Raw genomic sequence first — 57,671 nt, 5'->3', positions numbered from 1 at the left:
TGTCTCGGTTCGGTCCGGATCGGCGAGAGCCGCCGCGTGCGCCGGTTTGGTACCGGCCTCGTCGGTCCGTAGGAGCACGGTACCCACTTGTACTGCAACGGGTCCCAGCGAGCGGACCTCGTCGGCACGGTCCGGGGTCGAGATTCCGCCCGCGGCGACGATCGGCAGCGGCACCCGATCGACGACCTCGCCGATCAGCTGGTCGAGTGAAAGGGTGGGAGGGGTTGTGCGGCGGTCGAAGACGGAGCGGTGTCCACCGGCCTCCGGGCCTTGCACGCAGACCCAGTCGGCACCTGCTTGCTGCGCGATCTCGGCGTCGGCGGCGGTGGTCACGGTGACCCCGGCACTGCACCCGTGCCGGTGCAGTTCATCGAAGACGTCCGGCGAGGGGCACCCGAAGGCGAAGGAGACGACCGGGATTCGCTCGTCGCACATCAACCGGATCTTGGCGTCGAAGTGATCGTCGTCCTCCCCCAGGTCGTCCACTTCCGGGAGCGTCACCCCGAGACCCCGTGCATAAGGCACGAGTTCGGCGCGGTACCGGGCGACGGCATCTCGATCGATCGGCTGGGACTCCGGAACGAAGATGTTGACGCCGAAGGCCTCGGTGCCGGCCGCCCGCACGGCCGCGATGTCGGCGCGCACCTTGTCGGGAGCCAGGTACCCGGCGGCGAGCTGCCCCAGGCCACCGGCCACGCCCGCGGCCACGACGAGGTCCGGGGTGGTCGGGCCACCGGCCATCGGCGCGGCCACGACGCCACGGGACAGGTCACGAAGGTCGAACATTCAGGCCTTGTCCTTCGCCGCGCGGACCGCGGTGAACTGTGAGAGTCGTGCGTCTGCCACCGAGTCCATCTGCTCGAGCTCCATCCCCTTCGTCTCCTCGACCTTACGGAGCACGTAGAAGAACGACGCCGCGGCGCAGAAGGCGAAGAAGCCGTAGATGATTCCCAGTCCCACGGCTTCCGTCATCGGTGGGAACAGCATCGAGATGGTGAAGTTGGCGACCCAGTTCACCGCGGTACAGACGCCCAGCGCGACTCCCCGGATTCGGTTGGGGAACATCTCACCGAGCATCACCCACATCACCGGGCCCCAGGTCGCGGCGAACGCGACAACGAACAGGTTGGCGCCGATCAGCGCGACCACGCCCCAGGGGTCGGGAAGCGTGATGTTCTCGCCCTCACCGATCTGCTGTGTGAACGCGATGCACGCCATGAGCAGGCCGATGAACATGCCCACCGATCCGCCGAGCAACAGCTTGCGGCGTCCGATGCGATCGACGAACAGGATGGCCACGAAGGTCATCGCGACGTTGATGACGGCGGTGATCACCGACGTCTTGAAGGAGTCGGCCTCGGAGAAACCGACCGACTGCCACAGCGTCGTCGAGTAGTAGAAGATCGCGTTGATGCCGACGAACTGCTGGAAGATGGCCAGCCAGATACCCACCCAGACGAGCGGGTGGAGGCCGAACGAGGGCCCGGTGATGTCCTTGATCGACGACTTCGCCTCACGCTTGACCGTCAGCTTGATCTCTTTGACCCGTTCGAGCGGGTTCTCCTCGCCGGTCACCTCCTGCAGGATCCGCGCCGCCTCGGCGTCGCGGTTGCGGCCCACCAGGTATCGGGGCGACTCGGGGATCAGCAGGGCCAGGACGCCGTAGACGATCGCGGGCACGACACCGACGAGGAACATCCACCGCCACGCCTCCAGTCCCCACCAGAAGACGCTCGACGCGCTGCCGGCGCTGTCGGCGAGCAGGGCGTCGGACAGCAGTGCCGCGAAGATGCCGAGTGTGATGGCCAGCTGCTGCATCGAGGCGAGCGCCCCGCGGTAACGGGCCGGGGCGATCTCGGAGATGTATGCGGGTGCGATGACGGACGCGATACCGATGCCGATGCCGCCGAGGACGCGCCAGAGCAGCAGATCCGGAATGGTCTGGGTGAACCCGGTACCGATCGCGGAGATGATGAAAAGGGCCGAGCCCAGCAGCATCACGCGCTTACGGCCCCACACGTCGGCGAGCCTGCCCGCGAACCACGCGCCGAGTGCGCAGCCGAGGAGCGCGATCGCGACCGCGAATCCGGTCATCAGTTTGCCGAGTCCGAAGTCGGCTTCGATGGAGTCCACCGCGCCGTTGACGACGGAACTGTCAAAGCCGAACAGGAACCCGCCCACGGCCGCGGCGACGGTCACGCCGATGACCTTTGCCGTGTGCTGTTCGGCGACCTCGCGACGTTGAGAATCGGTCATGACCGGGCCCCGATCACTGTCGCAATCCACCGCGGAATGTGTGTCATGGCCGTGACCTCGCTGTCCGGTTGCATGGACGCCGTGAACCGACGTTGCGGACCAATCTACTCGCGAAGTCCGCCGTTCCAGAGGTTATCGAACACCTCGCGATCCTCGACACCCCACGGGCAGACGGCGTTGCGCGGCCGATGGCGGCCCGGCGCTCCCGACCGCGCCTCAGGCGTTCTCCCACTCCGCGCGGTCGGTGCGGATGAGCACACCGGAGGCGACCACGTCGGCCAGGGGCGCCGGACGTCCGTAGTGATAGCCCTGGGCCAGGTCGCATCCCACCTCGGCGACCGTGTCGGCCTGGGCGGGGGTCTCCACGCCCTCGGCGACCACCCGCATCCCGGCGGCATGGGCCATGGTCACGATCCCGGCGAGAATCGACCTCGCGCTGTGGTGTTCGTCCAGGGCATCGACGAACGACTTCGCGGTCTTGAGGACGTTGACCGGCAGTCGATAGAACTCGCTGAGAGACGAGGCGCCGGTGCCGAAATCGTCGAGTGAGACCTGCGTTCCGAGCTCACGCACGTCACTCAGCAGGGCCAGCAGATCGCTGTCGATGGGCGCGAGTGCGCTCTCGGTGATCTCCAGGCACAGCGCCTCGGGCTCCATTCCGGATCGTTCGAAGGTCTCGCGGAGCCGCGTGATGAACAGACCGTCGGTGAGCTCTCGTCGGGATACGTTGACACACAACATCACCCCGCGAAGATCGGGTTCGGCGGCCACTTCGGCTGCCGCGGTACCCAGAACATAGGCGCCGACGCGGTCGATGAGGTTGGATTCTTCGGCGACCGGTATGAATTCGGCAGGTGAGATCGAACCCAGCTCCGGATGTTGCCATCGCAGAAGGGCTTCCAGTCCGACCAGCGTGCCGTCGTCGGTCGACACGATGGGTTGGTAGTGGATCTGCAGGCGGCCGGGATCGGCATCGAGGGCACGCCGCAGCTCCTCCTCGATCCGTTGCCTACGCTGCATCTCCTCGCGGTGCTGGGTCTGGAACCGGACGTAGGAGGCGCGAGATGTCTTGCGCGCCTGATACAACGCGATGTCCGCGTCACGCAGGAGGTCCGCCGCGGTGTGGTCGTCGCCTGCCTGGACGGTCGCGACACCGATGCTCGCCTCCACCTCCAACGGGTCGGCGCGTCCGCTGACGGTGACCGGTCGGAACACGGAGCCGCGGATGTTGGCGATCTGGCGCTCGATCTCTTCGGCCGAGCACGCCATGCCGAGTGTCGTGACGACGACGAATTCGTCACCGCCGCTGCGGCCGACGGCTGCTTCGTCGGGCGTGGCCGCGACCAGTCGTTCCGCGACGGTGTGCAGCACCTCGTCGCCGACGGCGTGGCCGAGTGAGTCGTTGACGATCTTGAAGTTGTCGAGATCGATGTAGAAGATCGCGACACAGCAGGCGTTGTCCTCCGCACGCAGCGTGCGGAGCTGTGACTCGAGCTCGTTCATGATGCCGGCGCGGTTGTGCAGGCCGGTGACGGGGTCGTGGTCGGCCTCCCAGGCGAGCTGGGCCCGCTCCCGGTGACGGTCGGTGATGTCCAGGAAGGACACCAGCGCGGCGACGTCCTTCCCGTCGTCGTCGATGGGTCGGCAACAGCACGACAGCCACCGGTGCCCGGACGGCGTCGTGACCGTCGCGGTGGCATCGGTGATCGCCTCGCCGTTGCGCAGGCAGCGATCGATCGGCGACACCCCATCGGCGAACTCGAGTGACAGCCGGTGAACACTGGCGCCGGCGACGGCGTGCGCACCGAGCATCGTTGCGGCGGCCGGATTGGCCAGTTCGATCGTGCCGTCCTCCCGGACAACGATGATCGCTTGATGTAGCGCCGCAAGTACGGATCCCAACCGTTCGACGAGGGGCCGCCGGTTCGGTTCGGCGACGATGAGGAATCCGTCGTCGAGGGTGGTCACCGACATGTGGGCGAGAAACGACCGGCCGGTGTCGAAGCGGCGGTGGACCTGGTCGACGGCGCCGCCGAGCGACACCGCCGCGTAGGGGTCGACCCGTGCGCCGAGCACCTCACCCAGATCGCGTCCGAGGGCGTCGGACGCGCTGCGCCCGTACATGGTCTCGGCCGCCGGGTTCCACGACCGGATCGTCATGTCGTCGGCGACGGCGATCACCGCGTTGCTGACGTGATCGAGCAGTGCCGCCTGACGACGCAGTGCCGATTCCGCGGCCTTGTGAGCGGTGATGTCGCGAAGGATCACCTGAAAGGCGGGCCGGCCATGCCACACGGTGCGCACCGAGGTGACCTCCATCGGACGTGGCACCCCGTGGGCGTCGACCATGATCACCTCTCGCGGTTCGGTCGACGCTCCGGCACGGTCTCTCATCCCGGCGATGCGCTCGGTCATCGGACGGAGTTCGTCGGGGTGCACGAAATCGGCGATCTGCCGTCCGAGCATGTCCGCCGGTACGTCGAGGCGCGCGAACGCGAGGGCGGCCGAGTTCGCGTAGACGATCGTCCCGTCCTGGTGCACGGCGATCGCGTCGGGACTCATCTCGAGGAGAAGCCGATAACGTTCCGCGACCGCGGTATCTGCCGGCCCGGCGCCGGGCCCATGGGTCGGGGCCGCGGAGTCGGACCGGTCGTCGGATGTCGGTTCAGGCACGCTGCGCTCCCCTCCCAACCCTGTACGCGACGTCCATGTTCCCCCACACGGCACCGAACAGGGGCCGTTCAGGCGGATTGTCGTCCGCTCGACCGCGCCGTCGGGTGCCGATCTTTTCATCCGCGGGAGTCTGTCTCGTGCCCGATTAGTCGTAGACCCCTGCGTGACGTCCTGCGAAGACGCACAATTCAGCCATGACCGACGAATCGACCTCTACGCCCGCGACGGCTGCCGCGCCCGCCGATGCCCCACCGACATCGGGTGCTCGCCGGGCGCTGACCCTCTTCCTCAACTCTCCGTTCGCCGGGATGGCGCCGTGGATCCTGATGGCCCTGCTCACCGGCCCGGGTCGTTTCGAAGAGGCCGCCGCTGCCGCGTTCACATTGTCCCTGCTGCTGGTCATCGGCGGGCACAAGCGCGGCACCAGCATCAAGTTGCTCGAGGTCTTCGATGTCGCGTACTTCGGGTCGATGGCGCTCATCGCGCTGTTCGCCTCCGACGCCGTCATCGACTGGCTCGAGCGGTGGAGCGGTGAACTCACCAACGTCGCGCTCGTCAGTTTCGCGCTCGGGTCGATCCTGGTGCGTCAGCCGTTCACCCTGCAGTACGCACGCGAGACCACGGAGAAGGAGTTCTGGGACAGCCCGCTGTTCCTCCGCATCAACTACGTCATCACATGGGCTTGGGTCGGCGGGTTCGGTGTCGCGGCGATCTCGGGCGCGTTCGGCGACCTCGTGCTCGAAGACTCGAACAATTTCTGGACCGGTTGGATCATCCAGATCGGTGGAACCATCTTCGCGATCGCGTTCACCGAGTTCTACCCCGACTACGCCACGTACCGTGCTGCGGCACGCGAGGGCTGGGAGACCGACGAGAAGCCGCAGAGTGTCCTGCACCTCTTCGAATGGGTACCGATGTACGTGATCGCGATCGGTATCGCCGGACTCGTCACCGACTCGCTCGGTACGGTGGCGGGGGTGATCATCATCGTTGTCGGAGCCGCGGGCATCAACGTGTTCAAACGGCTCACGACGGCGATGGATGCACGGCTGGAACGAGCGGCCCCGACGACTCGGTAATGTCGGCTGCATGAAACTCGACGGCGTTGGAATCTGGAGTTCACCACTGCGTTACGGCGACACCGGGGAGGCCGCCGAATCCGCGGCCGAACTGGACGAACTGGGTTTCTCGGCCCTGTGGATCCCGGATGTCGGCGGTCCGGTGCTGGAATCGGTCGAGAACCTGCTCGGTGCCACCACCAACGCCGTTGTCGCGACGGGGATCCTGAACATGTGGATGCATGAGCCCGCCGATGTCGCAGCGGCTCATGCGCGATTCGCCGAGCAGTTCGGGCAGCGGTTCCTGCTGGGGTTGGGCATCAGTCACGCACCGCTGATCGACGCCAAAGAGGCGGGGCGCTACCAAAAGCCCCTCGCCACCACCAAGGCGTTCCTCGACGGTCTCGACGCCGCGCCGACGCCGGTACCCACCGACGCGCGGGTCCTCGCGGCACTCGGGCCGAAGATGCTCCAGCTGTCCGCGGATCGCACCCTCGGCGCCCACCCCTACCTGGTGACTCCAGACCACACGAAGATCGCCCGAGAGGCGCTGGGCGACGGACCGCTGCTCGCTCCGGAGCAGACCGCGATCTTCGCGGCAGACCGCGACGAGGCGCGGGCCATCGGCACCAAATGGCTCAAGGGCTACCTCGCGATGCCGAACTACGCCAACAACCTGCGCCGGCTCGGGTTCTCCGAGGACGATCTCGCCGAGGTCAGCGACCGCCTGTTCGACGGGCTCATCGTGTGGGGCGACGAGACCGCGATCCTCGAGCGGATCAACGAGCATCGCGCAGCGGGTGCCGACCATGTGTGCGTGCAGGTGCTGCAGGCCGATCACCGCGGATTCCCCCGCGAGCAGTGGCGGCGGCTCGCAGCAGCCCTGCGCTAGCGGCTGCCGCCCAGTCGAGGTTTACGTTCCGTTGTCGGCTGGGCACACTCCGGCATGGCCATCAAGAAGAACGACACCGTCCGCTGGAACACCTCCCAAGGGGAAACCGAAGGTACCGCTGAAGAGAAGCGCACCAAGGAATTCACCTTCGAAGGTCAGAAGTTCAAGGCCAGCGAGGACGAGCCGTACTGGATCGTGAAGTCCGCCAAGACGGGTTCGAAGGCGGCACACAAGGAGTCATCCCTGTCCAAGAAGTAGCTGTAGCGGGGTAGCCGCCCGCATTCGATCGCTCCTATACCTAGAACTGCTATGGTACTAGCAGTTCTAGGTATAGGAGTGCTATGTATATCGAGAAGGATCTGGTCGCGGCGTCGGCGACGCCCCTGGTGCTGGGGATCCTCGCCGAGGGTGAGTCGTACGGCTACGCGATCCTCAAACGTGTCCGGGAGATGTCCGGCGGGCGCATGGAGTGGACCGACGGGATGCTCTATCCCCTGCTCCACCGGTTGGAGCGTGCCGGCCACGTCGAAGCATCCTGGGGCAGTGCAGAATCCGGACGTCGTCGCAAGCACTACACGATCACCGCGTCGGGTCTTGCCGCGCTGGCCGAGCGCCGCTCGCAGTGGGAAGTTGTCGCCGAAGCCCTCGACCAGGTCTGGCGGTCGGTCGCGGTGCCGCCGACGGCGGAGGGTCTCGCATGACTGCGGAGACCGAGCTCGAGACACAGATCGACCGGTGGCGCGGTTACGTGCTCCGGCATCAGGCGATCGCCACCACCGACGCCGACGAGATGGAAGATCACCTGCGCGGGCAGATCTACGATCTCGCTGCCTCTGGCCTCGACGACGACGAGGCGTTCCTGGTCGCGGTCAAGCGCATGGGGCGCGTCGACGCCCTGTCTCGCGAATTCGCCCGTGAGCACTCCGACCGGCTGTGGAAACAGCTGGTTCTCACCGCCGAGCCGTCACCGCATCTCGGCCGCCTGCGTCACGAGTTGCCGGTGGTGATCGCGCTCATCGTGGCAGCCTCGGCGACGGTGCGGATCGCTCTGGCGGTCATGCCCGAGTGGATCCTCGTGCGCAATGCGGCGCTGCTCGTCCTCCCCTATCTGGCGTTGTACTTCGGCTGGAAGCGGCAGGTGTCGCTGCGCGCCGCAGGTGCGACGGTCGCTGGTTTCCTCGTCGCCGGGATCGTGGTCAACGCCTACCCCTTCGTCGACGAAGGGCCGACCCAGGTGATCGTGACCATCCACGCGCCGATCGTGCTGTGGTTCCTCGTGGGTCTGATGTATGTCGGCGGTCGGTGGCGATCGGGTCCACGACGGATGGACTTCATCCGCTTCACCGGCGAATGGGTCGTCTACGCAACACTTCTCGCGCTCGGTGCGGCAGTGCTGACCGGATTGACCGTCGGGGCGTTCGCCGCACTCGACATCGACGTCGAGAGTGTCGTGACCGAGTGGGTCGTTCCGGTCGCCGCCACCGGGATCGCGTTGCTGGCCGCCTGGCTCGTGGAGGCGAAGCAGAGTGTCGTGGAGAACATCGCGCCGGTGCTCACCAAAGTGTTCACGCCTGTCACCGCGGTGATGCTCGTCGTCCTCCTGATCGCGATGGTGACGAGCGGCAATGTCGTCGACGTCGACCGCGGACTCCTGATCCTCGTCGACCTGATCCTCGTCGTCGTCCTCGGGCTGCTTCTCTACGCCGTCTCCGCCCGGGATCCGCACCTGCGACCAGAACTGTTCGACCGGCTGCAGTTGGTCCTGGTGGTCACGGCGCTCGCCGTCGACGCCGTCATGCTCACGATCATGACGTCGCGGATCGCCGAGTTCGGGTTCACCGCCAACAAGACCGTGGCCCTGGGCCTGAACCTCGTTCTCCTGGTGAACCTCTCGTGGGCGGCCTACCTGCTGTTCGGGTTCGTCCGCCGGCGCCGCGGGTTCGACGCGACGGAGAAGTGGCAGACCGACTACCTGCCGGTCTTCGGGCTGTGGGCGGCCGTCGTGGTCGCGGCGGTGCCGCCGCTGTTCGGTTTCGTGTGAGGGCACGCGCGTAGACTTCGCGACCATGGCGATCGTCAACCGGGGATTCGTGGGACGGCGCGACCGCGACGCCCGGCGTCTCCCGCCCGGTCAGTACACAACCCTCGACTTTCCCGTGCTCTCGGCTGAGCCGACCCCGTCGGTGTCCGTCGAGACATGGAAGCTCGCGGTCCAGTCGGCCGACCATCGGGCGGCGACGTTCACCTGGGAGCAGTTCCAGGACCTGCGGCACGACGAGGTGTCGACCGACATCCATTGCGTCACGCGATGGTCGAAGTTCGACACCCGGTGGCGCGGGGTCTCGTTCGACACCCTGCTCGACGCGCTCCCCTGGGAACCGGCACCGTACGTGATGGCCCACTGTCATGGCGGCTACACCGCCAACGTGCCGCTCGCCGACCTCACCGGCGGACGTGGTTGGATCGCCGACACCTACGACGGCGAGCCGCTGGCTCCCGAGCACGGCGGGCCGGCGCGCCTGCTGGTGCCCCACCTGTACTTCTGGAAGAGCGCCAAATGGGTTCGGCGCCTGCGCTTCATGACCGAGGATGCTCCCGGGTTCTGGGAGGAACGCGGGTACCACATGTATGGGGACCCCTGGCAGGAACAGCGGTACTCGTGACGACGTGGCATCTCACGACAGTGACCTCCGTCGTCGACATCACGCCGTCGGCCCGGACATTGCGCCTGGCCCTGCCCGAACCCGTCCACGCGCTGCCCGGTCAGCACGTCGACATCCGGTTGACCGCCGAGGACGGGTATTCGACCGCGAGGGCCTACTCGCTGTCCGACGTCCGCGAGACCCGATCGGTCGAGGTGACCGTCGAACGACTCGAGGACGGCGAGGTGTCGCCCTATCTCGTCGACGTCGTCGAAGCCGGTGACCCACTCGAGATCAGCGACCCGCACGGCTTCTGGTTCACCTGGCCGTCGGGTGACGACCGCCCGGTCCAGCTGATCGGCGGCGGCTCGGGCGTCGCGCCGCTGATGTCCATGATCCGTGCGCGGGAGGTCGAGGCGCCGCACACGCCGTTCTCGCTGGTGTACTCGGTTCGGAGTCCGGAACGCGTCTACTACCGCGACGAGATGGCCCTGCTGACCGAGCACCGCCGGATGGATGTCCACCTGATCCACACGCGTGTGGCCCCCGCCGACTCACCGCGGCCGGCGGGACGCCTGTCCGCCGCGGAGCTGGCCGAGCTCACGATGGATCCCGCTCGTGACCCCACCGTCTACATCTGCGGGCCGAACCGGTTCGTCGAGAACTGTGCTCAGTGGATGGTCGATGCCGGACACGACCGTGCGCCGATCCGGACCGAACGCTTCGGCGAATGAGGTGTCCGGGTTACGGACGGCGCACTGTCCACTTTCGCTGAATTCACCAAGCAAGTGCTTGATCGGCACGTAGCGTGTCGACCATGACCTCAGCGTACGATTTCGCCGCGACCGGGATCGACGGGAACACCGTCGACCTCTCCGAGTACCGGGGCAGTCCCCTGCTCATCGTGAACACCGCATCGCAGTGTGGTTTCACGCCGCAGTATCGCGGCCTGGAGGACTTGCATCGGGACTACGCCGACAAGGGATTACACGTGCTGGGATTTCCCTGCGATCAGTTCGGGCACCAGGAGCCCGGCGACGAAGAAGAGATCAAGAACTTCTGCTCGTTGACCTACGACGTCTCGTTCCCGATGTTCGCCAAGGTCAACGTGAACGGCCCCGACGCGCACCCACTGTTCGTGTGGCTGCGCGATCAGAAGTCCGGCGTCCTGGGCGGCCGGATCAAGTGGAACTTCACCAAGTTCCTCATCGGGCGAGACGGGTCGGTCGTCGCTCGCTTCGCGCCGACGACGAAACCGGAGAAGCTGGCCGGGCCGATCCAGGAGCAGCTCTGAGATGTCGTGTCGGATAGAGAGGACGCGTCCGTGACCACAACCGCCGCGGTGAGCAGGACAGGTTCGTTCGTACGGGTGATCGTCGCCTACGTGGTGGCGTTCGCTGTCGCCGGCGCATGGCTGGGGTGGGGCCCGGACACCGGCCGTCTGTGGCTCGACACACTCTTCGCCGACCTGTTGGCGACGCTCGTGATCTTCGCCTTCAGCCGGGTGTACTCGAATTCGAGTCTGTACGACGCCTATTGGAGTGTGATCCCGCCCGCGCTGCTCGTGTACTGGTGGGCGGCCGGTGACGCCGGCATCGATGCGGTGCACTGCTGGGTGGTGGCGATCGTCGTCGCGGCGTGGGCGATCCGGCTGACCGCGAACTGGGCGATCGGGTGGCCCGGTCTGCACCACGAGGACTGGCGCTACCCGATGCTGAAGTCCGGTGCCGGCCGCGCCGAGCTCGTCGTCGACCTGCTCGCGATCCACGTCTTCCCCACCATCCAGGTGTTCCTCGGCATGATCCCGGTGTACGTCGCTGTGACGCATACGGGCGGGACGGTGGTGTGGCTGACGGTGGTCGCGGCCGTCGTCGGCCTCGGGGCCGTGGCGCTGGAGTACATCGCCGATGGGCAGTTGCGTCGCTTTGTCGCCCAACGCAAGCCGGGCGCCGTACTCGACACCGGTCTGTGGTCCTGGTCGCGTCATCCGAACTACTTCGGCGAGGTGATGTTCTGGGTGTCCATGGCGCTGTTCGGACTGGCCGCCTCGCCCGGCGACTGGTGGTGGCTGTTCGTCGGCGCAGTACTCATGCTCGCGATGTTCCTCGGCGCCAGCATTCCGATGATGGAGAAGCGCAGCCTCGAGCGACGACCCGACTATCAACTGGTCATCGACCGGGTCGCACGCTTCGTCCCCCGTCCGCCTCGGTCCCGGGTCAGCCCCTCGCAGCCGAGCGCCCATCCGCCGGGACAGGCGACGGCGTGAGCCGACCGCGGGTCGTCATCGCCGGTCTCGGCGACTCCGGTCTGCTCACCGCGACACATCTCGCCCGCCGGTTCGACATCGTCGGCATCTCGTCGAAGCCGGGCCTCGTCAGCGGCCAGGAACTCGGTATGCGCATCAGCCGTCCCGACGACTGGGCCCGGGACTACCGCATTCCGTTCGCACGCTTCCGTCGACTCGACGGAATCCGCACCGTGCACGGCACGCTCACGGCTGCCGATTTCGGCGACCGGACGGTCACGGTCTGCGAGGCCTCCGGCTCGGTGCGAGTGGAGAGCTACGACGCGCTGGTCATCTCCACGGGCGTCCGCAACGGGTTCTGGCGTCAGCCGAGAGTCCAGTCGATCGACGGTGTCGACGCCGAACTCCGGTCCGTGCATCGACGATTCGCGGAGTCCGACACCATCGCCGTGATCGGTGGCGGCGCCGCGGCGGTGAGCGCGGCCGCCAACCTGGCTGCCACCTGGCCGGACAAACGCATCGCCCTGTACCACCCCGGCGAACGAGCCCTGCCGCAACACCATCCACGTACGTGGGCGGATGTGCACAGACGACTGCGCCGTCTCGGGGTCGAGGTGCACGGCGGCCACCGCGCCGAGGTGCCCGAAGGTTTCGCCTGTGACGAGATCACCGCGGGACCGGTCAGCTTCTCCACCGGGCAGCCGGCGGTGGATGCCGACGCCGTGCTGTGGGCAATCGGACGCGTCTTTCCGAACACCGCATGGCTTCCCGCCGAGGTCCTCGACCCGGCCGGATTCGTCCGCGTGACACCGGAATTGCGCGTACCGGAGCACCACCGCGTGTACGCGGTGGGCGATGTGGCCGCGACCGATGCCCTGCGCAGTTCGGCACGAAACCGAGCGGATCGGTTGCTCGCTCACAACATCCGCGCCGATCTCACCGGGCATCCTGACCGCGCCCGGCGCTACAAGCCGCCTCGTCGTCGATGGGGTTCGGTACTGGGGGTGCAGGCCGACGGATTGCAGGTGTTCGCGCCCAACGGACGGCCGTTCCGGTTCCCGGCGTGGTCCGTCGACTCGATCCTGCAACCCTGGATCGTGCGGCGCGGCATCTATGGCGGAATCCGCAACACAGACTGAACTCGCCGACTTTCCGGGCATTCGGCTCGCCGGCCACGCCTACACTCGGCGCATGGGCAACGATCAGTTCTCTGCGAATCCAGGCGGACAACCCGGGCAACCGGGCGGGCCGGGTGCAACACCACCGGCACCCGGAGTGCCCGGGGCAGTCCCCCCGGCGGGCTCCCACCACGACTCGATGCCACCGGCCGCGTCACCCTCGGAGACCCCCGTCGCGGTCGATCCGACGACGAAACCGACTGTCGGCGAACGAGCCAACTCGGTGGTCAAGAAGGTCGTCATCGGCCTCGTCATCGCCGCACTGCTGGTGGTCACCTACTTCATCCTCGAAGCCTTCCTCCCCCGCTGGTGGGCCGGACAGATCGGACGCCGCGTCGAGGGATCGTTCGGACGCGGCATCGCGACCGGTCTCGTGCTCGGGATCGTCTGTACGTTCGTCCCGATCCTCTTCTTCATGTGGTCGTTCGTGAATCGCGGTCGGATGAAGAACGTGCCGACCATCGCTTTCGCGGTTCTCGGCGTCGTCCTCGCCATCCCCAACCTCCTGACCCTGACCGTCGTCGCCGGCGGAGGCAACGGCGCGCACGCCGGCGAACGCATCTTCGACGTCGAAGCACCCGGGTTCCGGGCCGCGACCGCCTGGGGCGTGATCATCGGCCTGCTTCTCGCCGTCGGCGTCGGCTACTTCATCTGGCGCTACCGCAGGCGCGGCCGCCAGCTCAACGCGATCAAGCACCCACCGACCACCGAAGGGCGATGACACGTGACCGAACAGCGAATCCTGGTCGACATCGATGACACGGGTGTCGCCACCGCGACGCTCAACCGGCCCGAGAAGCACAATGCGCTGGACCCGGCGATGTTCGAGGCCCTGATCGACGTCACTGGCACCTTGGCGACCGATGCGCGGGTCCGTGCCGTGGTGGTTCACGGTGCAGGCAAGAGCTTCTGTTCGGGGCTCGATGTGTCGAGCCTCGGTCAGGGCGGCGGCGTGAGTTCCCTGCTGGACCGCGAACCCGGCGTACTCGGGAACCACGCGCAGCGGGTGTCGCTCGATTGGGGTCGTGTCCCGGCACCCGTGATCGCCGCGATCACCGGCAACTGCTTCGGCGGCGGACTGCAGATCGCACTGGGCGCCGACATCCGATACGCGACCCCGGATGCGCGACTGTCCATCATGGAGGTCAAGTGGGGTCTGGTCCCCGACATGGGGATCACCCAGACCCTGCCGCGGCTCCTGCCCGCCGACGTCGCCAAGGAACTCACCTTCACCGGGCGCATCGTCGACGGCGCCGAGGCCCAGCGACTCGGTCTGGTGACCCGGGTCGTCGACGATCCGCTGGCCGCCGCACTCGAACTCGCGCACGAGATCGCAGCGAAGTCACCGCACGCGGTCCGGGCTGCCAAGAAGCTCTATGACGAGTCCTGGGCCGGTGCAGACCCCGAGGCGGCGCTGATGCTGGAGAGCGAACTGCAGGTGGAGCTGATGGGGTCGCCGAACCAGATGGAAGCGGTACACGCCGGGATGGCGCGACGCGAGCCGCGCTTCGCCGACCCGGAGTGACCGCTGCTCTGGGGTGATCGCTGGGAGGACGCCGCGCCGGTCAGTCCGACAGGCCGGCGTCCTTGCTGCCGTACGCCTCTCGCAACCGGGGCTTGACGACCTTGCCGCCGGCGTTACGCGGTAGCTCGTCGATGATCACGATGTCCTTCGGATGCTTGAAGCGCGCGAGGTTCTCGTTCAGGTAGGGCTCCATCTCCGCCAGGGTGAGGTCGTCGACGCCGTCGGCTAGTACGACCACGGCGACGGGGACCTCACCCCACTTCTCGTCTGCGCGACCGATGACGGCCGCTTCGGCGACGCTGGGGTGGCCGTAGAGAACGTTCTCGACCTCGGCGCAGTAGATGTTCTCTCCGCCGGAGATGATCATGTCCTTGGCGCGGTCGACCACATAGAGAAAGCCTTCCTCGTCCTCGCGGACGAGGTCGCCGGAGTGGAACCACCCACCGCGGAACGCTTCTGCGGTGGCCTCTGGCTTGTTCCAGTACCCGATCATCATGTTGGGTCCGCGGTAGACGATCTCCCCGACCTCGCCGGGTTTCACGTCGTTCATCAGTGGGTCGACGATACGCGCGGTCACCGCGGGCACGACTTTGCCGATGGAGCCGAGTTTGCGGAGTGCGTCCTTGCCTTCGAGGATGGTCGTCACCGGCGACATCTCGGTCTGGCCGAAGGCCGTCATGTTGGACGCCCCGGGGAACGACTCGTTCATGGCGTTGAGGACCGTGTCCGATGCCGGCGCCGCACCCCAGCTCATGGTGCGCAGCTTGAGGTTCCGGGGCCGCGCCTTCTGGGCCGCGCTGACCGCCTGCCACTGGGCGGGCACCATGAAAACCGAGGTGACGCCCTCGCGTTCGAGGGTGTCGAGCATGGTGTCCGGATCGAAGGCGCCGAGCGGATGCAGCACGGCACGGACCCCGCGGTAGAAGATGGGCGCGAATCCACCGATGCCGGCGATGTGGAACAGCGGCGGCACGATCGACGCCACATCGTCGGATTGTCCGTTGGTGGTGGCCATCGTGGTCACCGCCTGCGCCTGGAAGTTCTGGTGGGTCAGCATGGCGCCCTTGGGCTTTCCGGTCGTGCCGGAGGTGTACATGATCGCGGCGACGGTCTCTTCCGGGACGTCGATCTCCGGAAGATCCGACCCGTCCTCGGCGAGCAGATCTTCGAAGTCGAGGTGCGCGTCGTTGTCGCTGCCGTCGACGACGATGATGGTGTCGATCTCGCCGGTGGAGGTGCTCACCGCGTCGGCGAGAGGAGCCAGGAGCTTCTCTGTCACGACCACCCGGGCACCGCTGTCGGTGACCAGGTAGGCGACCTCGGCCGGGCTCATCCGGATGTTCACCGGGACCGGGATCGCACCGATGAGGGTGGCACCCAGAATCGCCTCGATGTACTCGGTGCGATTCAGCAGAGCCATCAGGACCCGGTCGCCGAACCGCACACCCCGACGGTGCAGCGCCGCACCGAACGCGTGGGACCGGTCATCGAGTTCTTTCCACGTGGTGTGCTTGTCCAGATAGGTGATGGCGGTCTTGTCCGGGGTCATCATCGCGTGCCGACGCACCTGGTTGTTCCAGTGATTGCGTCGCGAGCGGTACGGCTCGGTGGTCAGATTGTTGGTGACCTCGGCACTTGCAGTCATGACTGCCTCCCATCGTCGAGCGGACTCGACCGTTGTGAACGACCCAAACGCGGGCCCCGGCACTGTTGTGCCCCGCGTCACACACATTAGGTCGTCCGCGTTGCCAGAATCAGGCATTCGCGTCGTTTGGTAAACGCTGTGGAGTTGTCAAAGGACTGTTGCGGTCCCGGCAGCGCCGGGTGCTGAGGGTGCTACGCGAAGTTCGTGGTCGTGCCGTTGTGTCTCACGCGGCCGAGTCGAGCCGCATGGTGCGCCGGTTGTAGGCGGGTAGTGGTCGGCGTTGTGGGTCGATGGTGGCGGGCGGCACGAGCCAGGGATGCCGGTCGAAGCCCATGACGATGCCCCAGCCATGGTGGTGTACTTGGGTGTGGCAGCGCTGGCAGAGCAGGCAACCGTTGTCGAGGTCGGTGGTGCCGCCGTCCGCCCAATGGGCGATGTGGTGCACCTGCGTATGCGACGGTGGTGCACCGCATTTGATGCAACACCTGTCTCGCACGATGACGGCTTTGCGGAGGTGTGCCGGGAACAGTCGGCGCGTCTGGCCCATCTGCAGCGGCACCCCTTCGCCGTCGAGGATGATCTCGGTGAGTGATCCGTCGCAGGCCACTTGTTTGGTGGTGGCCTGGCTGACGGTTCCGGTCCAGGGCAGGGTCGCGGGGTCGCCGACGGCAGGGATCGTCACCACTAGTTGGGTGCGTGGACTGCCGACGCTGTCGATGCTTGCACCGAGTGCTGCCTGGTCGAGGATGAGTTCGAGGGCGTCGGCGCGGCGTTGTTCGGCCGAACGACGATCATCGGCACCGTCGGGTTCGGGACGCGGGCACGCTCGATCGTCGATCATCGACAGGAACTTCTCGCCGGTGACCTGGGTGAGGTCGGCGCGGATCGCGACGCGGCCGTCGTCGGTGGTGTGGGCGTTGACGGTGTTCAAGCCCGCGTCGTCGGCTGCGGGGATGTCGGTGTCAGTGGCGTCGGCCAGGGTATGACCGATGGTGCGGGCGTGCTCGAGGACTTGTGCCGGCGTCGCGCCCGATAGCGCCTGGCCGGTGAGCTCGATCTCGCGGCTGGTCCTCTCATCTTCGGAAAGCGCTCGACTGCAACGTTTCTCGATGTGGTTCATGCCGCGGACGATGGCGTCGACGATCTCAGTCGACAGTCGTCCGTCGGCGCCATGACGGTCGACTGTGGGCAGGGTGGGTAGGGCGTCGACGATTCTCATTGTGCGGTGGGCCGCGGCGGGTGCGTGTCCCATCTCGATCAACAGCTTCTTGGTGGTGCTGCCCGCCTTCTGCGCGACGCCCAGGCCTTCGAGTTGTGTTGTGTGCAGCACGATCTGGTGGTCGACGATGTTGCGCATCAACCTCAACGTGTGGAGCGCATCGAATGTTGTTCGGCCGCTGGGGTCGTCGGCTGGCGGGGTGGTCTCGATGAGCTGATCGAGGAGGGTGGTGAGCTCTGGCATGACACCACTGTATGGGAACACGCATTCGAATTCAAGGTCACTTCACAATTGATCGCCTCGAAAACAGCAGCCGCACAACCGAGTTCGTTGACTGTGCGTTTTCCGGTACCAGTGGTGAACTCCAGTCACACCCGTGTCGCATATCGCTCAGGTCGGTCTTGATGCCACAGCTGAATAGCGGAAAATTGAATCGCTGAGGCCCCTCATGACAACCCGGCGGCGCGTCGTCGGAGATACTCCTGCACCCGCTCATCACGGGTCAGTGCCGCAGCACTCTCGAAGTGCTCCCGAGCGGCCTCGCCATCGCCGGCACGGACGAGCAAGTCCGCGCGGGCCGCGTGGAAGGGCGCGAACCCGGCGACGTCGGGCTCACCACTGAGACGATCCAGCAGAGCGAGACCGTCGGCCGCTGACGTCGAACGCCCGACGATCGCCGCGTGCGCTGTGCGTGCTCCCAGTGTCGGCGCGCACTCGACAAGGGCCGTCGAAAGTGTTTGCAGAGCCGCCCAGTCGACGACCCCGGTCCGCGCACGAGCGGCGTGCACCGACTGCATGGCGGCTTCGAGCTGGAAACGTCCGCGGGGCCGGCCGAACGATGCGGCCCGCCGGAGCATCGCCTCGCCGTCGCGGATGAGTGCCGCATCCCAGGACTGCGGGTCCTGCTCGTCGAGTGGTACGAACGGACCGGTCCGCGACGGAGCGCGGGACAGAGACAGCGCGATCAACGCGGCCAGCCCCCACGCCTCCGGTTCGTCGAGCAACGATGCGAGGGTCACCGACAGGTAGAGCGCCTCCCCCGCCATCGACTCGACGACGTCCGGATTCGTGCCGTCCGCATCGTTCCAGGCCGAGGCGAAACACCCGTACACCGCTTCCAGGACGGCGGGTAGACGCTCGGGCATCGCGTTGCGGTCGGGGATGACGAAAGGGATCCGGGCGTGCCGGATGCGGCGCTTGGCCCGTACCAGTCGCTGTGACATCGCCGCCGGAGCGACGACGAAGATCTCCGCGATGTCGGCGGCTTCGAAACCGAGGACGGTCTGCATCATCAGTGGTGTCCGGACTGCGGCGTCGATCGCCGGGTGGGCGCACGCGAACATCAGCTCGAGGCGCTTGTCGGGGATGGCATCGGGGTCGATGTCGTCGAATGGGGTCACGGCTATCGCTCCGGAAGAGATGGTGTCGTCGAGGACGGTCGATGTCCGATGTGCCGACGACTTCCAGAAGTCACGTTGCTGATTTCGCGCCACCGTGAGCAGCCAACCCTCGGGGTTGGCCGGCACGTCGTCCGCCGGCCAGCTGACGAGCGCTCGTTCGAAAGCGACCGCCAGGGCGTCCTCGGCGAGGGCGACATCGCCCGAAAACGAGGCGAGAAGCGCCACCAGCCGCGAATACGACTCACGGGCAGAATGTTCCGCGGCGGTGTGCGCTTCTCGTCGACTCACGCGTTCGGGGTCCAGGAGCCGTCGACGGTGTACGTCGCGCCGGGGCGGATCTCCACGACGCCCCACTCGATCGGCGGCGCCTGGCCCGCCCATTCGATCGCCGCGTCGAGATCGGGGACGTCGATGACGATCGTCCCGCCGAGTTGTTCCTTGGTGTCGGCGAACGGGCCGTCCTGGACGACCAGCCGGCCATCGACTTTGCGCAGCGTCGTCGTGACGTCCGAGTGCTGCAAGACCTCGGCAGTCACCAGGACACCAGCCTCCTGCAACGCGCTGGTGTATGCGGCGAACGCCGCCTGCCCCTGTGCCATCGCCTCCTCCCCCAGGGTCGAGGCATCCATCTCCGGGTAGTGAAGCAGCAGTGAGTAGTGCATCGTCGAACCTCCTGTTCAGCGGACCGTCGGTCGGCCCGTGTGCAGTGATGACGACCAGGCCGATCGCCATTCGACATCCGCGGGACGATCCTTTTCTCGGCCCCTACCGAGTCGCCAGTCGGTCTGCGCGTGCTGCGGCGCCGGGCCACATCGGCGGGCACGGCATACCGGGAACGGTGGCGACCTCGAAGTGCCACCACTCGTTGGCGAAGGTCCGGCACAGGCCCCAGCGGCTGCCCGTGCGCTCGAGCCAGGCGGCACCCTCGCGCGGGCCCACGTCGATGGCCTTACCCTGCACGTGGGGTGACTCCTCGGCCGGCAGAACCCACCGTCGGGCGGCATCGGGACTGCCGTAGGTCGCGATCGCGTCGCGCCACAACTGTCGCTGCTCTGCGTCGGAGCGGGCACCGGAGGTGATCCACAACGGAACACCCTGTGCACGACCGGTGTTCGACGCCTGTTCGTATGCGGTGCGCAGGACGGGGTCGAGGCCGGCGGTCGCCGGCGCCGCGTGTGCGGTCGGGGTGGTCGTGCCGGACAGCATCACCGCACCGGTGGCGGCGACGCCCAACGTTGCGGTCCGTAACAGTCGCGCGAACCCGGTCCTTCTCGACATAGCACTCACCTCGAACACCTCACCGCTACCGACCACTGCGCTACAGACCTCACCAACGCAGTAAACCGCAGAACCGGCATCGGTGTCGCGAACCGACCGGGAGGGTTGCCGTCGACGCAGGTGGTGGCGCCGAAACCGATGGAGGCTCGGGATGAAGAAGCGCCTGGTGGTCTGCTGTGACGGGACCTGGATGTCGTCCCTGGATCCGCTCATCTCCAATGTCCTCGACGTCGCGCGGCGGGTGACGACGACCCAGGAGTCCGACGAGCCGGCCGACCGGGTTGTCGACCTCCCGCCTCTGACTGCGTCAGTACGAAGGCCACGACGGTAGGTTATTGCGAGGCAGCGTCTTTCAGAGACGCGATCTGGATGAGGTTGCCGCACGTGTCGTCGAAGACGGCGACAACGGCCATCCCGACGTCGGTGGGCTCCTGGGTGAACTCCACACCGAGGTTCGTCAACCGCTCATATTCTGCCTGCGTATCTGCCACCGAGAATTGTGCCAACGGAATACCGTCTTCGACGAGAGCGTCGCGGTAGGGCTTGACCGCAGGATGACCGGCGGGTTCGAGGAGTAGCTCCGTCCCCTCGGGATCCTCCGGGGAGACGACGGTGAGCCACCAGGTGTCCTCCCCCATCGGAATATCATGCCGCACTGTGAAACCCAGAACGTTCGTGTAGAAGTCGTGAGCTTTGCGTTGGTCGTCGACGAAGACCGACGTGATGGTGATTCTCATGGTGCGTCTTTCTCTGGAGGTGGCGGCCACCGATCAGCGATCTCGGCGAGGGGTGTCGCGTCGAAGTAGTGGAACTTGGAGCGTCCACGTTTCTCGGTGTGGATGAGGCCGGCCGATTCCAGCACGCCCAGATGCTGCGAGATCGCCTGTCGGCTCAGGTCGAGTCCACGCCGAGACGTGAGCCGGCCACAGATCTCGAACAGCGTCTGGCCGTCACGATCGACGAGCTCGTCGAGGATCGCGCGCCTCGTCGAATCATCGAGCGCATGGAACACATCGGCCACACCTGACAATAGGCAAGTCGCCACTTGCATGTCAACGCTCTGAGGTGACTGAGATGCACCTTGCTCCCTGAGGTGCGAGGAGCGAAAGCGACGAGCCACGAAGGGCCGCCCACAACCTCGAGTTACGCCCTCGCAGACCCGAGGTACGCCTTCTCGATCCGCCCGATGTCGCCGGTGAGCGACGCCGCGGAATCCGTCAGAGCGATCTCACCGTGGACGAGCACGATGGCACGGTCGGCGATACCGAGAGCCAATCTCACGTGTTGCTCGACGAGAACCACCGCGGTCCCGTCGGAGTCGGCGACATCGCGTAGCACGGGCAGAATCGATTCGACGACGATGGGTGCGAGACCCATGCTGAGCTCGTCGATCAGCAACACCTTCGGTTGCTGCAGCAGCGCTCGGCCGATGGCCAGCATCTGCTGCTCACCGCCGGACAGTTCACCTGCCGCCACCTTCACTCGGGCTCGCAGTGCCGGGAAGTGCTCGAGGACGCGATCGACGGCTTCCGACTTCGCCCTACCGCGTTGCCGGATCGCGAGTTGGAGATTCTGCCGGGTCGTCAGCTGCTTGAAAAGAGATCGGTCGTCGGGCACCAGCACGAGCCCGGCACGCACCGCGGCCCGGGCGTCGCCGGACTTGATCTGCTGTCCGGCGAAGCTGACTTCGCCGCCCAGTCGTGGGAGCAGACCCGCGAGCGTGGTGAGCAGAGTCGTCTTGCCGGCACCGTTGGGCCCCAGCAGCGCGACGATCTCACCCTCCGCCACCGAGAGTTCGAGTCCATGGACGCAGGGGTTGCCACGGGTGTACCCGGCGTCGAGGTTTCGGCACTCGAGGACGGTCACGGCGTCATCTCCTTGGTCTGCGAGCGCGATTCGGACGCATTGTTGTCCGTCTGATCTCTGTAGTGGTGTGCGCTGTCCTGCACATCGACCACCGCCGACGAGGGCGTCCCGAGGTAGGCGTTCACGACGGCCGGTGACCGCCTGATCTCATCCGGCGTGCCGTCGGCGATGACGGATCCGAGATCGAGCACGATCACCCGATCGCACAGGCTGAGCACCAGATCCATGTCGTGGTCGACCAGAAGCATCGAGATCCCGTGGGCCCTGGCGGCGCGGAGTCGCTCCCCCAGCCAGCGGCTCTCGGTGCTGTCCAAGCCGGCGGCAGGTTCGTCGAGCAGCGCGACCCGGGGTTGGGCGGCCAGCACTCGCGCCACCGCGACGAGTTGCCGTTGCCCTTGTGAGAGGTCGGTTGCGGCAACCTCTCTCAGGTGCGTGATGTCGAGCATTCGGAGAACGCTGGCGACGTTGTCGGCGGTGTCGCCGGGGGCTCGTCGCGCTGCGATCGCCAGGTTCTCGGCCACGGACAGCTCTCCGTAGAGCTCGATGTCCTGGAAGGTACGCCCCAACCCTGATCGGCTGCGGCGGTGCGGAGCGAGGCCGTCGAGGGTCGTTCCGTCCAGGGTCACTGTGCCAGTGGCTGTGGCGAATCCGCTGATGGCGTCGATCAGGGTCGTCTTGCCTGCGCCGTTGGGGCCGATGAGGCCGACGATTTCGCCGGCCCGCACGTCGAAGCTGACGGTGCCGACGGCGGTCACCGCCCCGTAGCGCACCGTGATGTCGCGGACCGCGAGCAGAGGCGCGTCACCGCGGGGCCCCGCAGGGTGCGCAGTGTCGGGCCGAGTCTGCTCCGGCGCGTCGACCGGAGGCTCCGCCGGTGCGCGGCGAGTGCCGGGCAGCCGAATCTTGTGGAGGTATCCGATGACGCCGTCGGGACTGGTGACGACGGTGAGCACCAACAGGATTCCACTGATCAGCATGTAGTAGTCGCCGAACGACCCGTACTTGTCGGCAACGAAGTACATCAACCCACCGGGTGCGATGATGCCCGCGAGGATCGCCCCCGAGATCGACGTCACGCCTGCGACATAGATGACGGCGAACAGGCCGATGCCCGCAAACACGGCGTAACTGCCGGCCGTGGCAAGGGTCTGTTGATACGCGAGCAGCGCACCGCCGAGCCCGGCGATGAACGACGCGATGGCGAACGCGATGAGTTTCGTTGCGCCGACGTTGATTCCGGCTGCAGCGGCGGAGCGTTCGTTGGCGCGGACGGCCAGCATCGAGGCGCCCAGACCGCTTCGGCGTAGGACGGCGACGCCATAGGCCACCGCGGTCAGGACGACGAGACAGGTGATGCCGAAGGCGATTCGCGGGTAACCCTCCCCGGCGCCGATGCCGAGGTCGATGCCGAACAGTGACGGCGCGTCGACGGGGGCGCCCTGGAGTCCGCCGTTCAGCGACGGATTCCGGAACCAGAACGCTTCGCAGAACACGGCGAGCGCCAGCGTCGCGACCATCAGCGGCAGCCCGCGAACCCGTAGCGCGGGGAGGCCGACAACGACACCGACCATCGTCGCAACGCATGCCGCCAGCAGTGGCGCGACGGGAAACGGCAGGTTGAGGTCCTCGGTGAGTCTGCTGAGTGCGTAGGCGCCGACCCCCGCGAGCGTCAGCTGTGCGAGCGAGACCTGCCCGGCATATCCGGTGACGACGACCTGGGACAGCGCGACGATCGCGTAGATCATCGAGGCGATGACGGCGAGTCGCAAACTCCCCGACGTGGTGAACAAAGCCAGGACGGCGACTGCGACGCCGATGACGCCGGGAACCAGCATCCGGTTGGGTCGGGGCGAGCGACCGAGGTCGTTGCGGGTCACCGCACCTCGGCCGGGTAGCGGCCGTCCGCGGATGAGGAGGAATCCGACGATGAGAATCAGTGGCACGGCCTCGGCGACACCGGCGTCGGGCATCCAGTCCCAGGTTGCCTGGAGCTTTGTCGCCTCGGATTGGAGCATGCCGATGACGAGGCCCGCGCCGACCGTCACGGAGATCGCGGTGAAGTTGCCGACGAGCGCCGCAGCGAGTGCCGGGACGATGAACATCGTGTACGCGACCGGGTTGAGGGGCACTATCGGTGCGATCAGCACGCCACCGAGTCCTGCGGTGGCCGAGGAGAGCGCCCAGTTGGTGACCGCGATGCGGTCCGGCGAGAGCCCGGTGACCAGTGCGCCCTTCTCGGATTCGGCAGCCGCTTCGGTGGCCACCCCGAATCGGGTGTAGCGCAGGACGAGAGCCGCGCAGACGGCCAGTCCGACGATGACAACGGCAAGCAACAGGCGGTCGGTGGGTACCGCACTGGAGCCGATCTTGAAGGTGTCGACCTTGAAGATCGGCCCGACGCTCGGGGTGTCCTCCCCCACTCGGAGCGCGATGAGAGCCTGGAGGACCAGCATCACGCCGATCGCCGCGACCGCTTTGGCCAGGGCGGGGGCCGTACGCATCGGACGGAACACGAGAAGGTAGAGGATCACGCCGAGGACGGACGCAATCGCCACCGAGACGAGCAGCGCCACAACGACACCCACGTCGGCTCCCAGGTCGATCGTCGACGGGAAGCCGGGAATCGGGTTGAGGAGTTCTCCGTCGCGCAGGAACGCGTACGTGTAGGCGGCATACAGGGCGACGGCGCCGGTCGCGAAGTTGACGACGCCGGAACTCTTGAAGGTCATCACCAGGGCGAGGCCGAGGGCGGCGAAGACCGCTCCGTTGCCGAGGCCGAGGACGAGGAATGCGAGATGGTCGGTCATGGAACTCCCACTCATGGAAGTGCAGGTGATCGGGGGCCGCGCGGGCGCGACCCCCGATCAGCGGAGGAACTAGTTGTTGGTGACGACGGTGTTCTCGAGCTTGGCGTCCGCGGACACGTCGCTGACGAGGATCGCCTTGCTACACAGGGACGTCAGCGGCGGGAATGCCTTGCCGTCGCAGGTGAAGGTGATGCCGGGGGCGGCCGGAAGCGGCACGTTCTTCGCCTGTGACAGCGCCGTGGTGAACGTCTGGGCGTCGACCGTTCCCTCGAGCCCGTTCAGTTCGCCGAGCGCAGTCATGACCTGGTAGCCGATGTAGGCGAGGCCGGCCGGGTCGGTGTCCGGTGCGTACTGCGCCATCACGCTGCGGTATTGGGTGACGCTCGGGTCGTCGGAGCTCAGGTTGACCGTGGTGAACGCCTTTGCGCCGGAGACGGCCTCGTTGCCGACGGCGTCGAGGACGGGCTTGTCGAGGCAGCTCGCGATCAGGTACTTCGTGGCGTCGGGCGCGACGGTCTGCAGTGTCTTCAGGACCGAGATGCACTGGCGGGTGTCGCCGAGGATGCTCACCGCGTCGGGGTTGTCGGCGAGGCCGGCGGTGATCTGGGGCGTCAGGTCGGCGGCGCCCACGGGGACGGTGACGACCTTGAGTGTCACGCCCGCGCGCTGGAACATCGGGCCGCCCAGAGCCTGTACCGATGCGGCCGCGTCGCCGGAATCGCCGATGATCAACGTGACCTTCTTGAGCCCGTCCTTGGCGGCGGTCGCGGCCTGTCCCGCCAGGACGGCGATGATGCCGCCGGACAGCATGAACGAGCCGGGGGTGGCCATCTCCGCCTGCGATACCGGGGCCTGCGCGACGAACGGGATCTTCGCACCGGCGATGATCGGCAGCATGACCGCACCCTGGGCGCCGAGGGGCGAGACCACCACCGAAACCTTCTGTTCCACCATTTGATTGGCGCACTTGGTGGCCGAGGCCGGCTCTTCTTGCTGCTTGCAGACGACCAGCTCGATCTGGTGGCCGCCGATGCCTCCGCCGTTCTTGTTCAGATACTCGACGGCTGCCTCACTGCCCTCCCGGACCATCGGGGTGGTCACAGCGCCGCCCTCGGGGACGATCAGACCGACCTTGACCGGGTCGCCGGTCGCCGGGTTGCTCGGCAGCTGGCTGGTCTCGCCCGCGGTCGCGCTCTCGGAACTGTCGTCGGCGCATGCCGAGAGACCGCCTACAGCGAGTACCCCGGCGCTGCCGATGACTACTGCGGTCCGGAGTACACGCCTGAGTGCACTGGGTGATTTCATGCGATCCCCTTCGATCGTGACATCGGTTTTGCGACCACCCCGTCTGCGGGACGACCGAAATGTCGGATGTGGTGACTTGTCGGCGACTGTATCTTCGCCGCCGCCGCTGCTGAGTGGTTTCGAAATAGATTGTTTCGCAATGAGTCTGGACGTACCGGGTGTCAGGCATGCCGCGGCACGAACCGTCACTCCGGTGTCCGGAAGACCCCCCGAGGTCGACTCTGGTGACTTCACCCGTTGCATGAGCTGGATCACACTGGACTCAGAGGCAAAAGTTAGACGACCATCCAAACTTTGGGAGGGGAATGCAAGAATTGGTCATCGGGAACGACCGCCGGCACGGAAGGCGCCACATCCAATGACCGAAGCTCCGGCCGTCGGCCGCCGCGAACGCAACAAGCAACAGACGCGAGAGCGCCTGCTGACCGCGGCTCGCGAACTGCTCGCGACGGACGGGAATGCCGCGACAGTGGAACTCATCGCCGAACGCGCCGAGGTGTCCCGGGCGACGTTCTTCAACTACTTCCCCAGCAAAGACGACCTGCTCACCGATCTCTACGCGCAGCTGATGGGCACGTTCTCGCACGTGGTCGACGCGATGCTGAACAAGCCGCTGAGTACCCATGATCGCGTCGTCGGGGTGTTCGTCGATTTCGCGCGGTCGTCGGTGGCCGACCCCGACTACATTCGCACGGTGACGATCGAGATCGAACGGATCTCGTCGATGTCGGGAACGCTGGGCGAACGCAGCCACGTATTCACCTCGGAGGTGCTGCGCCTGATCGAGCGGGGCGTCGAACAGCAGGATGTGCGCACCGACCATCCGCCCGAGTTCCTCGCGCAGATGGTCGCGGCGATCTATGTGTCGAGCATGCGGTACTGGCAGATCGACCCGAGCTTCGAGATCAGCGAGAGCTTCGAGCGCGCCGGACGGTATGCGGCAGAGTCGTTGTTGCCGCGGTAGGCCCGCCTCAGTCCTCCGGCCGCGCGACGGGGGTTTCCCAGCGTTCGCGCCGTTCGTCCTCGGTCTGCTCCCACCACGGGGTCCCACGCTCCCCCAGCGCGACCTTCGTCGCCTGGACGCCCGCGCGTGACTCGGGAGCGCCGTGGGTGCGCTTCACGTCCCGACGCCACGCCATCAGGATCGACTGGAGTTCGGACCGCCGCTCGTCAGGGATGAGGGGATCCGTCGCCCTCCACCTCCGGCCGTTGATGACGATGTGGTGGCCATCGGGCGTGTGCTCGGGGTCGGGCATGCTTCCACGGTGCCACACCGATGACGAGCTTGAGTGACCCGGATCTCTTTCGGCGTCTGAGCTGGGGCTTCCGGAGTGTTGAACGTCGGCTCTCAGGGTCTGCTTAAGACTTTATGGGTAACGTCGCCGTGTCCTTGCCGATACCGAACTGTTACCCAAACTGAGATGGACAACGCTGTGCCTCAACACCGACTGAACGCTCATGATTCGACGCGGCCCTCACCCCGCGCCCAGCTCGACCTGACGTCGCGCACCCGGCGACCCGGGCGGCATCGCGCCACCTCGCGCTCGACGACCCGCACGGCTCTGCGAACCGGCGCATTCGCCGCCTTCGTCGGTGCCGTCGGTCTGACGGCCGGTACCGCAGCGCAGGCGACCGCGCAGCCCGCTCCTCCGCCCGCGCCGAAGATCGCGCTGCCCGACAACGTCAAGCTGCCCGCAGGACTGGTCCTGCCGCCCGAGATCAACGATCTCGCCCGCGACGTCCTGCCGCCGTCGGTGTTCAACCCCGGCCACTCCGGCATCAAGAAGGCAGTCAAGCCGGTCAGTGGCACCGTGACCTCGGGCTACGGCCCGCGCTGGGGCACCCACCACAACGGAGTCGACATCGCCAACAAAGTCGGAACCCCCATCTACGCCGTGACCGACGGCGTTGTCCTCGAGTCCGGCCCGGCCTCCGGCTTCGGCCAGTGGGTCCGCGTGAAGCAGGACGACGGCACCGTCGGCGTCTTCGGACACGTCAACGAAAGCTTCGTGCACCCGGGCCAGAAGGTCCGCGCCGGTGAGAAGATCGCGACCGTCGGCAACCGCGGCCAGTCCACCGGTCCCCACCTCCATTACGAGGTCTGGGATGCCAACGGCACCAAGATCAATCCGCAGGCGTGGCTCAACAAGCGCGGGGTTCATCCGTGACGGGCGCCTGACCCTGTTGAAAAGACGATCCCACCGACTCTTGTCGGTGGGATCGTTTGCGTCGTCCGAGACGGCACAATATTCATCGCGGAACGGATTGCAGCACTGCGGATATCCGAGCTGCGGCGTCGCAGACTCGATCGACTTTTGCTGCCAGCGCATCTCCGGCGAACCCCTCGATCCGACCGCCGATGCTGATCGAGGCGATCAGGTCTCCCGACCGGTCAGTGATCGGTGCGGCGACAGCTGCCACCCCATCGAGGTAGTCGGAGTCGCTCACCGAGTAGCCGATCTCACGAATGTGATCGAGGTGGCGGGTCAATGCTGCCGCGTCGGTCAGGGTCCGATCGGTGAATGCCGGCAGCTGATCGCGAATCCATCTCGCGCGCAGAGTATCCGACATCGCAAGCATCACGGTGGGTCCGGCTGCTGCGTGATACGGCAGGACGGTGCCCACCGAGATGCCGGCGACCACCAGTGAGCTGCTCCCCTCCACGAGGTCGATGCAGACCGCGCCCTGCTCTGCGGGCACCATGAGGTAGGCGGTGTCCCCGAAGTCGGCGGCGAGTGCGGTCATGAACGGCCTTGCTGCGGCGCGCATGTCGAGTTCACTCAGGGCGGCCGAGCCGACTTCGAAGACCCGCAGGCCCACGCGGTAAGCGCCGTTGTCGGTGCGCTCGATCCAGCCGGCGTGGATGAGGGTGGCCATGAGCCGGTGGACGGTCGTCTTGTTCATCCCGCTGGCCGAGGTGAGCTCGTTCAGCGTCCACGACGGGCGGTCGGCGCTGAAGTGCTCGAGCAGGGTGCAGGCCTTCAGCACGGCACCGACGACCTCCCGGCTCGAGGGGGTCTCAGAATCGGCGAACGTAGCCACGAACGGTGTCTCGCTTCCGGGTAGTAGGGCGACCGTCTCCGACATCTTACGAAGGCAACTCTGTACAGGCTTCTTGACATGTGACGCAGACCACCTTAGCGTCTCGTTACGTAATGCGATATGCATTCCGCATCACGGAACGTGATGATTGCATGAGCGCACCCTCGCTCAAGGAACTGACGTCACGCGGTCTCGTCTATGCCCCCGGTGTCTGGGACGGTCTGACCGCACGTCTGGCCGAGCAGGCTGGATTCAACGCGCTCTGCGCGTCGGGCTTCGCTGTCTCAGCCGCATTGGGCCTCCCCGACGCCGAGCTCTACACGATGACCGAGAACCTCCAGGCCGTGCGGACGATCCGCTCGGCATCGTCACTCCCGCTGGTCGCCGACATCGACACCGGCTACGGCAATGCGGTCAACGCAGCGCGCACAGCGTCGAAATTCGTCGACGCCGGCGTCGGCGGGATGTTCATGGAAGACCAGGTCTCGCCGAAGTCGTGCCCGATCTGCGTCGGCGACCCGGTCGACCTCATCAGCGTCGAGGAGGCGACCGGAAAGATCCGCGCGGTCCGCGACGCGAGTCCGGCCGACGTCTTGCTCATCGCACGTACCGACGCGCGCGGTGACGAGGCGATGCGTCGCGCGCACGCGTACGTCGAGGCCGGCGCCGACATGATCATGCCGGTCACCAAGACGTTCGAGACCGTCGAGGAATGGGAGCGATGCCATTCCGAGGTCGGTGTGCCGCTGATGGCGACTCTTACCGCGTCGACATGGACCGAACGTGAGTTCACGCCGGAAGTGCTGGGCCAGATCGGTGTTCGGCTTGCGCTGTTGCCCACCCAGGTTCTGATGGCGGTCACCGGCGCCGCCCAGAACACGTTGCGGCGGCTCGCGGCCGGCGAAGCTCCCGCCGACGTCAGTGCCGATGCGCTTCCGCACCACGAATTCGTCGATCTGATCGGTTTCGGCGAGGTCGAGGCAATGCAGCGCAAGTACCTGCCGGCAGCGCGGTGATGACGATGGGCCACACGATCACCGAGAAGATCCTCGCTCGCGCCACCGGCCTGGATTCCGTGCGTGCCGGAGAAAATCATGCGGTTCGCCCGTCGCGCATGATCGCCTACGACTTCCCCGGGTACACCGATGTCATGTTCAAGCAGATGCGCGACGACTTCGGGATCACCGAGCTCGAGGACCCGAGCAGGTATGTCGTGTTCATCGATCACATGCTGACGAAAGGCAATGAACGCGAGGCGGAGGTGCACCAGGTGACGCGCGACTGGTGTGCGTTCTACGGCATCGAACTGCACGAGGCGCAGGGCATCGGACACCAGCTCACGGCCGAGTTGGGGCTTGCCATCCCCGGTGACTTCCTCGTGCACTTCGACGGTCACATCAGTGGCGTCGGTGCGTTCAACGCACTCGGCTGGGGCATCCGACGGGACCTGATCGAGGCGTGGGTGACCGGGCAGATTCACCTGGACATTCCGGCGACCACCCGGTTCGACCTCGTCGGGGAGTTCCCCGAGGGCGTCGACAGCCGCGACCTCGTCCACACCATCATCGAGATGGTCGGGGCCGACGGTTGCGCCCACCAGGTCATGGAGTTCGGGGGGCCAGGGGCCCGGGCCATGAAGATCGACCATCGCCAAGGCCTGTGCGGGATGGCGATGTTCACGGGTGCGGTCTCGGCGGTGTTCGAACCCGACGAGTTGTCGCTCGACTACGCGCGGAAGGTCGCGCGAGCGGATTTCGAACCCGTCCACCCCGATTCCGATGCGGTCTATGCCGCTCGGTACACCATCGATCTGAATGCACTCGTGCCCAAGGTGGTTCGACCGGGATCGGCGCGAGTCGCCAACACCGCCACCGCCCGCGAACTGGAAGGCACTCCCATCACCCGCGCGTTCATCGGTTCGTGTGCCAGCGGCCGGATCGAGGATCTCCGTGCGGCCGCGCTGGTCCTCGACGGCCGGAAGGTCGCACCGACCGTCGAGCTCAACGTGGTACCCACCTCACGCGAAGTCCTGAACCAGGCCGAGAAGGAGGGCTTGCTGGACGTCCTCCGCACGGCGGGCGCAACGATCGCCATGTCGAGCTGCGACTTCTGCTTCGGCTACCAGCAGCCGCTGCAGCCCGGCGAGAACTGCATCTCGACAGGCGTTCTCAACATCAACGGGCGCATGGGCAGCCCGGAGGCGAACATCTACATGGGTTCGCCCTACACCGTCGCCGCCAGTGCGATCAGCGGTTCGATCGCGGAGTCGGTCCGATGAGCACCTACCCGCCGCCCCCCGACCTGATCGAGGGCAAGGTCGCGTGGATTTTCGGCGACGACTTCGACATCGACCTTGTCGTCGGCGTCTCCAACATCAAGTCCTACGATCCCGACCACCTCCGCTCGGTGTGTATGAGCGCCTACGACCCCAGCTTCGCCGATCGGGTGCGTCCCCGCGACATCATCGTCGGCGGACGCAATTTCGGCTACGGACATCCGCACTACCCGCCGATGGTGGCACTGCGCAATGCCGGGATCTCCGCCATCGTCGCCGAATCGTTCTCCCCCGGCTTCTGGCGGGGCGAGACGTTCAACGGCATGCCGCTGATCACGATCCCCGGGGTGTCGTCAGCCGTATCGGTCGACGAGCCGGTCGTTCTCGACTGGCGCGCCGCAACGCTGCGCACCTCCGCCGGTGAAGACTTGGTGGGCACCGCGCCCAACCCCCGCACCATCCAGATCATCGAAGCAGGCGGCTCCTACCAACTCCTGCTCGCCGAACACGCCCCCGCACGACAAGGACAGCTCTGATGACCAACGTGGAGAAGCCCGTCCGGGCCGACCGATCCGCCGGCGCCCCGATGCCGGAACCGCAGAGAACCGGGGAGCTGCAGAAGTCGCCGGCCATGGCGCGGCGGGCCGCGATCGCCGGTGGCGTCGGCACCCTGATCGAGTACTACGACTTCGCGGTCTACGGTTTCCTCGCCGTGGTGATCGCGCCGCTGTTCTTCCCGTCGGACAGCCCCGGTACGTCGCTCCTCGCGACGCTTGCGGTCTTCGGTGTCGCGTACGTGGCACGGCCATTGGGCGGCATCTTCTTCGGCCGCCTCGGCGACCGCCGCGGACGACGCTCGGCCCTGGTCGCGACCGTTGTCTGCATGGGTATCGCGTGCGGCATCCTCGGTCTGCTGCCGACCCATTCGTCCATCGGAGTCCTGGCGCCCATCCTGCTGGTCCTGGTGCGTCTGGCTCAGGGATTCTCAGCCGGCGGTGAGGTGGGCGGCGCTGCCACCTACATCGCCGAGTCGGCCCCGGCCCACCGGCGCGGCTTCTTCGGCTCGTTCACCCCGATCGGCTCGACGCTCGGATTCGCCGTCGCCGCAGCCGTCGTCGGTCTCGTCACCCTCTTGACGACCGACGAACAGATGGAGTCGTGGGGCTGGCGGATCCCGTTCCTCCTCGCACTCCCGCTCGCCCTGATCTGCCTCCGAGTGCGCATGAAGCTCGAGGACACACCGGAATTCGAGGAAATGGCCGAGAAGCAGGAGGTCGCCAAGAGCCCGCTACGCGACGTCGTGCGCAACAACCCGACGTCGGTGCTCAAGGTGATCGGCATCGCAATCGCGATGAACGGTTCGGGCTACATCGGATTGACCTACTTCAACGTCTACCTGATCAACGACCTCGGCTTCAGCAAGGACTCCGTCTACTGGACATCGGCGATCGCCATCGCGTTGGCGTGCTCCACGTTCCCGATCAGCGGCATGATGACCGACCGCTTCGGGCGTCGACCCGTGCTGCTCTTCGGGTACCTCGCCTACATCGTGATCGCGTTCCCCGCGTTCATGATCCTCGGCGCCACCGGCAGCATCGTGGTCGTCGGACTCGTCTACTTCGTCTACATGGCGCTCAACGGTGTCGTGCAGGTGCCCGCGTTCCCGCTGTTCACCGAGCTGTTCCCGCGGGCCACCCGCTACACAGGTGTCGCACTCGGGTTCAACATCGGCACCATCGCCGCAGGCGGAACCGCGCCGTACGTCGCGGCGCAACTCGTCGAATCGACCGGAAACGCCATGTCACCCGCCTACTGGGTCGTCGGCGTCTGCCTGATCGGTGCCGTCACTCTGCTAGCCATTCGTGAGACCGGCAGGACTGCGCTTCCTGCCTAGGCGTTCTGTGACGGTGTCAGCCGGCGAGGCAGGTTCGTTGGACCTCCTCGCCGGTTGGTGTGCGGAGGTGTACCGAGACGCGAGGCTCACGCGGAAAGCTCTGCGAGCAAGTTTCGTAATCTGACTTCGCCGCTTTCACGTGCGCGCTCCGTTATGGGCGTATCTGGGATGACAAAGAATTGAATAGTTCCTTGCTTATAGAAACGCCGCATGCTAGAGGAGCCGAATTCTAAGTTGCCCCCTTCAATCGTTAGTGAGAATAGGTCGTCACTCAGCTTCACGCTGGTTGGGTTAACCGTGAAGTACACCGTATATCCGAGGTCGGCATAGATCTCTGTTTCGTCGCGCACTTCAACGGAGTCGAGCGCGAAGTAGCTATCGAGGGCCCTACCACGAGGGAGGTCTGGCAACTCGATGTAGATTACGGTCGATGTCGAGTAGGCATCAAAGTATTCCGTCAAGGCCCGGCGGGCTTGGTCGGCGGGCTGTCTAATCACTATCTTTCACACACCTTTTGGGAAGCATACCGGCGTAGCCACTTAAGGAGTTCTGGCGCTCCTCAACATTTCGCTGCTCTAAGTCAAGTACAGCGACGCCAAGTTTTACAGAATTTTGCTGCCACTACGGGTAGTCACGAAGAAGATTTCGTCCGTTGTGCAAGCGAGTTCTCAGCGCACTCACGAACCCACTCATCCTCGTCACGTGCGAGTCGCTGCAGCAAGGTTTGACTGAGCTTAGGGTTCTTCGCTAGCGCCGCCCGGACACCCGCGTCGGGATCGGAGGCCAATAGGTCGGTAATCGTTTCGTCCTTCGCCGCAGCCCGTCGCATCGCAACTGTGAAACGCACGTCTCGATCTACGTCCTGCGCAAGAATACGGAGAACGTCAAGCGGAAGGGTCTTGTTCTGCACAACGAAGGCTCGGTACTCGGGCACTTCGGAGATGATCCTGAGCCAGACCTCCGCTGGTGCCGAGTCACGAGCCGCACGGTGCCGATCCTCGAGGTCGTCGCTGTTGAGTAGTGATTCATACTCGCTGAGTGAGGTGATCAATGCAGGTCCTTTCTGGGTATGAAGACTCCGGCATCGCCCTTGTGTTTGCCCACGATAAAGTCTCCGTACTCGTCGGCGTCCCTGAACCAATGCAGTCCGCGCTTATCTTCTGTGTACACCTTCCACACCGAGTTCCCGTGACCTGCATCATCCTTTGACCACCAGAGGCCGTCCGATTTGCTCTGGTAGTACTTCCTGGAGCCCCAGGACCTCGTGTCTGATGTGCCGTCCTTAGTGATCTCCCATAGCCGCCGCTCGGGGGACCGTTTGTCGTCCCGTTTCAGCGAGTCGCCGTCACGCGAGCGGGAGTCACCACAATCCTTCGTTGGGGCCAGGCCACGCGGGTCAGCCGCCAATGTGGGGTTCGTCGGATATGTATGAGGGTTGGGTGCGGGTCTTAGTCCCAACGGGTCCGGACTCAGGTAACGCCCCGAGCCTGGGTGGTAGTACCTGTGTCGGTTGTAGTGGAGACCGCTTTCGGGGTCCGCGTACTGACCTGGGAACGCCCACGGCGTCGACGAGCCGACCCACGTGCTCTCGCCGTACAGAGTTCTTGCCGCGTGCCCGGCGACCTCGCCGGTCAGCGGGTCTAGGAGTGCGGTGGGAACCGCGATCTGATCAGTCACGATCGCGAAGAACTCTCGGTCGACCTCGGTCTGCGTCCAGTCGACCAGCTTGGACGGCGCGAAGAATGGTGTACCCAGATTGAGGCTCACCTCTACACCAGATGCGCCGTCATTGAAGTCAGCGCTGTCCAAAGCCGTGATTGATTCGGTGCTGCGAGTTTGAGCTAGAGGCGTGTACGCGTAGGGCGCGAACGCCCAGGTAGTTACCGCGAGGCCACCGTAAGACGCGGCTGCCCGCGGATCAGGCGCCGACTCGGTCTGCTCGACCAGTTGCTCGCCGTGCCAGTGGAACCGCGTGACTGCCCCGGTTGCCGTGTTGGTCTTGCTGAGACGTCGTCCCAAGTGGTCGTAGGTATAGGTCCACGTCGTCCCGTCGGGAGTGGTCACACTGCGCAGTCGATCGTGAGCATCCCAGACGTAATGCCACACATCCGGTTTGCGCGACAGTCGACGGCGGCTCATCGAGGTAACGCGCCCCGATGCGTCGTAGCGGTACGACGTCCGACCGTCGTCGACGAGCAGGGTGCCGGTGTATCGCCAGCGGGGGCCGCCCTTCGAGGCTCGGCTATCGCCTCGCACCTCAGGGATCGAGGGTTGGCTAGCGCCTCGCACCTCAGGGATCGGGCGTTGGCTGGCACCTTGCAGGGCGTCACCGTCGCCGGAGCCCGTAGAGGCGGAAGTGGTGATATTGCCGGTCGCGTCGTAGGTCAGTTGCTCGGTACCGGAAGGGCTGACCGCCGCGGTGATCCGCCCGAGCACGTCGACTTGGTAGTCGGTCCGGCCACGATCGGCCAGGGTCGTCGTCGACGCGGTGAGGATGCCGTCGGCGCGATAGGCGTACTCGGCACTCGCAACGGTGCGTTCCGCTCCCCCGCCACCCGCGCCGCCGGACCCGAAGTTCAGCGTTGCCGGGTTGGCCGACACCGTCGCGATGCTGCGGCCGGTGAGCCGTCCGACCGGATCCCACGACGAGTCGATGGCTGTGCCCTCGAACCTCCGACGCCGCTCGCGTCCGGAGCCGGTGGTGGTGATGTCGCACGTGCGACCGGCGGTCGAGATGAAGTCGAGTACGCCACGCGGGTCGTAGCCGTAACGGGTGTGAACTGCCGTTGGCGACGTCACCGACGCCAATCTGCCGGCCCCGGTCCATGACGACTCGATCACCCATTCGGCCAGTCCGTCGTGCACGCCAGTGTGGTGCGGTAGCCCGGCAGCGGTGTAAGTCGAGTGCCACCGTCCGAATACACCGACGACTGACTCCGGCCGACCGGCGGAGTCATAGGTGTAGTCAGTGACCTCCCCGTCGAACTCGGCGTTCAACGAGTCCGAACACCGTTCGCTGACAACTCGACCCGCCGCGTCGTACTCGAACGCGACTGCCTGGCCGACAGCATTCGTCCGCGACGCGAGCCGACCTGCGTCGTCGTAACGGTATGTCGTTGTAGCGCCGTTGAAGTCGGTCTCGGACGCCAACGATCCGTCGGCGTTGTAGGTGTAGCTCCACACCAAACCATCTGGATTGGTGACAGCGATGAGTCGGCGGGCGGTGTCGTAGATGAACACGGTCCGCGACCCATCCGCGTCGATTCGGGCGACCGGTAGGTCGTAGTGGCCGTACTCCCAGCGAGTGGTCGCGCCCACGGGGTTCACATAGGCGACGCAGTTACTTTCACCGTCGAACTCCCACCGCGAGTGGCCGCCGTCGGGAGCGACAAGATCAATCAGGTTTCCCATCGCGTCGTACCCGATGGTGGTGGTGGCCCCCTCGGCGTCGACGACCTCGATCGGCCGCCCGCACCAGTCATAGGTGATGCGCGTCGTGTTGCCGAGCATGTCGGTGATCTCGACGGGTTGCCCGGCCGGGTTGTTCCGATAGCTCACCACCACACCGTCGGGGTCCGTCTGCGAGGTCAGTGCGCCCCGCGGGTCGTAGGTGTACGACGTGACGGCACCGGCATTGTCGGTCACCGCGGCCGGATCACCGTTGTCGTTGTACGTGATCCGGGTGGCGACAGACCCCGGTTCGACGATCCGCTCCGGCCGGCCCGGGCCCACGTAGTTCACCTGCGTTACCGCGCCATCGGGGCCGACGACGCGTTCGATGTCACCGAAGTCGTTGTAATGCAACTGGGTTGAATGACCGTCGGCACCGGTGAGCTTCATGGGTTGGCGACTGTCGTTGTAGTCGGTGCGAGTGATACGACCCAGCGGGTCGATCTCCTGCCGCACCCGGTTGTCGGCGTCGATGCCGTACAGCGTGGCCGCGCCGACGGCGTCGGTGTAGGTCGTGATCGACCCGGGCCCGGCCGTCCGCAGCTGATAGTCGAAGCGCCCGGACCAGACCCCGTCCATGCCCGACTGAATGGTTATGCGACCGAGGTCGTCGTAGCGGTTCCAGTACTCCATCCCGATGGAGTCGCGCCACCACGTCATGCGTCCGGCGTCGTCGTAGCCGAATTGCGTTGTCGCACCGATGGCATTGGTCGAGCTCGCCAGATGGCCCCGGTGGTAGGTGAACGTGCACAGTTGTTGGTCGACTGGTGTGCCGTCGATCCCGTTGGTCAAGCGGTATCCCAGGATCCGGGCACCGTCGCATTGCACGTCGATGCGGTATCCGGCGGAATGCTCTACGGCCGAGGGCCTCCCCTGGTCGTCGAAGACGAAACGGATCCGGTTGCGATGCCGGTCCGTCACGGCGGAGACGGCGATGCTTCCGGTATCGACGTCGACACCGTTGAGCTCTGGGATCGGGATGAAGAACCAGCTGACGAGCGTCCGTATGTGGGTGAGGTGATACCCACCGGTGGGCGTTGCTCGCAGCTCCCAGTCGGTGTCGTTATTGCTTCGCGCCACCGAGTCGGGCTGTGGCTTGGGGAAATTGGTCATGGTGCCGTCGGCGTCGACGATGGTCACCAGATCGTCGGTGACGATGGCGCGGGCGTCGAATGTGGACGGCGTCGTTGGTCCGAGCCACCTTCCCCACCGGTATCGGGATCGATGGCGATGGGTGAGGCGAAGCGGTAGGACTCCGGGGAGGTCGACGTCGGTCAGCGGGAGGAAGTACTCGCCGGTGGCCACGTTGACCGGCTCGCCGTTGCTGCGGCACTGGTCGGGTGCCTCGTTGCCTTCGCTGGTGTCGGCGCGTTCCGTGGACCCCTCGTCGGTGCGTTCAGGGTGGCCGGCGTCGTGCGGTTCGCCGGTGTCGTTGTCGGGTCGAGGTTCGGCGGGTTCGGTCCGGTCGCCGTCTGGGGTGTTGTTGCTATCCGGCTTGGTGGCGGGTCCGGCATCGCGGGGTGACGACGGAGCGTCGGCGCCGGCCGGCCGCGGGTTGGCGACCGGTGTGCGGTCAGGCAGCACCACGGGCGGGGACGGACGGTCGTCGAGTGTCGGCCGCGGCGTGGTGGGTGACCCGTCGGGCGTGTGTCGCGTGGTGGGTTCGGGCACGTGGTGGGAGTTCGACGGCGTTGGCCGGGCGCGGTCGCCGTCGCGCGGCGAGGTGTGACTTTCCGGAGTTGTTCGTGCGGGTGGCGTGCGGTCCGGGGTGTGATCGGGAGTGCGCGGCGGCGCAGGAGTGGCATCGGCGCGTGCGGGGGTGGCCGCGGGAGTACCCGGTTTCGGTTGTGCGGCATCGGGTGTGGAGTGTGAGGCCGTCGGTGGGTGATGGCCCGCGACGGGAGCGATCGGTGTGGTGCTCGACGGGTCGTTGTGCGCCGGGTTATGGCCGGGGGTGTCGACGTCGTCGGGGCGCCCGGTTGTCGGTGTATCTGGGGTCGCCGCACCGGGGGTTGGGCGCGGCGAATCTGCGTCCGGCCGGGCGTGCGGTGTCGATGGTTCGTCTCCTGTCGTCGGCGGGTGTCCGGCCGCCGGCTCATCGTGTCGTGTCGGGGTGTGATCGATGAGGGGCTCGTCGGGTTTCGCCGGCGAGGGTTCGTGATGTGTGGGAGTAGGCGACGCGTCGTTGTCGACGGCGTTGTGCCCCGGAGTGGTCTGGTCTGGGCTATGACCCCCGGGTGATGCTGCGGGAGTGGTGGTCTCGCCGCGGTTGGGTCCCGGCGGGTCGTCGCCGCCCAGATGGTGGGGTCCTGATGGTGTGCTGGCGTGCTCGGGGGCCGGGGCTTCTGGACGGTCCCCGACGGGTGTCGGCGTGGCCTCGGGCTTAGGTGGCGTGGACGGATTGTCTGCGTGAGACGCGCCCGGTCCGGGGCCGTCTACGGGTCCGCCGACGACCGGTTGGTCCGGAGTCGCGGCATCCGGTCGCGGCGCGGAAGGTTCGGGTGCTCCCCCGCTGGGCGGAGGGTCCACGCCCGCCGGTGGTGCGCCGGCGTCGTGGGCGGGCGCTGGATTGGGCGAGCCGGCCGGTGTCGGGTTCTCGGGCATCGGGGCATCTGGTGCGGGTCCGTCGGCTCTCGGCACCGGTGGCGCGTTGTGGTCGACGGGGATGTCGGGACCGTGCCGCCCGGGCAGCTCAGCGCTGGGACTGGCACCAGGTGTGTTTGGCGACGACCCGTGCGGTGCGGGCGACGGGTGTGGTGGCGCGGGCGGGGAGTCGGGACGAAACGAGGTCGGGCTGATGTGCGGAGTAGGCGATGGGGTCGGGACGTGGCGGGTGCTTCTCAGGAAGCCGGTCATCATGCCGCCACCCTTTGGTCCCGGCGCGATCATCATGGCAGTGTTTCCGATGACGTTGCCCAGTGCTTGCGACGGATCCGTCGACCAACCGGATCCTGCGAAGTTCCGGACGAACTCGTCGGGATGGGCGACCTGGTGCACGATCCCGGCGACCATCGTCGCCGAGTTGCGCATGTACTGGTGGGGATTGGCGATGTTGTACGGGTTCTGCGGGAGCATCGTGTTCAGCCCCTTCACAACCTCGGTGACCGACCCGATGAGGCCGGCTTCGAAATGGTTGAAGCCGGTGAGCCCGGCAGTCCCGACGTCGCTGGCGGTCATGCGTGCCTGGTCAAACGCAGACGGCATTGGTGGTGCCATGTTCGCGGCGCCGCTGAGTTCGGTCTTGACTCCCGGGGCCGACGAGTTGCGGTGGTCGCGGCCGACTTTCAGGACTCGCTCTGCCTCGGCTTTGTATCCGGGCCAGGGATCGGGCCCCGGATGTGTGGGCGGGGTGTCGCGTCGATCGTTCTTGTAGTCGTCGAGTTCGTCGTTGTAGACGTTGGCCTTGGTGACCCACTCGTCCCGTTTGCGCTCGCCCTCTTCCCAGATGCGGACGGCCTCAGCGGCCTTCTGCTGGGCGAAGGTGACGACGCCGGCCCAACCGGCCAGCGCGGCAGCCGCTTTCGAGGCGGCGTCACCGGCCGCGAACCACGGCGGAACCTGGCGGTCGAGCGCATCGCTGAACTCCGTTGCGCCGGCGCCCGACCACGCGGCCACCGAGATGCCCCGAAGTCCCTCACCGGCGGCAACGAAGTTGCCTGCGAAGCCGGTGAACCTGTCGGCCAGGGCGGTGATGCCGGGAGGGTCGCCGAGGATCAGTTCCTTGGGGTCTTTGGTCTCGTCGAGATTCTTCTCGTCGGGCATGGCGCCCAATGAGTTCGCGACATCGTCGCCCAAATCCTCGACGCCGGTGGCGATGCTGTCGAGGCCGACGGCGCGCAAACCGCCGCCGAGTATCTCGGTAGCACCGTCGACCAGTCCCCCGAGCATTTCCTTGCCGCCCTCGAGGGCGTCGAAAAGACCCACCTATCTGACCGGTTTGTCAGCGGGCTCGGACTCGGCGCTGCTCGGCGGGTCCGCGGTGAATCCGTCACGCTCGAAGCCGTCCATCGTGTCGGTGACAAGTGTCGACGGGTCGAACTGGTGGCGGGCGATGGTCTCGAGATCCTCCGTCAACGTCCCTCTGAGTGCTTCGCCCAACTTCCGATGCTCTGCCATCTCCTCAGGCGTCAGGGCCCACTGCGGATCGGTGATGGCGTTCTTGTTGTGCTCCCACAATTCGCCCCATGACTTGTTCTTGACGTCCTCCGGCGTGAGGCTCGGGTCGCCGATCAGGTCCATCGTGAAATTCTTGAGCTGGTCGCCCGCCCATTTCTCTTCACGCTCGTAGTGACTCGCTCCGAGTCCGAGGCCTTTCGAGATCTCTGCCGCTCCGGTGACGAGCGCTCGAACGCCCCATTCCCAGCGATCGCAGTACTCCTCGAGTCCGCTCTTCGGGTCGGCGTGACCGATCGTACGACCGTCGAGGTCGAGGTCGCCGTATCCGCGACCGAGCGCGGCGCTGTAGTCCGAACCGACACCGGTGTCGGCGAGCCTGTCGATCACGCCGTTGATGCCGGCGCCGGCCTTGTCGAGGGCTGAGGGCTCCACGTGCAGATTCTCGGTCATCGGACCACCTCGCCCTCGTCGTCGTAGTAGCAGTGCGGCGTCAGCTCGCGGCTCGGCGGGAACGTCATCGTCGACGGTGTCGCGGGGTCGATGACGAGGCCGGTGGGTTCGGGGGCCTGGTCGAGTACGCGGTCGATCAACTCGTGGCCGGGAACCTCGAGGTAGCGGACCTCGTCGAGGTCCCGATCGGTGAGCTCGGCGAACTCGCGCAGACGTTCAGGCGTTGTGAACGCCAGCATCCACGGGATACCGGTCTCAACCAGCGTGAACAGGCGGCCGTTGAGGTCGAGTGGAACGGCGAGGGTGGCATCGCGAAGGGCATCGAACAGCCGAGGTGGATCACCGAAACCGGACAGATACGCCCGCACCTCATCGACATAAGTCGTCATCACCGGACTCCCCCGCAGTCATCACCGTGCCGGTCGATGTTAGATCACCTGGGGCAGGTTGGCATTGGGCTGTCCACAGGAGTGTCGTGTGAACGGCGGAGGGCAGAGCGAATCCCGTCATGGAGCCCCGCCGATCCGGCGGTTCACTGACCTGTCGAAACCCCGTCGTCCACCCAGCCGTACAGCTCGGCGTGAGAGAGTATGGCGCTGATGCAGTCCTGCAATTCAGGTGAATCTGCATGTGCGTGCGACCAATTCAGATACCACGATGCGCTCACGGTGGGCGCGAGCGGACGCCACGTGAGGCTGTTCTCGACATCAGTGGCGACGGACTCAAGGCAGACGAACAGACTGGCCCCGTCGGCAGCCACGTCACTGCCGGCAACAATGCCGAACACTGCCGACGTCGTCCACCGGGGACAACGTCCATGGCTGGCAGCCCACCGCTCGATCCACCGGTTCCATTGACTGTGTTGCGCGTCGATCGAAACGACGAGGTGGCGTTCGAGGTCGTCCGCTACCACCGAACGTCTCTGAGAGAGAGCGTGCTTGGTGGACATCAATGCGCCGACGCGTTCAGCGCGGAGAACTATGTGCCCATATCCGGGCTGTCTCTGTGGATGGCCGATCGTCAAAGACAGCTGGGGTGCCTGTTCGGGGTCGGCGAAGACTGGCATCGCTGTCATGTGCACGGACAGGTTCGGAAGTGCCGCGCGAAGTTCTGCCATCACCCGGCGCGGCGTCTCCAACGCAGGTTCGCTGACGTGAACCGTGATCGCACGTTGGGTGGATGATGCGGTCGCGCGGGCGACGGCGACTCTGACTTGATCGATGATGCCTCGCGCATCCTCGGCGAGCGCGTTCCCGGCCGATGTCGGGACAACACTGCGACTGGTCCGGTTGAACAGACTCACTCCAAGACGTCGTTCGAGCCGGATGATGGCCTGGCTCAACGCGGGCTGAGCCATGTGCAGGTGGCGTGCCGCACGGGTGAAGTTGCGTTCATCGTGGAGTGCGACGACGTACTCGAGTTCGCGGAGGGACACATCTAGCACACCACGATGCTAGATCAAGACGAAATGGGTGTTGGCCTTTGACGCCTCGGATGCTGACGATGGCCACATGCCTGAACGCGTTGTCGATGCACATCTACATCTCTGGGATCTCGATCACCCGTGGTATCCCGGCCTGCAAGCCTTCGCGGAGAGCGTGGGCAAGGGTGACATCTTTTCCAGCTTCGGTCTCGACGACTACGCAGCAGCCGCCGGTTCGTTCTCGGTCGACCAGTACGTGCACGTCTCGGCGGTCACGGCGCCGCGTGCGTACCTGGACGAGTTGCGTTGGGTGTCGAAGGTGGCGGCCGATCACGGTGCGGACATGCGGCACATCGGGTCCGTCGATCCGTCGCTGAGTGCAAACGACATCTACGCAGATCTCGATGCCCAAGCCGCTATGACGCCGCATTTCCGGGGCGCGCGGGTGCTGTACGGCTTTGAACCGGATTCTCGGGCGGCACAAACGGTACTGCGTTGGCTCGACGACAACGACATGGTCTTCGAACTCACCGCGCACCCGGAGACGATGGACGCCTGGCTGCGGACGATCGCGAGGTACCCAGGCCTCGCAGTTGTTCTGGAGCACACGGGGTGGCCCACCGCGACCGACGCGAAAGGGCGGGCTCGCTGGCGACGGGCAATCACCACCTGCGCCGAGTCACCCGCGATCCGTTGCAAGATCTCGGGTCTCGGTATGTGCACGGGCGCCCTGTCGTCCGAGTCGCTACGACCGTGGGTCGAACCCGCCATCGACGCCTTCGGTTGGGATCGGGTGATTTTCGGAAGCAACATTCCGATAGAACACATTGGTGGTCGCTACGCCGATTTGGTCGACTCTCTCGGCACGATCCTCGGCGAAGCCAGCACAGATGAGCAGGATCGCTTCTATCGACGAAATGCTCAGCAGGTCTACGGGTTCGATGACGTGCGATGACTGACCTCAGAGGCAAGGTCGCGTGGGTCACGGGCGGTGCACGCGGCCAAGGACGCGCGCACGCCCGAGCGCTGGCCGCTGCGGGGGCACACGTTGTCGTCACCGACATTGTCCGGCAGATCCAGACCATTCCCTACCCACTGGCCGGCCAAGACGATCTTGTCCAAACCGTCGCAGACATCGTGGCGAGCGGGGGGCGCGCCACGGCAGCGATGCTTGATGTACGTGACTCAGTGGCGGTGAGCGCGCTCGTTGAGACGATCATGTCCGAACAAGGCCGCCTCGACATCCTCGTCGCCAATGCAGGAGTCTGTGCGTTCAGCCCGGTGGAGGACATCAACGACGATCAGTGGTCAGACATCCTCGACACCAATCTGACGGGTGCGTTTCATTGCGTGCGGGCCGCAGTCGGCGCGATGCGAACGAATGGCCACGGTCGAATAGTCGGAGTGTCGTCAGGTGCAGGCCGCGGCGGGATGAAAGATCTCTCGCACTATTCGGCGTCCAAGTGGGGCGTCATCGGGTTCATCAAGTCGGTGGCGTTGGAAGTCGGCGAGTTCGGCATCACCGCGAACGTGGTCTGCCCGACCTCCGTGGCGACGCCGATGATCATGAATTCGGCGACATTGCAGCGCTTCCGGCCTGACCTCGACAATCCCACCCCTGATGACGCGCGCGATGTGTTCGCCGGCCTCAGCGCGTTGGGAATCCCCTGGCTCGAACCCGAGGACGTCACCCGCGCGGTGATGTACTTCGTCGACGATCCCGGTCTCACCACGGGTACCGTTCTGGAGGTCAACCTCGGGACCTCTGCCACACGTGCGTGATGGTCTCCGGACGCTCCGATCAATCCGGCCGCAGGGCTCTGAAAGAATGCACTACATGGTCGAACAGAGCATCTGGATGCAGAAGGTCACCGAAGATCCCAACCACTCGAGTCGGTACGTCGAACGTTTCCGTGACCTCGCTCGGGAGGGCTACGACCTGGTCGGCGAGGCGCGACTCATTGACGCAATGGCGTCCCGCGAATCTCGCATCCTCGATGCCGGATGCGGACCGGGCCGCGTAGGTGCCTACCTCGCCGAGGTCGGGCACGACGTCGTCGGCGTCGACGTCGACCCCGTCCTCATCCAGGCCGCCGAAGAGGATCACCCGGGCCCCCGCTGGCTGGTCAACGACCTCGCCGAACTCGACCTCCCCGCCCGGGGCATCGATGAACCGTTCGACCTCATCGTCTCGGCCGGCAACGTGATGGCGTTCCTCGCACCGAGCACGCGCGTGACAGTTCTCGAGCGACTGCGCGCACATCTCCGCGACGACGGTCGCGCCGTCATCGGATTCGGCGCCGGCCGCGACTATGCGTTCGACGAGTTCCTCGAGAACGCCGCCACCGCCGGCTTCGCTCAGGACCTGCTGTTGGAGTCCTGGGACGTCCGGCCGTTCACCGAGAAATCAGAGTTCCTCGTGGCGGTGTTGCGGCCGGCGTAAGCAGTCACCCGCGGTCCAGAATCTCTAGACATCGCCCAACGGAGCACTATCGATCGCCGTGCGTATCGCCTCGGCCTCGTCGCTCAGGATCGGCGCAAGCCCGGCTTCCGCGGTTGCTTCTTCGATGGCTTCGTATGCCTGATCAACGATGCTCTGCCACTCTGCCAGCGCAACGCTTGTTGCGTCGGCCCTGAGCTGATCCCCAAGCGCTCGCGCCTGATTGACTGTCGCGCGTTTCGACCGATAGTTGTCGATCAGGTTCGCGACCGCAATCGCAATCGAGAGAACCATCTTTGCGGCCTTCTCCTTGTCGCCCTGCGACCAGCCGTCGACTACTCGGGCTGCCCCCTCGTCTACCTTCTTCTTCAAACGCTTCTGGTTCAGGCGGTCAATCTCGATGAGACTTGACATGAGCTTCGGCCCCATTTTGGCAAGAACTGGCCCAAACCGGGTGACATCCGCTCCGTCGGATTGTCCGTCGCGCACGGCGGCCGCCACGAAAGCGTCAAGTCGCTGCCACGAGGGTTCTGTACGTTGCCTATCAGCCGACCTCGCCAGGTCCTGCAGGAGGAGATCGACTGCCTGGCCAACCTCCTGGTACCACTCATCGAGCGAGGACTTGATCGCCGATGCGATCTGGTCCTGAGTGCTGTCGTGGTTGACTGCGGCGAGCCGAATCGCCTGCTGGATAACCCCTTCCAGGCGGGCGCGGGCAGCTGAATCGGCAGCGGCCAGTGCTGTCTTCCACTGATCCCTGCGACTTGCCGCGTCAACCGCTGCGGCTGCGGGCGCTTCCAACTCGCGCAGCTGATGGATGAGGTCTTCTTTAGTCGAAGCCACTACCTGAGTCCAAAAGCGCTGTGCGGTGGCTGTTCGAAGAGGCCGAGCGCCTTCCTGTCCAACGCGCTCGACAGCCGCTGTAAGACCGTCGATCCCGTCCCACTCACGAGAGTCATCCCAGATGTCCCGCTCCACGTCACGATCGGCGCCCGCAAACTGGAAGGCGTCCTGCGCCACAACGAACACAGGGGTGTCAGCGTCCAATCCGAGCGACTCGCGGAGTTCGGCAACTTTTCGTTGCGCCAAATCCCGGTAGCCGTCGAGATCGCTATCTGGGTCGCGACCTGCCTCGTCAAATCGTGAAATTACGAACCACACAGCTTCGGTGGACGATTGGCGGTCGATGAGGGCGCGGATCAGGTCCTGCTCTCCCGTGGCGAGCTGCGGTGTCACCGTGACGATGGTGATGTCCGTCAGTCCGATAGCGTCTTTGGCCAACCGGGTATTGGCTTCACCACGAACGTCCTGCGCGCCAACAGCTAAACCAGGTGTATCGCGGACGACGCAGCCCGCCAAGTCGACGCTCCGCACCTCGAAAGTTTCGTGGCGTGCACTGATGGTCAACCAGTCCGGAACCTCTTGTCGAGCATCGACAAGCAGTCGTCGAATGAGACTGCTCTTGCCCGTGTCGTAGGAACCGAAGACGGTGAGTACCGGTTTCGGCTCCGAGGCGAACTGCTCCCACTGTCGCTCGAAGTCGTCAGTAAGTGGTCTCCCCGGTACTTCATCCAGCCACTTCTTCGCGGCTTGGACATCGAAATCACTCAACTTGCACTCCGTTCCTGCGAGAAGAGTTCGCTGGCGCTGACTAGTAGTCCAGTCAAACCGTCAATTTGGGTCCTCGTCTGCTGCAGCGTATTGCTCACCGCTGCCTGTTCCTGCTGCAGCGCGCGACGATGCTCGGCAAGCACAGCTGCGCGCTCACGAAGTGCTGGGATTGGACCATCACGGCGGTCACCGTGGAGGATCTGTGTCTCCACTGTCTGGGAAGCCTTCGTGATGAACTCGATCGCACCATTGCGGGATTGCTCTCGATCTTTGCCAGACTTGTGGCCCTTGTACATCGCATGCGCATCGGCAGCCGTAGCAATCGCGGCCAGAATCGGCGCCGCTTTTGCCACCCGTCCACCGGCCTTGACTGCGCCCCACGGCTTGAACTTCACGCCAAGGCTCTTGCCGATAGCGTAGATCGCATCCCGGTTGCCGATCGCCTTTGCCACCTTCGCAGTGTTGCGTGCCGAACCAGCGACCACGTCTGAGGCACTTCCACCTTCGGCAGGTCCGACAAACCTCTCCTCGCCGCCGAGTGACAGACCTGCAGCGAACTCGACGGACTTCATCTGGCGTCCGATGATCGACGTGTGCTTGGCAAACCACCTGTCGATATCTTGGGCAGCCGTACCGACAAACCGATCTATTTCAGCCAGTAGGTCCTCGTCGCGGAGCCACTCGTCCGTGAACTCTTCGAGCCGCGCCATATCGTCCTTGCCCGCAGCGCTGACCTTGTGCCGTGCAGTGTCTGCGCGCGGCTGCAGGATCCTTTTGAACCGGTTGCGAAGCGAAGTCTCAAGAAGTTCGGCGTCGCGCTCACCGTTCTCGATTGCCTCGATGGTCCGACCGAATGCCGCCAGTTCGGGTTCCATCGGAATAGTGGTTTGACGCAGCTCGTTTCGCCGACGCATCAGCGTAGCGCTGATCTCATCGACGCGTGCCCGCGTCCTGCCCGCGTGAGACTCCCGCCCGGAGAACGTGTCGAGGGTCCGCGCCAGGGGCTCGACCCCATCCCAATCACGATTGCTGTCGAAGTCGGTTCGAGTCACGTCCATCCGACTGCCGACCTCGCCGAATGGGTCTCCGGCCAATGCGTGCACTTCGGCTGGGTCAACCAGGATGTCCCGCGACGCCAACGCAGCGATCAACTCGCCGGCTTTGCGGCGCCGAAGCAACAAGTAGTCGATAGGAGCCGATGTCGGATCCGTACCGAGTTCGTCCGAGCGGTTGATCAAGTACAGCACGCGTCCACGTTTCGAGACGGCTGTCTCCGTGCCCTTCACGATCGTTTCGAGCAAGGACAAGTCGCCGATGAGCAAGTTGACGTGCACCACAACCAGTACGAGGGCAGCACCCGCGACCGCCCCGAGCGCCTGCTCGTCGTGGCTGGCCTGGCCACTTTGAAAACCTGGAGTGTCTATCAGTCGAATGTGATCGAGTTCGTAGGTTCGCACCGAGCTTGTCGCGACACTGCCACGGATTTGGAGATCCTCCGGGACAGAGCCGCTCATCTCAACCAATAGTCGCTTGACCAGGCTGGACTTGCCGGCGCTGTAGTCCCCAAGGATGACCACAGACGGCTTCCGGTGTTCGGTCGCCGCGATTTTCCTGATCGCATCTGCCAGTTCGAGGTCGTCGGCACAGAAGGCGTTGACAGTCGTCATCCACTCGTCGATCTCACTCTGAGACCTCACTTGCCAGACATGTGACAGCCACTCTCTGAGCTGACGACGTTCTTGCTCTCGTTCCTCGGCGAAGATGGCGCGATGAGCGTCGGTGAGTTCTCCGTGCAGTGACGACCGCTCGTCGTTGTGTTCGAACCAGTCCTCACCCAAGAGAATCGATGCTTCGTTCTTGCTCGACGTGGGCCGTGAATTCAGTACTCGTCGAACGGCCTTCTCAAGGACATCCACGCCCGCAAAAGAGGGTGCGATTCCGCCAGATTGAACATGAAGAACGTCGATCAGGTTCGCAATCTCGGTCTTACTTCGTCGAAGCGCAAGATCCTGCTTCAAGAGTGCAACCAAAACGGGTCCGGCGAGGTCCCAAGTTTCGGACGCACTCTGCTCACGAAGGTCCTTCTCGATGGAATCGAAAGTCTTGTGCACCGCCAGCCTCGACTCACGTTCGATGGCCGATCGCGCTGCAGCTCTCTCATTCTCTCCCCGCTTCGCGAGCTTCTGGCCGGCGTACTTTCCCAGCTGCCCTACAGCGCTGAGTCCGATTGCCGTCGTCGTGCCAACCCAGCCCACCGGATTCCAGATCGTAGCGATCGACGGGACCGCGATTACGCCCGCAGCGGCGCCAGCGGCTAATCCCGCCGCCTGCAACGCCAAACCCGCGCGCGAGCTGGCGCCGCTGATGGACTCGAAAGTGACACCGTCAGTTGTCGAATCCACGACGTCGGGAACTACCTGCGACATCGCGAGCTCGATCGTGCGTTGCAGAAACGCTCCCTTTGCTTTCCATATCTCTTCGACGGCGGTCTGCAGGTCGGTTGGCGAGTACACCGACCGAAAGTCGTCGTCGGTAAGCGGAGTGTTCGTGTCTATCGCTGTGCTCACCAGATCGTCGGCCCTTCGCAGGGTGGCTTCACGAACCCGCATCAGATGCGACTGCATGAGATGGTCGAACTGTCGACCAAGTGTGCCGACGGGACCGGCCGTGAACGGTTTGCCGCGCGCGGCTTCAACCGTCGGGATCAACCGGCCGTCGACCCCCAAGTATCTGTCCCTGTCGTCGCCCTCGGGATATCCGAGAGTGTCGAACAGCTGGTCAATCCGATTCTCTACGAGCGAAAGTTGAGGCGTGAGACCGTCCAGGATCCCGGCTAGGACGGAGGCCCGGGAGTCGAAGATTTCGCGCAACCCCTCTCGCAGAGAGGTCTGTCGAAGTTCGGCTCCGCCCTCTTCGATTGAAGCAGTGATCAGCTCCTCGAGCACCGAGAAATTCGACCACTCGGCGAGGTAGTCGGTTCCGAACTTCTCTCGATCTGACGTGAAGTCACTCTCGGCCGGGCCCACAAACGGTGTCTTTGCGCGAGCAAACAAGGCCCGACGACTCTGTGTCGCCACGATGGGGGTGCTGCCGAGATCGATCTTGGTGAGCTCTGTCCGGATGTTGTTGGCGTGTTCGGCAACCGCCCGCGAGAGCGACCTACGTGCCGATTGACTGCTGACCTTTGCCGGGTGACGCCACCTCAGGTTGCGCACGTTGAGCACCGCAATTGTTGGCTTCCCATAGGCCTGGACCCACTGAGCAACCTTGCCGAACTCGGACGCCTGCTGGCTCTGATTATCGAAACAGAGGAGTACCACGTCTGCGATCTCCACCGCACGGCGTGCGGTCTCCTCGAGTTGGGCGCGTTTCTGTGTTCGACCCCAGCCGTTGATCCCTGGGGTATCCCACAGAGAGCAGCCCTGCCATTCGATCTCCGTGACGTCGGTTGTCCAGTCGCTGTCCCCCGGCGAGACGTAGCCTCCATCGAGTTCGCCAAAGGCTGACAGGAGGGTGCTCTTACCGGCCCCTGTTCGCCCGAAGAAGGCGATGTTGAACGTCGCGAGTCGGTCTCGCTGGGCGTCTAGGTGCCCACGGAGTGCTGCTTCGAAGTCCGTAGTGAACTGTGAAAGGTCGGCGGCGGGTCCCTCGGTCGTATCCGTCGCAGCGGCTGACGCGGATTCGAATCGTGCGAGAGTCGTGGCCACGGAGCGTTCGAGCTGCGCCAGTTCGTGCTCCCCGCTTCGGACAGCACGATCGACCGCCTGCTGCAGTCCCTGATGGTTGTGTTCCACGTCGAACCCTTCTTACCTGCGCGGCCAGCTAAGCGACCAAGACGCCAGAAGTGTATGAGACATCGCCGACAAAAGCCCCCAGGATGGTTCCCCAATCACTCGCGTCAGTTCGTCGACGGGAACCCGCACTTCAAAGGACACAGCACCGGCATGGTCGGAGGCCCAGGCTCATCTACGCAATGGCTGAGGGCGACGTTGACACGCTCCACGCAGATGCGGTCCGCATCGAGTCGTGAATACCTCACCGGGCATGACGTGCTGTACTCGGCGGGGACGTCTACCTCGACCTTCTTGAGGCACCCGGGGGGCCGCCATCTGGCCCGCTTGTCAGATATTTCGCGCACTGAACCTGCCCGCGGCACCGGCACCGTGCGACCAGATCGTCTCTCTCAGCAACGTGCTTGCCTCGGTGGTGACGGTTCCGCGGCCGGCGTAAGCCGATGCATGTGGACGGTTGCGGGCCTGCTTTTTCAATTCTCAAGGTCCGCGGCAAACGTCCCCTCGGTGATCTCGCCCTCGGGCGCTAGCGGCTGCCGCATCCGCCAACGTTCGGTCAGCGTCGATGCGGCGATCTTCCACTCACCGTCTTCGACGATGTACTCGTCGTCGTACTCCCCCACCATGACCGTTTCGGTTCGGTCGAGCAGGTTCACTTGACGGAAGCGCAACGACCAGCGCCCCACCGCCGTCGTCCCACTGGTGAGGGTGATGTCGGGATGCATGCCGTGGTGCATGTCAAGGATGGCAAACCGGCCGTCGATCTTGTGCAGAGCGACCCGGCGGAAGATATCCGTCAGGGCGTCGGCGTCGTCGAAGGTGCCCATCGGTCCGTAGTCAATCCGCGCGCCGGAGCGCACGAAACAGTCGCGAAAGGCAGTCACGGCCTTGGCATCTGACGCTCGCCAGTAGCGATATTTGAGTCGCTTGATCGCAGCGACCTGTTCATCTGCAGCCATCGTTCCCGCTCTCGTACCCAGGCGCGCCATCGTGTCGCGCCGCACCGACTTGCCACAGGCAGCCTATGTCCGAGCGACGTGCTCACGAGTTGATTCACTGACAGTCGACAAGGCAGCCGCACCGCATGGCCAGAGGCTGAGGCTTCCGCTCCGGAACGCCACTTGCATCGCCGCATCCGAAATTGTCGGTGGTCGATGCGATCATGCAGGAGTCATGAGGGGTTCTCGTCCCGATCTGAATGATCATCACCCAGTACCGCCGTCACACGCGCATACCGTGTCGCGGTTTCGTCGCCGTAGCTGGAGATGACCTTTGGTCGAGACGAGTCGGAAGAAGGAAGACACATGAAACTCTCTGCTGCGCTCGATGTCGAGGTCGTCGCCCACGAAGCCGCGGACGAGGTGACCGTGCTGCTCGAACTGCAAGCACCCGCCGGCCCCGTCACGAACAGAACTCCGACCGCGTTCCAAGTCGTGCTCGACCGAAGTGGTTCCATGTCCGGTGCCCCGCTCGACGGTGCACGCAAAGCTCTCACCGGTGTTGTCGCGCAGCTCGATCCCGCCGATGTCTTCGGTGTCGTCACCTTCGACGACGCGGCCGACGTCGTGGTTCCCGCCGCCCCCCTCTCGAACAAGCAACGTGCCACCGACGCCATCGCCGGGATCGTGAGCGGTGGCTGTACTGACCTCTCGTCCGGTTACTTGCGTGCGCTGCAGGAGGTACGCCGCGGCACCGGTTCAGCCGGCATTCGCGGCGGGACGGTGCTGATCATCAGCGACGGTCACCTGAACCGGGGTATCCGGGACGTCGACGATCTCGCGTCGGTCACCGCCAAGGCGGCCGCCGACGGGATCGTCACCTCGACACTCGGTTACGGCCGCGGGTACGACGAGACGCTGCTGTCCGCGATGGCGAAGGCAGGCAACGGCAATCACGTCTTCGCCGACGACCCCGACGCAGCAGGGGCCGCGATCGCCGGGGAGGTAGACGGTCTGCTGGCCAAGGCGGCGCAGGCGGTCACCCTCACGGTGCGATTCGTTCCGCAGGTGACGCAGCTGACCCTGTACAACGACCTCCCGGTCCACGAGATCGCCGAACACGAGCTCATGATCGAGCTCGGCGACCTCCATTCTTTGGAGCAACGGAAACTGTTGTTGCAGATGAAGGTCGACGCGCTCGCGGCGCTAGGACTTGTCCAGGTCGCCGACCTCGAGCTGCGCTTCGTGGAAACTGCGACGCTCACCGAGCACACCGTGACCGTGCCGATCTCGGTCAACGTGGTGCCCGGCGACGAACTCGGCGATCGCGTCCCCGACCCCAAGGTGCACTCCGAGAAGCTCTACCAGGAGGGACAGGCCGAGAAGCTCCGAGCATCGCGAGCCTTCGAGAGTGGTGACATCGAAGGCGGCGAATCCGCACTGGGTGTTGCGCGTGCTCGTCTCACCGAGGCTGCCGCGTTTTGTCCCCCGGAGGACCGTCAGACCATCGACGACGAGGTGGGCGCGCTCGATGGGCTCGCCGCCGACATCCGCACTACCGGTGCGGGTTACGTCTCGAAGGCGACCCGCGACTCGTATCATCTCGCCAACCGCAAGCGCGGCCGACGCCGGGACTGAGTTCGTTCACGACGACGCTCCGCGTGGTCGTCACCGAGAGCCCGGCCGCCGCCCAGCCGTCGAACGGTCCTGACTCGAAGGAGCCTCATGAAACTCACTACCGCGCAACTTGACCGAGCCGCAGGCGTTCTCCTGGCCACCGCCGCCGGTGACGCGCTCGGCGTCCCGTACGAGTTCGAGTCCCGCGTTCTGCGGGACGACGAGCCTCCACAGATGCTCGGCGGTGGCCTCGGCGACTTCGCACCAGGCGAATGGAGCGACGACACGTCGATGGCCATGGCGATCGCTGATGTCGCGGCCACCGGTGCCGACCTCACCACCGACGATGCGCTTGACGCCATCGCGGACAACTTCCTGCGCTGGTTCGACGGCGGCCCCGCCGACGTCGGCATCCAGACCCGAGCTGTGCTGAACGCGACGAGGCGTCGGCTCAACCGCGGTGAAGTCGGCGCGGGCGCGATCATGCGTGAGGAAGCGGCCACCTACGCCGAGGAGCACCCGCACTCGGCCGGCAACGGTGCGCTGATGCGAACCGCGCCCGTGGCGCTCGCCCACCTCGACGATCGCGACACGCTCGCGGAGGCCGCGCGTCTGGTCGCCGGCCTCACCCACGCCGATCCGCTGGCCGGCGACTCCTGTGTCCTGTGGTGTGAGGCCATCCGGGTCGCGGTTCTCGACGGTCGAATCGACGTCCGTGCCGGGTTGGACCTACTACCCGGCGATCGGGCCGACCAGTGGTCGGCCTGGCTCGACGCTGCCGAATCGGAGCCTCCGAAGTCGTTCTCGCCGAATGGCTTCACGGTCACCGCTTTGCAAGCGGCGGCTGCAGCGATCACGCAGACGCCGGTCTCCGACACGATGTCGTGCCGTCACCTGCAAGCCGCGCTCGACGCCGCGATCCGAATCGGCAACGACACCGACACCGTCGCCGCAATCGCCGGCGGTCTGCTCGGCGCCCGATGGGGCGCAAGTGCGGTCCCGTGGTTCTGGCGTCGTGCCGTGCACGGTTGGCCTGAGCGCGACGGGCGTCCCAGCGACTCGCACGACTTGGTTGCGCTGGCGACGTTGGCGGTCCGCGGTGGCGAACCCGATGACAAAGGCTGGCCGCTGGTTGACGACGTCGCATACTCCGAGCACGCATTCACCGAAGTGGTCCCCCACCCGTTCGACGACGGCGTGCTGCTCGGGACGCACGCGACTGTCGACCATCGTGCCGATGCGGTGATGTCGATGTGCTGTGTCGGACGACGCCAGGCGTGTTTCGGTAAGGCGACGGAGTTCGTCGCGTCGCGGCTCATGGATTCGGACGAGCTTGCGGATAACCAGAATCTCGACTTCGTGCTGGCGGACACGGCTGACGCCGTCCGTGGGTTGCGCGCCGAGGGCAAGACCGTGCTGCTGCACTGCGTAGCTGGACATCAGCGGACGCCGAGCGTCGCTGTCGAGTACGGCGTGATGCTCGGGCACCCGGTCGAGAAGGTGCGTGCGGCGGTGGCCGGGTCTATGCCTGGTGCACGACGCCGTGGGGTTCTCTGGGCGGCTGCCGGCGAACGCCGACCACAAGGACGATGACGTAGGCACCATTGGTGTCTGGCTTGTAGACAAGAAAGAGGGGGTTTGCGATGTCCGGAGAAACATTGTCCGCGGCTGACCTTCGAATATGGATCAGTGCGGCGCTCAAGCCACTAGTCGGTCACGAAGCTGTCACCGACGATGACGGTGACTTCCCAATCCCGTTGGAGACGGGCGGGGTGTTCATCCGCGCAGTCGAAGACGAGCGGTCGATACATTTGTTCTCGACCCTGGTCGAGGACGTCATCAAGACCGACTACGCGGCGTTCCTGGTACAGACGCTCAACCGGAACAACTTGATGCTCAAGTTCTTTCTGGTCGGCGACACGATTCGATTGCGCGCAGTGCTGTATGCAGACCCGCCGGTCGAGTCGCACCTGGTTCGATGCCTGTCCGAGTTTGAAGCGGTGATGGGCGACGGTGCCGCAATTGCGCACGATGTAGGGGGTCGTTTCGCTTGGGATCCTGACTCATCGAATTCCGGTGACGATGACGAGCTGCCGACACCCGTCCAGATCTTGATCCAACTCGATAGCGAGGGCGACGAGTTCTTGTCACCCGAGGAGGTCGCACGGGTCTGTCATCACGATGCCGAGGCGATCCTGGCGTACATCCGGACTGTAGAGGAGCAGATGATCAACTGGCGAACTCGTGCAGATAACGCATCTGCGGAGGGCGACGCCGAGGAAGCAGCAGCGGCTTCACACGAAGCGCTCGCGTGGGAGAAGACCGCACGTGATCTGCGCGGCGCCTTGCGACACGTGGCGCTCAGACCATGATGTTCTCGGCCGCTCCCCATGGTTGCGCCGCCGCGAAACTCGGCCGGGCAGGACGAGCCGCCAGGCGACGAGCCTGGTAAGTCCAATTGCGCTGTCTCAGACAGCGCTAGGCTCGCCACATGGCATCGTCCGTATGGCAATTCTGGGAAGTGACAGACGACGAGGGCGAGTTGCGTTGGCTCGGCGCCACGCGCCCCGGAGGGCGTTCGGCAGTCAGTCGTGCGATCGTGTGGACGCTCATCCCAAGCACCAGAATCTTCATCGCGAACTGGTTCGTCAGCGAAGCGTGGTCGACTGAGGACAGTGGGTTGTCATTCGACGACATCAATTCGATGTACGCGCAGAGAATCGCGCCCGACGTGCCGCAGCCAACAAAAGAGGAGGTGGAGCGGATCACGCACCCGGAACGGCTGCTCACGCTGTCCGATCTCACGAGCTACCCCGTGCTCAAGGTGCTGGGCAAGCGAGTCGACACCAAGCTGCAAGAGCGACGCTGAGCGTCCAAGACTGACTTCTGGGCTGGTTCCGCGAGAAGAAGGTCTAGCCAGCCGAGTGTGCCCTGCGGTTCCCACACCGGCGAGGACAGAACCGTCCTCGGTCTGTTGGAGACCATGATCGACATCCACCTCTACGGCCTGGTCATCACCGTCGCCAAACCCTCACATAGCGAACGCACTTCGCCGACAGTAGGCGACAACTCGTACGCGTGCTGGTGACAGGATGCGCTCAGTTGGTGCCATAGCGAAGCTAGTCGATCAGCTGTCTCACGGTCATCGAGCGACTCGAGGATCGCCAGCCTCGACCGCATCGTCGCCCCCTCGCAGGGAGCGTTGACCGCTCCACAGCGCTCCATGACTATCTCTTCGAGAGCCTGGCGCGCCACGACCGCAGCGAGCCGGGATGCATTACCCGAGGTCGAGTCCCCCAGACCGCGCAGCAGCTGTTGTGAGTAAGCGAGGAGTTCGGCAGGCGTCACCGCTGCTCCAGGATGTCGTCGACCGTCTTGCGCAGATCTCGGACGTCGTCCTTGCCGATGGTTGCGCCCTTGTGCACGCCCTTCGTCGCGATGGTCATCGCCGGACGACGGTGCGGTCGCCAGGACTTCCAACCCGAGAGGTCGGCATTGGTGGCGCCGTGGAGTGCCAAAGCCACGCAGGCGGTCGCACTCTTCGCCTCAGCCCATTGCGCTTCGGTGTCGTGCTGTGGCTGACCGTCGACGTTGCTCCGCGTGAAGTAGACCTGTCGAGCTGCCGCCTCGATAGCAAATCGGAATAGCCCGGGACACGCTCGCCGCTTAACGTCCTCGGGCACGTTCTCGTCAGCGACGATCGCGAAGGCGTCGTCGACGTAGCGACGCGCAGGTTCGTCAGCGCTCTTCACCACGAGCTGCGACCCGGACTCGCGGGTCACTTCGATCAGGTGTGCATCGATCGAGTGCTGTCGAATCGCGGTCGCGAGTCGATCGTCGTGCGAGAACACGATCACCTGTCTGGAGGCGGCGAGGTCGGTCAACACGTTCAGGAAGCCATCGATCTTCGCCGGGTCCATCGCTTGAATAGGATCATCCAGAACGATGAAGCGGAACGGGCTGGCCGAGGACGTCGCTCGTGGCAAGAACAGCGCGAGGGCAAGGGCATGGAGTTCGCCCTGACTCATCACCGACAGCGCGCCCGCCGGCTTGCCGTCGACGTGGCCTCTCAGGACCGCTTTACGATGTGTCCGTTTGCCTTCCAGCGCGATCTCAGAGATCTCGACATCACTCTCCTGCCGGAGCTGCGACCAGATGGCCCGTGCACCTTCAGAGATAGGCTCGAGCCGTTGCGCCCGAAATCGTTGCGAATTCTCCTGAACCCACGTCCGCGCTTCTTCAATTGTCTTCACGGTGCCGTCAGTCTCCCGGGCACGCCGTTCCAGGGCAAGCCATTCCAGCGCCTCTTCGGCGATGGGTGCCCACGCGTCCTGGAGGTCCGCCATTGCACTGGCCGCCTCTGTCCGGAGTGCTGCGAGCGCCTCGACGACGGGTGGAAGATTCGCCTCGATGTGACTTGGCAGGTCTTCGACGGCAACAGGCAGCGCCGACGCCACGCCGAACGCGTCGCGGTAGGCCGTCAGGGTATACAGCTCGGTATCCTCGACGCGCGCGACATCCCGTAGCGATTCGAACAGCCGGCGCGCCGATTGCTCGTGCTCGTGTACGTGCCGACGCGCTTCGCGATACATCGCCAGTTGTGAGCCCTCTGCGGCGATGGCCTCTCGGGCGTGA

The 57,671-nt window shown here is 65.4% G+C and carries 51 protein-coding genes (2 of these 51 cut by a window edge); 26 read left to right on the top strand and 25 right to left on the bottom strand.

What is annotated here, in order from left to right; all coding sequences use genetic code 11:
* From MAY35_RS04465 to MAY35_RS04455, 3 genes are all read right to left on the bottom strand, one after another.
* Window positions 1-786: the 5' portion of a nitronate monooxygenase family protein gene (locus MAY35_RS04465; protein WP_238419576.1), read on the bottom strand. The gene continues 228 nt to the left of window position 1, outside the view; only the first 786 of its 1,014 coding nucleotides appear in the window; its start codon is at window positions 784-786; its stop codon lies beyond the left edge, outside the window.
* A complete protein-coding gene (locus MAY35_RS04460; RefSeq protein ID WP_238419575.1) occupies window positions 787-2,256 on the bottom strand; it encodes a sugar porter family MFS transporter in 1,470 nt (489 codons plus the stop codon).
* A gap of 216 nt (window positions 2,257-2,472) precedes the next feature.
* On the bottom strand, window positions 2,473-4,929 hold the full coding sequence (locus MAY35_RS04455) for an EAL domain-containing protein (protein WP_308192435.1): 2,457 nt from the start codon (window positions 4,927-4,929) through the stop codon (window positions 2,473-2,475).
* Between the two features lie 194 nt (window positions 4,930-5,123).
* Here MAY35_RS04455 and MAY35_RS04450 point away from each other — a divergent pair, with 194 nt between their 5' ends.
* From MAY35_RS04450 to MAY35_RS04395, 12 genes are all read left to right on the top strand, one after another.
* A complete protein-coding gene (locus MAY35_RS04450) occupies window positions 5,124-6,008 on the top strand; it encodes a hypothetical protein (protein WP_238419573.1) in 885 nt (294 codons plus the stop codon).
* A 10-nt stretch (window positions 6,009-6,018) separates the two neighbouring features.
* Entirely contained in the window at window positions 6,019-6,879 is an 861-nt protein-coding gene (locus tag MAY35_RS04445) for an LLM class F420-dependent oxidoreductase (protein WP_238419571.1), read from the top strand.
* Between the two features lie 54 nt (window positions 6,880-6,933).
* On the top strand, window positions 6,934-7,137 hold the full coding sequence (locus MAY35_RS04440; RefSeq protein WP_238419569.1) for a DUF2945 domain-containing protein: 204 nt from the start codon (window positions 6,934-6,936) through the stop codon (window positions 7,135-7,137).
* An 83-nt stretch (window positions 7,138-7,220) separates the two neighbouring features.
* Window positions 7,221-7,580, top strand: a complete 360-nt coding sequence (locus tag MAY35_RS04435) for a PadR family transcriptional regulator (protein WP_238419567.1) — start codon at window positions 7,221-7,223, stop codon at window positions 7,578-7,580.
* Entirely contained in the window at window positions 7,577-8,920 is a 1,344-nt protein-coding gene (locus MAY35_RS04430; protein WP_238419566.1) for a permease prefix domain 1-containing protein, read from the top strand. Before MAY35_RS04435 ends, MAY35_RS04430 begins: the two co-directional genes overlap by 4 nt.
* Window positions 8,921-8,945: 25 nt before the next feature.
* Window positions 8,946-9,542: a sulfite oxidase-like oxidoreductase gene (locus tag MAY35_RS04425; RefSeq protein WP_238419565.1), complete on the top strand. Its 597-nt coding sequence runs from the start codon at window positions 8,946-8,948 to the stop codon at window positions 9,540-9,542.
* Window positions 9,539-10,255: a ferredoxin reductase gene (locus tag MAY35_RS04420; protein WP_238419564.1), complete on the top strand. Its 717-nt coding sequence runs from the start codon at window positions 9,539-9,541 to the stop codon at window positions 10,253-10,255. The genes MAY35_RS04425 and MAY35_RS04420 overlap by 4 nt, the downstream gene beginning before the upstream one ends.
* 83 nt (window positions 10,256-10,338) lie before the next feature.
* The gene (locus MAY35_RS04415) at window positions 10,339-10,815 is read left to right on the top strand and encodes a glutathione peroxidase (protein ID WP_238419563.1); all 477 of its coding nucleotides are present in this window, start codon (window positions 10,339-10,341) and stop codon (window positions 10,813-10,815) included.
* A gap of 48 nt (window positions 10,816-10,863) precedes the next feature.
* A complete protein-coding gene (locus tag MAY35_RS04410) occupies window positions 10,864-11,787 on the top strand; it encodes a DUF1295 domain-containing protein (protein WP_238419802.1) in 924 nt (307 codons plus the stop codon).
* Window positions 11,784-12,905: an FAD-dependent oxidoreductase gene (locus MAY35_RS04405; RefSeq protein WP_238419562.1), complete on the top strand. Its 1,122-nt coding sequence runs from the start codon at window positions 11,784-11,786 to the stop codon at window positions 12,903-12,905. Before MAY35_RS04410 ends, MAY35_RS04405 begins: the two co-directional genes overlap by 4 nt.
* 52 nt (window positions 12,906-12,957) lie before the next feature.
* Window positions 12,958-13,665, top strand: a complete 708-nt coding sequence (locus MAY35_RS04400) for a hypothetical protein (RefSeq protein WP_238419561.1) — start codon at window positions 12,958-12,960, stop codon at window positions 13,663-13,665.
* 3 nt (window positions 13,666-13,668) lie between these two features.
* A complete protein-coding gene (locus tag MAY35_RS04395) occupies window positions 13,669-14,469 on the top strand; it encodes a crotonase/enoyl-CoA hydratase family protein (protein WP_238419560.1) in 801 nt (266 codons plus the stop codon).
* Between the two features lie 40 nt (window positions 14,470-14,509).
* Here the strand turns inward: MAY35_RS04395 and fadD5 are convergent, their stop codons facing one another.
* From fadD5 to MAY35_RS04370, 5 genes are all read right to left on the bottom strand, one after another.
* Window positions 14,510-16,114 carry a fatty-acid--CoA ligase FadD5 gene (gene fadD5, locus MAY35_RS04390; protein WP_238419559.1) on the bottom strand — a complete coding sequence of 535 codons (1,605 nt, stop codon included), beginning with the start codon at window positions 16,112-16,114 and terminating at the stop codon, window positions 14,510-14,512.
* A gap of 223 nt (window positions 16,115-16,337) precedes the next feature.
* Complete coding sequence (locus MAY35_RS04385) at window positions 16,338-17,597, bottom strand: HNH endonuclease signature motif containing protein (protein WP_238419557.1); 1,260 nt, start codon at window positions 17,595-17,597, stop codon at window positions 16,338-16,340.
* Between the two features lie 182 nt (window positions 17,598-17,779).
* On the bottom strand, window positions 17,780-19,021 hold the full coding sequence (locus tag MAY35_RS04380; protein ID WP_238419556.1) for an RNA polymerase sigma factor: 1,242 nt from the start codon (window positions 19,019-19,021) through the stop codon (window positions 17,780-17,782).
* Window positions 19,018-19,395 carry a YciI family protein gene (locus MAY35_RS04375; RefSeq protein ID WP_238419554.1) on the bottom strand — a complete coding sequence of 126 codons (378 nt, stop codon included), beginning with the start codon at window positions 19,393-19,395 and terminating at the stop codon, window positions 19,018-19,020. Before MAY35_RS04375 ends, MAY35_RS04380 begins: the two co-directional genes overlap by 4 nt.
* Before the next feature lie 103 nt (window positions 19,396-19,498).
* The gene (locus MAY35_RS04370) at window positions 19,499-19,939 is read right to left on the bottom strand and encodes a M15 family metallopeptidase (protein WP_238419801.1); all 441 of its coding nucleotides are present in this window, start codon (window positions 19,937-19,939) and stop codon (window positions 19,499-19,501) included.
* Between the two features lie 223 nt (window positions 19,940-20,162).
* On the opposite strand from MAY35_RS04370, the gene MAY35_RS04365 reads away from it, so the two are divergent.
* Window positions 20,163-20,342, top strand: coding sequence for a phospholipase effector Tle1 domain-containing protein (locus tag MAY35_RS04365; protein ID WP_238419553.1), 180 nt, complete (start codon window positions 20,163-20,165; stop codon window positions 20,340-20,342).
* Window position 20,343: 1 nt separating this feature from the next.
* On the opposite strand, the gene MAY35_RS04360 is transcribed toward MAY35_RS04365, so the two are convergent.
* The 5 genes from MAY35_RS04360 to MAY35_RS04340 form a co-directional block, all read right to left on the bottom strand.
* Window positions 20,344-20,748 carry a VOC family protein gene (locus tag MAY35_RS04360; RefSeq protein ID WP_238419552.1) on the bottom strand — a complete coding sequence of 135 codons (405 nt, stop codon included), beginning with the start codon at window positions 20,746-20,748 and terminating at the stop codon, window positions 20,344-20,346.
* Complete coding sequence (locus tag MAY35_RS04355; RefSeq protein WP_238419551.1) at window positions 20,745-21,062, bottom strand: helix-turn-helix transcriptional regulator; 318 nt, start codon at window positions 21,060-21,062, stop codon at window positions 20,745-20,747. Before MAY35_RS04355 ends, MAY35_RS04360 begins: the two co-directional genes overlap by 4 nt.
* A 92-nt stretch (window positions 21,063-21,154) precedes the next feature.
* On the bottom strand, window positions 21,155-21,877 hold the full coding sequence (locus MAY35_RS04350) for an ABC transporter ATP-binding protein (protein ID WP_238419550.1): 723 nt from the start codon (window positions 21,875-21,877) through the stop codon (window positions 21,155-21,157).
* Window positions 21,874-24,684 (bottom strand): branched-chain amino acid ABC transporter permease/ATP-binding protein, encoded by a 2,811-nt coding sequence (locus MAY35_RS04345; RefSeq protein WP_238419549.1) that lies wholly within the window; start codon window positions 24,682-24,684, stop codon window positions 21,874-21,876. The genes MAY35_RS04350 and MAY35_RS04345 overlap by 4 nt, the downstream gene beginning before the upstream one ends.
* 69 nt (window positions 24,685-24,753) lie before the next feature.
* A complete protein-coding gene (locus MAY35_RS04340; protein ID WP_238419548.1) occupies window positions 24,754-25,989 on the bottom strand; it encodes an ABC transporter substrate-binding protein in 1,236 nt (411 codons plus the stop codon).
* A 358-nt stretch (window positions 25,990-26,347) separates the two neighbouring features.
* On the opposite strand from MAY35_RS04340, the gene MAY35_RS04335 reads away from it, so the two are divergent.
* A complete protein-coding gene (locus tag MAY35_RS04335; RefSeq protein WP_238419546.1) occupies window positions 26,348-26,953 on the top strand; it encodes a TetR/AcrR family transcriptional regulator in 606 nt (201 codons plus the stop codon).
* Between the two features lie 7 nt (window positions 26,954-26,960).
* Here MAY35_RS04335 and MAY35_RS04330 read toward each other — a convergent pair whose 3' ends face one another.
* Window positions 26,961-27,245, bottom strand: a complete 285-nt coding sequence (locus MAY35_RS04330) for a hypothetical protein (RefSeq protein ID WP_238419544.1) — start codon at window positions 27,243-27,245, stop codon at window positions 26,961-26,963.
* A gap of 165 nt (window positions 27,246-27,410) precedes the next feature.
* On the opposite strand from MAY35_RS04330, the gene MAY35_RS04325 reads away from it, so the two are divergent.
* Window positions 27,411-28,157, top strand: coding sequence for a M23 family metallopeptidase (locus tag MAY35_RS04325; protein ID WP_238419543.1), 747 nt, complete (start codon window positions 27,411-27,413; stop codon window positions 28,155-28,157).
* Window positions 28,158-28,239: 82 nt separating this feature from the next.
* On the opposite strand, the gene MAY35_RS04320 is transcribed toward MAY35_RS04325, so the two are convergent.
* Window positions 28,240-29,076 (bottom strand): IclR family transcriptional regulator, encoded by an 837-nt coding sequence (locus MAY35_RS04320; RefSeq protein ID WP_238419541.1) that lies wholly within the window; start codon window positions 29,074-29,076, stop codon window positions 28,240-28,242.
* Between the two features lie 107 nt (window positions 29,077-29,183).
* Here MAY35_RS04320 and MAY35_RS04315 point away from each other — a divergent pair, with 107 nt between their 5' ends.
* From MAY35_RS04315 to MAY35_RS04300, 4 genes are read left to right on the top strand one after another with little or no spacing between them, the layout of a single operon-like run.
* The gene (locus MAY35_RS04315) at window positions 29,184-30,047 is read left to right on the top strand and encodes an oxaloacetate decarboxylase (RefSeq protein ID WP_238419539.1); all 864 of its coding nucleotides are present in this window, start codon (window positions 29,184-29,186) and stop codon (window positions 30,045-30,047) included.
* Between the two features lie 5 nt (window positions 30,048-30,052).
* Window positions 30,053-31,309, top strand: a complete 1,257-nt coding sequence (locus MAY35_RS04310; RefSeq protein ID WP_238419537.1) for an aconitase family protein — start codon at window positions 30,053-30,055, stop codon at window positions 31,307-31,309.
* A complete protein-coding gene (locus MAY35_RS04305; protein WP_238419535.1) occupies window positions 31,306-31,842 on the top strand; it encodes a 3-isopropylmalate dehydratase in 537 nt (178 codons plus the stop codon). Before MAY35_RS04310 ends, MAY35_RS04305 begins: the two co-directional genes overlap by 4 nt.
* A complete protein-coding gene (locus MAY35_RS04300) occupies window positions 31,842-33,200 on the top strand; it encodes an MFS transporter (RefSeq protein ID WP_238419533.1) in 1,359 nt (452 codons plus the stop codon). The genes MAY35_RS04305 and MAY35_RS04300 overlap by 1 nt, the downstream gene beginning before the upstream one ends.
* An 86-nt stretch (window positions 33,201-33,286) precedes the next feature.
* Here MAY35_RS04300 and MAY35_RS04295 read toward each other — a convergent pair whose 3' ends face one another.
* The 6 genes from MAY35_RS04295 to MAY35_RS23330 all read right to left on the bottom strand — a co-directional run bounded on the left by MAY35_RS04295 (window position 33,287) and on the right by MAY35_RS23330 (window position 42,660).
* Entirely contained in the window at window positions 33,287-33,697 is a 411-nt protein-coding gene (locus tag MAY35_RS04295; protein ID WP_238419532.1) for a hypothetical protein, read from the bottom strand.
* Between the two features lie 134 nt (window positions 33,698-33,831).
* The gene (locus MAY35_RS04290; protein ID WP_238419530.1) at window positions 33,832-34,251 is read right to left on the bottom strand and encodes a HEAT repeat domain-containing protein; all 420 of its coding nucleotides are present in this window, start codon (window positions 34,249-34,251) and stop codon (window positions 33,832-33,834) included.
* Window positions 34,248-40,574 carry a putative T7SS-secreted protein gene (locus tag MAY35_RS04285; RefSeq protein WP_238419528.1) on the bottom strand — a complete coding sequence of 2,109 codons (6,327 nt, stop codon included), beginning with the start codon at window positions 40,572-40,574 and terminating at the stop codon, window positions 34,248-34,250. Before MAY35_RS04285 ends, MAY35_RS04290 begins: the two co-directional genes overlap by 4 nt.
* Entirely contained in the window at window positions 40,575-41,216 is a 642-nt protein-coding gene (locus tag MAY35_RS04280; RefSeq protein ID WP_238419526.1) for an ESX-1 secretion-associated protein, read from the bottom strand.
* Complete coding sequence (locus MAY35_RS04275) at window positions 41,213-41,605, bottom strand: SseB family protein (RefSeq protein WP_238419524.1); 393 nt, start codon at window positions 41,603-41,605, stop codon at window positions 41,213-41,215. The genes MAY35_RS04280 and MAY35_RS04275 overlap by 4 nt, the downstream gene beginning before the upstream one ends.
* A gap of 143 nt (window positions 41,606-41,748) precedes the next feature.
* Complete coding sequence (locus MAY35_RS23330) at window positions 41,749-42,660, bottom strand: LysR family transcriptional regulator (protein WP_308192434.1); 912 nt, start codon at window positions 42,658-42,660, stop codon at window positions 41,749-41,751.
* Between the two features lie 31 nt (window positions 42,661-42,691).
* Between MAY35_RS23330 and MAY35_RS04260 the strand changes: the two genes are divergently transcribed.
* Genes MAY35_RS04260 through MAY35_RS04250 form a run of 3 tightly spaced genes read left to right on the top strand, consistent with a single transcriptional unit; the run spans window position 42,692 to window position 45,082 of the window.
* A complete protein-coding gene (locus MAY35_RS04260; RefSeq protein ID WP_238419522.1) occupies window positions 42,692-43,594 on the top strand; it encodes an amidohydrolase in 903 nt (300 codons plus the stop codon).
* Window positions 43,591-44,421 (top strand): SDR family NAD(P)-dependent oxidoreductase, encoded by an 831-nt coding sequence (locus tag MAY35_RS04255; RefSeq protein WP_238419520.1) that lies wholly within the window; start codon window positions 43,591-43,593, stop codon window positions 44,419-44,421. Before MAY35_RS04260 ends, MAY35_RS04255 begins: the two co-directional genes overlap by 4 nt.
* Before the next feature lie 55 nt (window positions 44,422-44,476).
* Window positions 44,477-45,082: a trans-aconitate 2-methyltransferase gene (locus MAY35_RS04250; RefSeq protein ID WP_238419519.1), complete on the top strand. Its 606-nt coding sequence runs from the start codon at window positions 44,477-44,479 to the stop codon at window positions 45,080-45,082.
* 24 nt (window positions 45,083-45,106) lie between these two features.
* On the opposite strand, the gene MAY35_RS04245 is transcribed toward MAY35_RS04250, so the two are convergent.
* The 3 genes from MAY35_RS04245 to MAY35_RS04235 all read right to left on the bottom strand — a co-directional run bounded on the left by MAY35_RS04245 (window position 45,107) and on the right by MAY35_RS04235 (window position 51,440).
* Entirely contained in the window at window positions 45,107-46,690 is a 1,584-nt protein-coding gene (locus MAY35_RS04245) for a GTPase domain-containing protein (RefSeq protein WP_238419518.1), read from the bottom strand.
* Window positions 46,687-50,484, bottom strand: coding sequence for a GTPase (locus MAY35_RS04240; protein ID WP_238419517.1), 3,798 nt, complete (start codon window positions 50,482-50,484; stop codon window positions 46,687-46,689). The genes MAY35_RS04245 and MAY35_RS04240 overlap by 4 nt, the downstream gene beginning before the upstream one ends.
* A 470-nt stretch (window positions 50,485-50,954) precedes the next feature.
* A complete protein-coding gene (locus MAY35_RS04235; protein WP_238419516.1) occupies window positions 50,955-51,440 on the bottom strand; it encodes a nuclear transport factor 2 family protein in 486 nt (161 codons plus the stop codon).
* 345 nt (window positions 51,441-51,785) lie between these two features.
* Between MAY35_RS04235 and MAY35_RS04230 the strand changes: the two genes are divergently transcribed.
* From MAY35_RS04230 to MAY35_RS04215, 4 genes are all read left to right on the top strand, one after another.
* Complete coding sequence (locus MAY35_RS04230) at window positions 51,786-53,057, top strand: VWA domain-containing protein (RefSeq protein WP_238419515.1); 1,272 nt, start codon at window positions 51,786-51,788, stop codon at window positions 53,055-53,057.
* 87 nt (window positions 53,058-53,144) lie between these two features.
* Window positions 53,145-54,629 (top strand): ADP-ribosylglycohydrolase family protein, encoded by a 1,485-nt coding sequence (locus tag MAY35_RS04225; RefSeq protein WP_238419514.1) that lies wholly within the window; start codon window positions 53,145-53,147, stop codon window positions 54,627-54,629.
* A gap of 50 nt (window positions 54,630-54,679) precedes the next feature.
* Window positions 54,680-55,408: a hypothetical protein gene (locus MAY35_RS04220; protein WP_238419513.1), complete on the top strand. Its 729-nt coding sequence runs from the start codon at window positions 54,680-54,682 to the stop codon at window positions 55,406-55,408.
* Window positions 55,409-55,527: 119 nt separating this feature from the next.
* Entirely contained in the window at window positions 55,528-55,905 is a 378-nt protein-coding gene (locus MAY35_RS04215) for a hypothetical protein (RefSeq protein ID WP_238419512.1), read from the top strand.
* A gap of 475 nt (window positions 55,906-56,380) precedes the next feature.
* On the opposite strand, the gene MAY35_RS04210 is transcribed toward MAY35_RS04215, so the two are convergent.
* On the bottom strand, window positions 56,381-57,671 hold the 3' portion of the coding sequence (locus tag MAY35_RS04210; RefSeq protein ID WP_238419510.1) for an AAA family ATPase. It continues 1,160 nt past the right edge of the window; only the last 1,291 of its 2,451 coding nucleotides appear in the window; its start codon lies beyond the right edge, outside the window; the stop codon is at window positions 56,381-56,383.

Origin of the sequence: Gordonia sp. 'Campus' (assembly GCF_022206305.1) — a bacterium.
In the GTDB taxonomy this organism is placed as follows: domain Bacteria; phylum Actinomycetota; class Actinomycetes; order Mycobacteriales; family Mycobacteriaceae; genus Gordonia.
This window is presented reverse-complemented; position numbering and strand designations above follow the sequence as displayed.

Excerpts from the sequence above, each read along its gene's own strand:
- MAY35_RS04300 (WP_238419533.1), top strand. The coding sequence starts at position 31,842 with ATGACCAACGTGGAGAAGCCCGTCCGGGCCGACCGATCCGCCGGCGCC.
- MAY35_RS04375 (WP_238419554.1), bottom strand. The coding sequence starts at position 19,395 with ATGCACTACTCACTGCTGCTTCACTACCCGGAGATGGATGCCTCGACC.
- MAY35_RS04230 (WP_238419515.1), top strand. The coding sequence starts at position 51,786 with ATGAAACTCTCTGCTGCGCTCGATGTCGAGGTCGTCGCCCACGAAGCC.
- MAY35_RS04305 (WP_238419535.1), top strand. The coding sequence starts at position 31,306 with ATGAGCACCTACCCGCCGCCCCCCGACCTGATCGAGGGCAAGGTCGCG.
- MAY35_RS04355 (WP_238419551.1), bottom strand. The coding sequence starts at position 21,062 with ATGCAAGTGGCGACTTGCCTATTGTCAGGTGTGGCCGATGTGTTCCAT.
- MAY35_RS04460 (WP_238419575.1), bottom strand. The coding sequence starts at position 2,256 with ATGACCGATTCTCAACGTCGCGAGGTCGCCGAACAGCACACGGCAAAG.
- MAY35_RS04320 (WP_238419541.1), bottom strand. The coding sequence starts at position 29,076 with ATGTCGGAGACGGTCGCCCTACTACCCGGAAGCGAGACACCGTTCGTG.
- fadD5 (WP_238419559.1), bottom strand. The coding sequence starts at position 16,114 with ATGACTGCAAGTGCCGAGGTCACCAACAATCTGACCACCGAGCCGTAC.
- MAY35_RS04440 (WP_238419569.1), top strand. The coding sequence starts at position 6,934 with ATGGCCATCAAGAAGAACGACACCGTCCGCTGGAACACCTCCCAAGGG.
- MAY35_RS04425 (WP_238419565.1), top strand. The coding sequence starts at position 8,946 with ATGGCGATCGTCAACCGGGGATTCGTGGGACGGCGCGACCGCGACGCC.
- MAY35_RS04255 (WP_238419520.1), top strand. The coding sequence starts at position 43,591 with ATGACTGACCTCAGAGGCAAGGTCGCGTGGGTCACGGGCGGTGCACGC.
- MAY35_RS04250 (WP_238419519.1), top strand. The coding sequence starts at position 44,477 with ATGGTCGAACAGAGCATCTGGATGCAGAAGGTCACCGAAGATCCCAAC.
- MAY35_RS04335 (WP_238419546.1), top strand. The coding sequence starts at position 26,348 with ATGACCGAAGCTCCGGCCGTCGGCCGCCGCGAACGCAACAAGCAACAG.
- MAY35_RS04310 (WP_238419537.1), top strand. The coding sequence starts at position 30,053 with ATGGGCCACACGATCACCGAGAAGATCCTCGCTCGCGCCACCGGCCTG.
- MAY35_RS04435 (WP_238419567.1), top strand. The coding sequence starts at position 7,221 with ATGTATATCGAGAAGGATCTGGTCGCGGCGTCGGCGACGCCCCTGGTG.
- MAY35_RS04325 (WP_238419543.1), top strand. The coding sequence starts at position 27,411 with ATGGACAACGCTGTGCCTCAACACCGACTGAACGCTCATGATTCGACG.
- MAY35_RS04430 (WP_238419566.1), top strand. The coding sequence starts at position 7,577 with ATGACTGCGGAGACCGAGCTCGAGACACAGATCGACCGGTGGCGCGGT.
- MAY35_RS04345 (WP_238419549.1), bottom strand. The coding sequence starts at position 24,684 with ATGACCGACCATCTCGCATTCCTCGTCCTCGGCCTCGGCAACGGAGCG.
- MAY35_RS04450 (WP_238419573.1), top strand. The coding sequence starts at position 5,124 with ATGACCGACGAATCGACCTCTACGCCCGCGACGGCTGCCGCGCCCGCC.
- MAY35_RS04445 (WP_238419571.1), top strand. The coding sequence starts at position 6,019 with ATGAAACTCGACGGCGTTGGAATCTGGAGTTCACCACTGCGTTACGGC.
- MAY35_RS04275 (WP_238419524.1), bottom strand. The coding sequence starts at position 41,605 with ATGACGACTTATGTCGATGAGGTGCGGGCGTATCTGTCCGGTTTCGGT.
- MAY35_RS04315 (WP_238419539.1), top strand. The coding sequence starts at position 29,184 with ATGAGCGCACCCTCGCTCAAGGAACTGACGTCACGCGGTCTCGTCTAT.
- MAY35_RS04235 (WP_238419516.1), bottom strand. The coding sequence starts at position 51,440 with ATGGCTGCAGATGAACAGGTCGCTGCGATCAAGCGACTCAAATATCGC.
- MAY35_RS04415 (WP_238419563.1), top strand. The coding sequence starts at position 10,339 with ATGACCTCAGCGTACGATTTCGCCGCGACCGGGATCGACGGGAACACC.
- MAY35_RS04220 (WP_238419513.1), top strand. The coding sequence starts at position 54,680 with ATGTCCGGAGAAACATTGTCCGCGGCTGACCTTCGAATATGGATCAGT.
- MAY35_RS04370 (WP_238419801.1), bottom strand. The coding sequence starts at position 19,939 with ATGCTGTCCGGCACGACCACCCCGACCGCACACGCGGCGCCGGCGACC.
- MAY35_RS04280 (WP_238419526.1), bottom strand. The coding sequence starts at position 41,216 with ATGACCGAGAATCTGCACGTGGAGCCCTCAGCCCTCGACAAGGCCGGC.
- MAY35_RS04340 (WP_238419548.1), bottom strand. The coding sequence starts at position 25,989 with ATGAAATCACCCAGTGCACTCAGGCGTGTACTCCGGACCGCAGTAGTC.
- MAY35_RS04330 (WP_238419544.1), bottom strand. The coding sequence starts at position 27,245 with ATGCCCGACCCCGAGCACACGCCCGATGGCCACCACATCGTCATCAAC.
- MAY35_RS04215 (WP_238419512.1), top strand. The coding sequence starts at position 55,528 with ATGGCATCGTCCGTATGGCAATTCTGGGAAGTGACAGACGACGAGGGC.
- MAY35_RS04365 (WP_238419553.1), top strand. The coding sequence starts at position 20,163 with ATGAAGAAGCGCCTGGTGGTCTGCTGTGACGGGACCTGGATGTCGTCC.
- MAY35_RS04360 (WP_238419552.1), bottom strand. The coding sequence starts at position 20,748 with ATGAGAATCACCATCACGTCGGTCTTCGTCGACGACCAACGCAAAGCT.
- MAY35_RS04225 (WP_238419514.1), top strand. The coding sequence starts at position 53,145 with ATGAAACTCACTACCGCGCAACTTGACCGAGCCGCAGGCGTTCTCCTG.
- MAY35_RS04400 (WP_238419561.1), top strand. The coding sequence starts at position 12,958 with ATGGGCAACGATCAGTTCTCTGCGAATCCAGGCGGACAACCCGGGCAA.